This is a genomic window from Streptomyces sp. NPDC005576 (genome assembly GCF_042871745.1).
Classification (GTDB): domain Bacteria; phylum Actinomycetota; class Actinomycetes; order Streptomycetales; family Streptomycetaceae; genus Streptomyces.
The window spans coordinates 113318-170499 of the sequence record NZ_JBIAJC010000009.1; the positions used below are offsets into that span (position 1 = coordinate 113318).

Sequence of the window (57182 nt, forward strand, 5' to 3'; positions counted from 1 at the left end):
ACGTCCGGGTCGATGACGCCGTTCTCTTCCGCGGTGCCGATCAGGAGGCGCTCGGCCTCGGCGAGGGCGGCGGCCGGGACGTCCTTGAGCTGCTCCTCGGTGGCCTTCTCGTTGCCTTCTGCGTCCTTGCCGCCGCCGGCCAGCAGGTACGGCGCCTTGGCGTGCGCGTGGTCGCGCAGCGACATGATCAGGAGCTTCGGGGAGAGCGGCTTGCCGGTGTTCCAGGCGGGGCACTGCGACTGGCAGCGACCGCACTCGGTGCAGGTGGAGAAGTCGAGGATGCCCTTCCAGGAGAACTGCTCGACCTGGGAGACGCCGAAGACGTCGTCCTCGCCCGGGTCCTCGAAGTCGATCTCCTTGCCGCCGCTGGTCATCGGTTTGAGCTCGCCGAGCGCGACGGCGCCGTCCGCGTTCCGCTTGAACCAGATGTTCGGGAAGGCGAGGAAGCGGTGCCAGGCGACACCCATGTTGGTGTTCAGCCCGACGGTGATCGCCCAGCCCATGGTGACGCCGAGCTTGATCATCGCGGTGAGGTAGACGAGGTTCTGCAGCGTGCCCAGGCTCAGGCCCTTGAAGGCGGCGACCAGGGGGTACGAGGCGAAGTACGCGGCCTCGTAGCCGTCCACGTGGTGCAGCGCGCCCTCGAGTCCGCGCAGGGTCATGATCGCGAGGCCGATGAGGAGGATGACCGCCTCGACGAAGTACGCCTGGCCCATCTTGGAGCCCGCGAAGCGGGACTTGCGGCCCGGGCGGGACGGCAGGTTCAGCTGGCGGATCGCGATGAGGACGAGGATGCCCAGGGTCGTCGCGAGTGCGATGAACTCCGTGTAGACCTCGTACGGCAGCCAGCCGCCGAGGATCGGGAGCACCCAGTCGGCCTTGAACAGCTGTCCGTACGCCGTGACGATGGTCAGCCCCAGCGTCAGGAAGCCGACGGCGACGAACCAGTGCGCGACGCCGACGATGCCCCACCGGTTCATCCGGGTGTGGCCGACGAACTCCTTGGCCAGGGTGATCGTGCGGTTCTTGGGGTTGTCGGTGCGGCTGCCCGCGGGGACCGGCTGTCCGAGGCGGACGAACCGGTAGATCTGCGCGACGGCTCGGGAAATGAGCGCAACGCCGACCACGGTCAGCACCAGCGACACGATGATCGCGGCGAGTTGCATGTAAGGGCTCCTCGGGCCTGCGAGGGTGGGATTTTGACACTACTAAGCAGTAACTTAATCAGTCTGTGCTGACACTATCCACTTATTCCAGTGGGCTGTACCCGGGCGGGCGGTGATCTGTGTCGCTCAGGCTGCCCTTGGCCCCCCGGGCTCCTCCACGGTTCGTTCCGCAGGATGTTCTGCGGGAGATTCTGCGGGTCGCTCCGCGGACCGTTCCGCGCAGGGCCGCGCGCACAGGAGTGTGCACGGATTCGGTGAGAATTGCCAGGTCGAGCCTGATTCGCTGGGTTTGGGACCGGCTCAGGGCGAGGGTCTGGGCGTAGTGCAGATCGAGCAGCGCCGTCTCGTCCCAGGGCATCCCGGAGCGGGCGCGCACCTGTGCGAGCCCGGTCAGCCCGGGGCGCAGCTCCAGTCGCCAGCGGCGTGGCCCGGCGTCCAGGAGGCCGGGGTCGTCCGGTGCGAGCGGCGCCGGGCCGACGAGTGAGAGATCCCCGCGTACGACGTGCACCAGCCGGGAGAGCACGTCGAGCCGGAGCCGCCGGGTGCGCAGCGACCGCAGGACGAAGGTCCGTCCGCCGAGGCCGACCCGGGTGCGCCGGTCGATCACCCCTCCGGGGCCGTGCCAGGCGGCGAGGATGAGCGCGGCGGCCAGCAGTACGGGGGTCGCCAGGAGCAGCAGGGCCGAGCCGAGGGCCACGTCCAGCAGTCGTTTGGCCCCGCCGTCGGGGGGCAGGGGCGGTGCCGGTGGCCGTACGGGGTTCCGGGCCGGCGCCGGTACCCCGCCGGGTGGCGGGGCGGGCCTTCCGTGGGGCGCCTGGTGCAGGGGCCGGACCGGCCGGGCCGCCTGGAGTGACTGCCACCATGCGCCGCCGCTCTGTCTGTAGCGCCGCTGCCTCGCGTTCCGCATCGCGCCCGCCCGGGTTTCGGAGTTCGGTGGGTCCGGGGCCGGTGCGTTTTGACCGGCTCACGGCATTTTGTGACAGAACAATCCCACGGTGCGATGGTGGGACGGGGGGAGTGGCGCGCCCGTGTTCCGGATGCCTCGCGCACCTCGCGTGTCTCGCGGGCGTTCGGCCGGTGCTCCGCTCCGGTGACGGCCATCGGGCCGGACCGAGTGGTCGGCCGGGTGCCGACCGGGTGCGGGCCGTGTGGTGGAAGAGGTGCGTGAGGTGTGCGAGCGGACGGCCGGAGGTCTTTGTGCAGGGGGCCAGGGGGCTGCGCACCGCGCTGAGCTGCGCATTCATCGCCTGGCGTCGAGGTTCGGCACTTAAGTTGAGTCAACATGGCTCAGGTCTGTTGACTCTTTCGTAGGTGTGATGCATCCTTGAGTCAGATCCGCTCAAGTAATTCTTCAGGAGGAATCGAAATGGCACGTGCGGTCGGCATCGACCTGGGCACGACTAACTCCGTCGTCAGCGTTCTCGAAGGCGGCGAGCCCACCGTCATCACCAACGCCGAAGGCGCCAGGACCACGCCGTCCGTCGTCGCCTTCGCGAAGAACGGCGAGGTGCTCGTCGGCGAGGTGGCCAAGCGACAGGCCGTCACCAACGTCGACAGGACCATCCGCTCCGTCAAGCGCCACATGGGCACTGACTGGAAGATCGACCTCGACGGCAAGAGCTTCAACCCGCAGCAGATGAGCGCCTTCATCCTGCAGAAGCTCAAGCGTGACGCCGAGGCGTACCTGGGCGAGAAGGTGACCGACGCGGTCATCACCGTCCCGGCGTACTTCAACGACTCCGAGCGTCAGGCGACGAAGGAGGCCGGTGAGATCGCGGGCCTCAACGTCCTGCGCATCGTCAACGAGCCGACCGCCGCCGCGCTGGCGTACGGCCTCGACAAGGACGACCAGACGATCCTCGTCTTCGACCTCGGTGGCGGCACCTTCGACGTGTCGCTCCTGGAGATCGGTGACGGCGTCGTCGAGGTGAAGGCCACCAACGGTGACAACCACCTCGGTGGTGACGACTGGGACCAGCGCGTCGTCGACCACCTGGTGAAGGTGTTCGCCAACGGCCACGGCGTGGACCTGTCCAAGGACAAGATGGCTCTCCAGCGTCTCCGCGAGGCTGCGGAGAAGGCGAAGATCGAGCTCTCGTCCTCGACCGAGACCACGATCAACCTCCCCTACATCACGGCGTCCGCCGAGGGTCCGCTGCACCTGGACGAGAAGCTCACGCGCTCGCAGTTCCAGCAGCTGACCGCCGACCTGCTGGACCGGTGCAAGAGCCCGTTCCACAACGTCATCAAGGACGCGGGCATCGCGCTCTCCGAGATCGACCACGTCGTTCTCGTCGGTGGCTCGACCCGTATGCCGGCCGTCGCCGAGCTCGTCAAGGAGCTGACCGGTGGCCAGGACGCCAACAAGGGCGTGAACCCGGACGAGGTCGTCGCCATCGGCGCCTCGCTCCAGGCCGGTGTCCTGAAGGGTGAGGTCAAGGACGTCCTGCTCCTCGACGTCACCCCGCTGTCCCTCGGTATCGAGACCAAGGGCGGCATCATGACCAAGCTCATCGAGCGGAACACGACGATCCCGACCAAGCGGTCCGAGATCTTCACCACCGCCGAGGACAACCAGCCCTCCGTGCAGATCCAGGTCTACCAGGGCGAGCGCGAGATCGCGGCGTACAACAAGAAGCTCGGAATGTTCGAGCTGACGGGCCTGCCGCCGGCCCCGCGCGGCGTGCCGCAGATCGAGGTCACCTTCGACATCGACGCCAACGGCATCATGCACGTCGGAGCCAAGGACCTCGGCACCGGCAAGGAGCAGAAGATGACCGTCACCGGTGGCTCCTCGCTGCCGAAGGACGAGGTCAACCGGATGCGCGAAGAGGCCGAGCAGTACGCCGACGAGGACCACCGTCGCCGTGAGGCCGCCGAGACGCGCAACCAGGGCGAGCAGCTCGTCTACCAGACGGAGAAGTTCCTCAAGGACAACGAGGACAAGGTCCCCGGCGACGTCAAGACGGAGGTGGAGACCGCGCTCGGCGAGCTGAAGGAGAAGCTCAAGGGCGAGGACACCGCCGAGATCCGTACGGCCACCGAGAAGGTCGCGGCCGTCTCCCAGAAGCTGGGCCAGGCGATGTACGCCAACGCCCAGGCCGATGGTGCGGCCGCCGGTGAGCCCGGTGCCGAGCAGGCCCGTCCGGCCGACGACGACGTCGTTGACGCCGAGATCGTGGACGACGAGAAGGACAGCAAGGGCGGTGCGGTGTGACGGAGGAGACCCCGGGCTTCGAGGAGAAGCCCGACGTCCCTTCCGGCGCCACCTCCGACGACGCCGAGCCGACGGCCGCCTCCGAGGAGGCGGCCCCGGCCGGGGATGCTGACCAGACCGCAGGCCTGACCGCGCAGCTGGACCAGGTACGCACGGCGCTCTCCGAGCGCACGGCGGACCTCCAGCGCCTCCAGGCCGAGTACCAGAACTACCGCCGCCGCGTGGAGCGGGACCGGGTCACGGTCAAGGAGATCGCCTCGGCGAACCTCCTGACCGAGCTCCTCCCCGTCCTCGACGACGTCGGCCGGGCCCGCGAGCACGGCGAGCTCGTCGGCGGCTTCAAGTCGGTGGCCGACAACCTGGAGTCGATCGTCACCAAGCTGGGTCTCCAGCAGTTCGGCGAGGAGGGCGAGCCCTTCGACCCGACGATCCATGAAGCCCTGATGCACAGCTACGCACCGGATGTCACGGAGACGACCTGCGTGGCGATCCTGCAGCCGGGGTACCGCTTCGGCGAGCGCACCATCCGCCCCGCGCGGGTCGCCGTGGCGGAGCCGCAGCCGGGCGCCACGCCCGCGGCGGCGAAGGAAGAGAAGGTTGACGACGAGGAGAGCGGTGGCCCCGAGGAGGTCTGACATCACGTCGGACCACTCGGTCGCACACCGACCGGCCGGGCGGCCGGCCCCAGGGCCGGCCGCCAGGGCCTTGTCCAGTGACCGGTGCGGACCGGGGAGCGACGGTGTTCCCCGCGAGCCGGTCGATTCGTACGCGAGAGGCCGCCGGCCGATCGTCCGGAAGGAGGGACGTCGATGAGCACGAAGGACTTCGTCGAGAAGGACTACTACAAGGTCCTCGGCGTCCCGAAGGACGCCACCGACGCCGAGATCAAGAAGGCGTACCGGAAGCTCGCCCGCGAGTTCCACCCGGACGCCAACAAGGGCGACGCCAAGGCCGAGGAGCGCTTCAAGGAGATCTCCGAGGCGAACGACGTCCTCGGGGACGCCAAGCGGCGCAAGGAGTACGACGAGGCGCGCGCCCTCTTCGGCAACGGCGGGTTCCGGCCCGGTCCCGGTGCCGGAGGCGGGTTCCCCGGCGGCTTCGACCTGGGGGACCTCTTCGGAGGCACCCAGGGCGGCGCGGGCCAGGGCGCCGGCGGATTCGGCGGCGGGGGAGGTCTCGGCGACGTGTTCGGCGGGCTGTTCAACCGCGGCGGCGGTCCCGGCACCCGGGTGCAGCCGCGCCGGGGCCAGGACATCGAGACCGAGGTGACGCTCAGCTTCACCGAGGCCGTCGACGGGGCCACGGTCCCGCTGCGGATGTCCAGCCAGGCACCCTGCAAGGCGTGTTCGGGCACCGGCGACAAGAACGGCACCCCGCGGGTCTGCCCGACCTGCGTCGGTACGGGCCAGGTCTCGCGCGGCAGCGGTGGCGGGTTCTCGCTCACCGACCCGTGCGTGGACTGCAAGGGCCGCGGCCTGATCGCCGAGAACCCCTGTGAGGTCTGCAAGGGCAGCGGACGCGCCAAGTCCGCCCGCACCATGCAGGTCCGTATCCCGGCGGGCGTCTCCGACGGGCAGCGCATCAGGCTGCGCGGCAAGGGCGGCCAGGGCGAGCGCGGCGGTCCGGCCGGTGACCTCTACGTCGCTGTCCACGTGGACACGCACCCGGTCTTCGGCCGCAAGGGCGACAACCTCACCGTCACCGTGCCCGTCACCTTCCCGGAGGCGGCACTCGGCGGCGAGGTGAAGGTGCCCACCCTCGGTGGGCCCCCGGTCACCCTCAAGATCCCCGCGGGTACCCCGAACGGGCGTACGATGCGCGCCCGTGGCAAGGGTGCCGTACGCAAGGACGGAACCCGGGGCGACCTCCTCGTCACCGTGGAGGTCGCGGTGCCCACCGAGCTGGGCGACGAAGCCAGAGAAGCGCTGGAGGCCTACCGCAAGGCGACCGCGGTCCAGGACCCGCGGGCCGACCTGTTCCAGGCCGCGAAGGGAGCTTGAGATGGACGGCCGCCGACGTAACCCGTACGAACTGAACGACGAGACCCCGGTGTACGTGATTTCGATCGCGGCCCAGCTCTCGGGTCTGCACCCGCAGACACTCCGTCAGTACGACCGCCTCGGTCTGGTCTCCCCGGACCGCACGGCCGGCCGCGGACGGCGTTACTCGGCCCGTGACATCGAACTGCTCCGCAACGTCCAGCAGTTGTCCCAGGACGAAGGCATCAACCTGGCCGGCATCAAGCGCATCATCGAGCTGGAGAACCAGGTCGCGGCGCTCCAGCAACGCGTCGCCGAGCTGTCCACCGCGGTGGACGGGGCGGCCGTCGCCGTACGGCAGGCCGAGGCCCAGGTGCACGCCTCGTACCGGCGCGACCTCGTGCCGTACCAGGACGTGCAGCAGACCAGTGCGCTGGTCGTATGGCGGCCGAAGCGGCCGAGGGACTGACACCGGACGGGCGCGTGACGCCCGTCCCGCACATGGGCCCGCCTCCCGGTCGTACCGGTGGGCGGGCTCTGTCGCGTAGTGGGGGCGGCGGCGGGGCGCTGGCCGGCGGCCTCAGTCCTCGTTGAGGATTCCCGACTGGGCTATCAGGAAGCCGAGCTGCGCGCGGCTGCTGCTGCCGAGGGTGGCGGCGAGCTTGGCGATGTGCGCCCGGCAGGTCCGTACGTTCATGCCGAGCCGGCGCGCGATCGAGTCGTCCACGTGACCCTCCACGAGGAGGTGGGCGATGGAGCGCTGGACAGCGCTGATGCCGTCCGGCGTGGGCTCGTACCGGATCTCCTCCAGGAGCGGGGTGGCGCGGCTCCAGAACTTCTCGAAGACCGACGCCAGATAGGCGACCAGACCCGGGTGGCGCAGCTCCAGGGCGACCTGGCGGTCGTCCTGGGCCGGGATGAAGGCGACGGTACGGTCGAAGATGATGAGACGCTCGATGAGCTCCTCGGATGTCCTGATTTCGACGTTCGCGTCAGCGATGCGTTCCGCGTACGCGAGGGTGCTGGGGCTGTAGCGGACCGTGTGCTGGTACAACGTCCGCATGCGGACGCCGCGGTGGACGACGGAGAGGCCGCGCTCCAGGGCCTTCCCCAGCCGGTCCTCGTTCCGTCCGCCGCCGGGCTGGATGGTGAGGACCTCGGTGCGGCACTCCGCGGTGGCGATGTCCAGGGCGCCGTTGATCCGGGCCACGCCCTCCAGCACCGTGATGGCGTGGGTGGCCGGCGGTCCCTGCGCGCTGATGTCCATGAAGGGCTCGAAGGACTCGGCGAGGAGCAACGAGTGGCGTCTGCGCTCCTGTATCTCGCGCTCCAGAGGGTTCACGTGCTGGGCGAGCGCGGTGGAGGGAGGGACGGGGCGCAGCCAGTCCGGGTCGTCGGGGTCCGCGTGCAGCAGGGCGAACTCCATGAGGCACGGTGCTGGTTCGACCTCGTCGCGCGCGATCCGTCCGGAGCGGATTGCGCCCGAGTAGAGGCGTTTGCCTTCCTCGCACAGTTCGGTGATCCCGTGAGGATGTGTCGTTTTCGTGTCTCTTGTGATCATTTCTCCACCCCCCAGGTTCCTGAACATGCAAGAACATGATGCATCGACTCTGTGGTGTTCACGGGGTCGCGTGAGACATCGTCTTAGGAGCGGGGGAGAGGAATCCACAAGTGAGGACGAAGCCGACTATGGATAAGCGAATGCTTCGCTCGGTGCTTGCCGCCTCGTTCGTCGCAGCCTTGGGTTTTGGGCTGGTGGGCGCGGGCGACATCGGCTGGGACAGTGAGGCGGCTGCTGTCCCGGGGGACATTGGCTGGAACAGCGAGGCTACGGCGACGCCCGGTGACATCGGCTGGGACTCGCTGAACACGACGCAGGGTGACATCGGCTGGGACCTGCTCGGTGCGGTCCGGGCCGACATCGGCTGGGACTCGCTGAACAAGACCCGGGGTGACATCGGCTGGGCCGTGCAGGCATCGGCGACCCGTGACATCGGCTGGGACTTGCTGAACAAGACGCAGGGTGACATCGGCTGGGACTCGCTGAACAAGGTTCAGAGTGACATCGGCTGGGACTCGCTTCCGGCCTCCGCAAGCGCATGACCACCCCGCCGGACGACCGGATCTTCCGGCGCGAGATGGCTTCGGCCTATCGCTCGGGGTGGCACTTCGTCGACCTGCTCACCGCTCTGCCGGGCCCGGGTGACTCGTTGATGGTCACCCTGCTCGGTGAGCCCGTGGTCGTCGTGATGGAGGAGGGCGAGGAGATTCGCGCCTACCGCTGTCTGCGCAGGCCACGTGGCGCCCCACAGCCCGTGCGCTGCGCGGTGAGGTACGGCATGATCTTCGTCAATCTGGACCAGCGCGACCACGAACTGTTCGACCCCGAGACCATCTCAGCCACCCCCCGAAGCGCCTGAGCGATCCCCCGAACCACCACATCGCTCAAGCGCATCCCCCACACAGCGGCGCCACCGTGACCTGACACGGTGGCGCCGCTGTGCTTGTGCCGGGCGCGACACGCGGTGGGGGCGCGCCCCTCAGGCCCGGCCGAGGGCCCGGTCCAGGGCGATCTCGATGACGACCCGCGTCGGGTTGACCCTCGGCTCCCGCCCGTAGCGCTCGGTGTGGCGGCGTTCGGCGTCCTCGACGACCTCCCGCTCCGTACGGATCGTCGCGCGGCCCTCCAGCGTCGCCCAGCGGGCGCGGTGCATCTGGCAGACCGCGACCCGTGCCCCCTCCGGACCCGCCGCCCGGACGTGGGCCACCTTCCGGCTGCCGCCGTCGGTGATGATGCGGGCCAGCCCCGCCCCGGGGTCGTACGTCACGCAGACGGGCACCACGTGCGGGGTGCCGTCCGGGCGGAGGGTGGTCAGCGTGCAGAGGTGGTACTCGCGCCAGAAGGCGAGGTACTCGGGGCTTGGTTTGCGTACGTCGAGGGCCATGGGCGAAAGCGTAGGAGGTGCTCCCGCGACACCCTGGGTGCAGGTGCGGAGTCTCGCGGGTGCGGAGCCCCGTGCGCTCGAATACCAGCCTTGAGTGGAATAGACTCAACTTTGTGCACGTTGATCGAATCATGGGCCAGGTTCCGAGCCTGGGTAGGACGCGATCGTCGAGGAGGAGACAGCGCACGTGGACGCCGAGCTGACCAACAAGAGCAGGGACGCCCTCACCGCGGCCACCAGCAGGGCGGTGAAGGACGGACACCCCGATCTGACCCCCGCACACCTGCTGCTCGCGCTGCTCGCGGGTGAAGACAACGAGAACATCATCGATCTCTTGGCCGCCGTGGAGGCGGACCAGGCCATGGTGCGCACGGAGACCGAGCGGCTGCTCGGCGCGCTGCCGAGCGTCACCGGTTCCACCGTGGCACCGCCGCAGCCCAACCGCGAGTTGCTCGCCGTCGTCAGCGACGCCGCGCAGCGCGCCAAGGACCTCGGCGACGAATACGTCTCCACCGAGCACCTGCTGATCGCGGTCGCCGAGAAGGGCGGCCGGGTCGGTGAGATCCTCGGTGCCCAGGGGGCCGGTGCGAAGAAGCTGCTGGCCGCGTTCGAGAAGAGCAGGGGAGGGCGACGGGTGACCACACCCGACCCGGAGGGTCAGTACAAGGCCCTGGAGAAGTTCGGTACGGACTTCACGGCGGCGGCCCGCGAGGGCAAGCTCGACCCGGTCATCGGCCGGGACCAGGAAATCCGCCGCGTCGTACAGGTGCTCTCGCGCCGTACGAAGAACAACCCGGTCCTCATCGGTGAGCCCGGCGTCGGCAAGACCGCCGTCGTCGAGGGGCTCGCCCAGCGCATCGTCAAGGGCGACGTGCCCGAGTCGCTGCGCGACAAGCGCCTCGTCTCCCTGGACCTCGGGGCGATGGTCGCGGGCGCGAAGTACCGGGGCGAGTTCGAGGAGCGGCTGAAGACCGTCCTCTCCGAGATCAAGGAGAGCGACGGCAAGGTCATCACCTTCATCGACGAGCTGCACACCGTCGTCGGCGCCGGAGCCGGCGGGGACTCCGCCATGGACGCGGGCAACATGCTCAAGCCCATGCTGGCCCGCGGCGAACTGCGGATGGTCGGCGCGACCACGCTCGACGAGTACCGCGAGCGGATCGAGAAGGACCCCGCCCTGGAACGCCGCTTCCAGCAGGTCCTGGTCGCCGAGCCCAGCGTCGAGGACACCATCGCGATCCTGCGCGGGCTCAAGGGGCGGTACGAGGCGCACCACAAGGTCTCCATCGCGGACGCCGCGCTGGTGGCCGCCGCGACCCTCTCCGACCGTTACATCACCTCCCGCTTCCTCCCGGACAAGGCGATCGACCTCGTGGACGAGGCCGCCTCCCGGCTGCGCATGGAGATCGACTCCTCGCCCGTCGAGATCGACGAACTGCAACGCGCCGTGGACCGCCTCCACATGGAGGAGCTGGCGCTGAAGAACGAGACCGACACCGCCTCCCGGCAGCGGCTGGAGAAGCTCCGTCGTGACCTCGCCGACAAGGAGGAGGAGTTGCGCGGCCTCACCGCCCGCTGGGAGAAGGAGAAGCAGGGCCTCAACCGGGTCGGTGAGCTGAAGGAGCGCCTCGACGATCTGCGCGGCCAGGCCGAACGCGCCCAGCGGGACGGCGACTTCGACACCGCGTCCAAGCTCCTCTACGGCGAGATCCCCGGCCTGGAGCGCGAGTTGGAGGAGGCGACCGAGGCCGAGCAGGTGGCGGCCGAGACGCCCAAGGAGACCCTGGTCAAGGACGAGGTCGGCTCCGACGACATCGCCGACGTGGTCGGCGCCTGGACGGGCATCCCGGCCGGACGCCTGCTGGAGGGCGAGACGCAGAAGCTGCTGCGGATGGAGGACGAGCTCGGCAGGCGGCTGATCGGCCAGAGCGAGGCCGTCCGCGCGGTCTCGGACGCGGTACGCCGCACCCGGGCCGGCATCGCCGACCCGGACCGGCCGACCGGCTCGTTCCTCTTCCTCGGCCCCACCGGCGTCGGCAAGACGGAGCTGGCCAAGGCGCTCGCGGACTTCCTCTTCGACGACGAACGGGCCATGGTCCGCGTCGACATGAGCGAGTACAGCGAGAAGCACAGCGTCGCCCGGCTCGTCGGTGCCCCGCCCGGTTACGTCGGCTACGAGGAGGGCGGCCAGCTCACGGAGGCGGTCCGCCGCCGCCCGTACAGCGTCGTCCTGCTCGACGAGGTGGAGAAGGCTCATCCGGAGGTCTTCGACATCCTGCTCCAGGTGCTGGACGACGGCCGGCTCACGGACGGCCAGGGCCGGACGGTGGACTTCCGCAACACCATCCTGATCCTCACCTCCAACCTCGGCAGCCAGTTCCTGGTGGACCCGCTGCTGAAGCCCGAGGCGAAGAAGGAGCGGGTGCTGGAGGTCGTACGGGCCTCGTTCAAGCCGGAGTTCCTGAACCGGCTGGACGACCTGGTCGTCTTCTCCGCGCTGACCGGCGACGAACTCGCCCACATCGCGGGGCTCCAGATCGAACGCCTCGCCAAGCGGCTCGCCGACCGGCAGCTCACCCTCGACGTCACGCCGGCCGCGCTGGCCTGGCTCGCCGAGAAGGGCAACGACCCGGCGTACGGTGCCCGGCCGCTGCGCCGCCTCATCCAGACGGCGATCGGTGACCAGCTCGCCCGGGAGATCCTCGCGGGCGAGATCACGGACGGCGACACCGTACGCGTGGACGTGTTCGGGAACGGCCCGGACGGTGGTGCGGCCGGTGAGGGCACGGCCGGTGAGGGTGGGCTGATCGTGGGCGCGGCGCGCTGATGCGGCGCGGTCACACTGCGCGGTGACACGGGCGGGAGCCAGAACCTGCCCGGCAGCCCGCAGAGGACGAAGGGGCGGATGTGTACGGGGACGGTGCCGCCGTCCTCGTACCCGGCCGTCCGATGACGTGCGCCGGGCTCCGGGGCTTCAGCTCGGCGCCCGGGCGGTCAAGGTTCGTGCGCGACGGCCCGGTCCTGTCCGCCGGGAGCGGATCGACCCCGCCGGGGGTTGCCATTCCCCGCCCGCCATGGGGGAGGATGGCGTACAACCGCACGAAGGGAAATAACGGTGAGCATCGATCCGTCCTCGATTCCTAATTTCGGGGGCCAGCCCGAACCGCAGGCGGCAGGACCGGAGGGCCCCGTCGTCCCTGACCAGGACCTCGTCAAGCAGCTCCTGGAGCAGATGGAGCTCAAGTTCGTCGTCGACGACGAGGGCGACCTCGCGGCGCCGTGGGAAGAGTTCCGCACGTACTTCATGTTCCGGGGCGAGGCCGACCAGCAGGTCTTCTCGGTGCGGACGTTCTACGACCGTCCGCACGACGTCGACCAGCGTGCCGTCCTGCTGGACGCCATCGACGACTGGAACCGCCGCACCCTGTGGCCCAAGGTCTACACGCACTCCCACGAGGGCGAGGAGGGCGAGGCCGGTTCGGTCCGCCTGATCGGTGAGGCGCAGATGCTCATCGGTACCGGCGTCGCCCTGGAGCACTTCGTCTCCTCCACGGTCAGCTGGGTCCGCGCCTCCATCGAGTTCGACAAGTGGCTCGTCGAGCGCCTCGGCCTCGCGCCGGCCGAGGAGAAGTCCGAGGGGTCCACCGAGTCCGCGGACGAGACGCCCGAGGGCTGACCGACTCCGGTCCGCGGGGGCGCGCCCGCACGACGCGTCCCCAGGACCCACCCGCACGACGCCCGGCCGGGCGGTGGTCACCACGACCGCCGACCCGGCCGTCGGCGTTTCCGGGGGGCTCCACCTGCCGCGCTCCACGCGTGGGGATCGGCATGCCGGGATCGCCACGTGGGATCAGCACGCCGGTATCAGCATGTCGCGGTCAGCGTTTCCGCAGCCCGGACAGCCTCTCGATCGCTGCTTCGAGCACGCTCGTCCGCTTGCAGAACGCGAACCGGACCTGGGTGCGGCCGGCTTCCTGGTCGTCGTAGAAGACGGCGTTGGGGACGGCGACGACGCCGGCGCGTTCGGGCAGGGAGCGGCAGAAGGCGATGCCGTCCTTCTCGCCGAGGGGGGCCACGTCGGTGGTGATGAAGTACGTGCCCTGGGGCCGGTGGACCTCGAAACCGGCGGCGGTGAGACCGGCCGTGAGGAGGTCGCGCTTGGTGCGCAGGTCCTCGCGGAAGTCGGTGAAGAAGGCGTCGGGGAGGGCCAGGGCCTCGGCGACCGCGTACTGGAGGGGGCCGCCGCTGACGAAGGTGAGGTACTGCTTCGCGGTGCGGACGGCGGTGACGAGGGCGGCGGAGCCGGTGACCCAGCCGATCTTCCAGCCCGTGTAGGAGAAGGTCTTGCCGGCCGAGGAGATGGAGACCGTGCGGTCGCGCATCCCGGGCAGGGCGATGAGGGGGATGTGGTCCCCGTCGAAGGCGAGGTGCTCGTAGACCTCGTCGGTGACGACCAGGAGGTCGTGCTCGACGGCGAGTCCGGCGATGGCCGTGAGCTCTTCGGGGGTGAGGACCATGCCCGTGGGGTTGTGCGGGCTGTTCAGGAGGAGGAGCCGGGTGCGCGGGGTGATGGCGTCCCGGAGCGCGTCCAGATCGGGGCGGAAGTCCGGCGCGCGCAGGGTGAGGGGGACGCGGACCCCGCCGGCCATGGCGATGCAGGCGGCGTACGAGTCGTAAAAGGGCTCGAAGGCGATGACCTCGTCGCCCGGCTCCAGGAGTGCCAGCATGCTCGCGGCGATGGCCTCGGTGGCGCCCGCCGTCACCAGGACCTCGGTGTCGGGGTCGAAGGCCAGCCCGTAGAAGCGCTGCTGGTGGGCGGCGACGGCGGTACGGAGTTCGGGGACCCCCGGGCCGGGCGGGTACTGATTGCCCCTGCCCTCGCGCAGGGCGCGGACCGCGGCCTCGCGGATCTCCTCCGGACCGTCGGTGTCGGGGAAGCCCTGCCCCAGGTTGATGGCGCCGGTCGTGAGCGCCAGGGCCGACATCTCCGCGAAGATCGTCGTCCCGTGCCCGTCCAGCCTGCGGTTCAGCAGCGGCCTGCGGCTCATCTCTCCACCGTCCTCGATGCGGGCCGGCGTCTCCGGGACCCACGGGCCATCCTGTCGGCAAGCTCTGGAGTTGCTCAAGTCCGCTTTGGCGCGGATGCGGCGGGGGCATCCAGTGGGCATCCGGATAGGTTCGGTGGGCGGCGGGGGCCGCACGGGGGACGGAAGGATGTGAGGACGTGACGTACGTCCTGGTGGGGCTGATCGTGCTGGCGGTGGCGGGGGTCGTCGTGACCGTCGTGAGGTGGTCGGGGCGGATGCGGCCGGCGTCCTCCCCGCGAGCGGGCCGGCCCGGCGGTACCGCGGCGCGGGGTGGGCCGCGGGGGTACAAGGTGAGTACGAAGAAGGCGCGTCGCTCGTCGGCGCGCGGGCGCTCGTCCGGCGACAGCTGGTGGGCGGGTGACGGCGGCGGTCCGTCCGACGGAGGTCACTCCGGCCATTCGGGCGGCCACTCCTGCGGCGGTGGCCACTCCTGCGGCGGTGGCCACTCCTGCGGCGGTGGCTCCTCGTGCGGCGGTGGCTGCGGTGGGGGCGGCGGCGACTGACGCGAGGCGTCGGTGCTGCGGTGCCGCAACGACGCCATGTGCGCTGCCGGTTGAGTGTTGGTGGAGGGCGGGGTCCGGCCGGAGTTGATCAACTCCGGCCGGACCCCGCCCTGTTGTGGATCTTCGTTGCGGCCGGGCGGGTTCCGGACGGGTCGGAGGTGAGCCGGGAGGCGCGCGGGGGCGTTCTGGTTGAACAGTTGAGCTGTACTGCCCCCCAGGGGATGGAAACCACGTCAAGTTGGGCAAAAACGCGGTGAGTACGGCGTAGTTCGTGATTCCCTCGTTTGACAGAACATTTCAGCCCACGGACCCCAGTTGGGCCGGATCGCGCGCTTCCCACCTCTCCTTCGTCAATGCTCCGGTGGCGCCCCCTGCTCATGTGTCCCTGCGTTTGCGGAGCCGACCCATGCTCACGTCCCTTCAGACGGCCTATTCCGACACCCGCGCTGCCGATCTGGCGTGGGCACTCGGCAGGGAGCCGCTCCCCGCCCTCGCCGTGCTGGATCTCCAGCTAGGCGGCGCCACCCTGCAGTTGAGGCTGCTCGGCGCCTCCCACCAGGTCCTCCTGGAGGAGGATGGCGGTACCTGTTCGGAGACCGTGGCCTGTCTCCCGGGCAGTCGCACCCCGCTGCCCCTGGGGGTGGCCAAGCAGCTCGGCGACCGGGAGTACGAGTTCGCCGCACGCGTGGAGACCCTCAACGAGGGGCAGTTCGCTGCTCGGGCGCAGGAGTTGCTCGCCTTGGTGGCCGAGCACCCGCACGGCCTGGCAGGCACGTTTCCGGGGAGCCCGTACGCCTTCACCGCGATGCTGGCGCAGCGCTCCGAGGGGCAGGTGCGGTGGCGCACCTGGCACGCGTACCCGCAGGAAGGGCAGTTGGTCGTCACGCGGACCCGGGTCGGGGTGCGGATTCCGGTGCTGCCCAGAGGCGGGGTGAACTCCGGGGCGGTGTGCGGGGTGTCGGGTGTTCCGGCGTTGGTGGAGCAGCCGACTCGCGCCAGCCGGGAGGTGTTTCCGCCCGCGCGGGCCCTCCCCGCGCCTGCCGTCCCCGCGCCTGCCGTCCCCGCCCCGGCAGTGCGCGTCCCGGCCGGCTCCGTCGCGTCCGGTGTGCCCGTCCTGTTGCCCTGAGGTGTCCGAAAACCGTTCGGCGTGCGGGTCGTTGGCGTGCGCCGGTGAGCGGTCGGCGCACGCCGGGCGCTCGCTCCGGAGCCCCATGTGCACCCTTGCGGGTGACACGGCGCGCAGGGATCGTGACGTAGCGTTCCGGGCATGATCGACCAGCAGGTGCCCCTCCTCGGGGGTGTGGCGCCCCTTCCCGTACACCCGCGGACCGGCCGGTTCCTCGTGCTGGCCTCCGTTTTCGTCTGCGCCGCCTGCGGCCTGGTGTACGAGCTCGAACTGGTCGCCATGGCCTCCTACTTGATCGGCGACTCCGTGACGCAGGCGTCGGTGGTGCTCTCCGTGATGGTCTTCGCGATGGGCCTCGGCTCGCTCCTCGCGAAACGTTTACGCTGTCACGCCGCGGTGGGCTTCGCCCTGATCGAGGTGGCGCTCGCGCTGGTCGGCGGGTTCTCCGCGCTGGTGCTGTACGCCTCCTTCGCCTGGCTCGGGGAGTCGCGCGTCGCGCTGGTCGGGTTCTCGCTGGCGATCGGCGTCCTCATCGGGGCGGAGATCCCCCTGCTGATGACGCTGATCCAGCGGGTCGACCGGCAGGACGCGGGCGGGACCGTCGCCGACCTGTTCGCGGCGGACTACGTGGGAGCCCTGGTGGGCGGGCTGGCCTTCCCCTTCCTGCTGCTGCCGGTGCTGGGGCAGCTGACCGGCGCGCTCTTCACCGGCGCGGTCAACGCGGCGGCGGGCGGCGCCCTGATCCTCTGGCTCTTCCGCCGTGACCTCACCGCACGGTCCCGCTGGCTCCTCGTCCTCGCCGGGGTCTGCGCGATGGCCCTGCTGGCCACCGCCACCGTGCTGGTGGACGACTTCGAGCGCGCCGCGCGCCGGGCGGTGTACGGGGACGAGGTGCGGGTCGCGGTGCAGACAGGGGTGCAGGAGGTCGTCCTCACCGGCGCCGGGCGCGACTCCCTCGACCTCTACCTCGACGGCCGGCTGCGGGTCAGGGCCGGCGACGAGTTCCGGTACCACGAGGCCCTCGTGCACCCCGTGATGAAGGGGCCGCACGCCCGGGTGCTGGTCCTCGGCGGCGGTGACGGGCTGGCCGCCCGCGAGGTGCTGCGCTACTCCGACGTACGCCGGGTCACGGTGGTCGAGCTGGACCCGGGGGTCACCCGTCTGGCCCGTACCGACCCCGCGCTCGCCGCCCTCAACGGCCACGCCTACGCCGACCCGCGGCTGACGGCGGTCACGGCGGACGCGTTCACCTGGCTGCGGACGGCGCACCAGCGCTACGACGTGGTCATATCCGATCTGCCGGACCCCGGCATCACGGCGAGCACCAAGCTGTACTCCGCCGAGTTCTACGGTCTGGTCGGGCGGGTGGTCGCCCCCGACGGCCGGTTCGTGGTGCACGCGGGGCCGCCGGGGAAGCGGCCGCGCACCTACTGGACGGTGGACGCGACCGTGCGCGCGAGCGGCATGGCCACCCGCCCGTACCGGGTCCTCGGGCGGCGGTCCGGGTTCGCGAGCCCGGACCGGGTGGCCGGCGACTCGGGGGCCGCCGAGGACTGGGGCTTCGTACTGGCGGCCCCGGGCGGGGCCGCGCCCACGCTGGGGCTCGGCCCCCGGACCCCCGCCCTGCGGTCGCTCGACGCGGAAGAGCTGGCGGCCGACGGACGGGCCGCGGAGGGGATGCGGATGCCCGGACAGCCGCCGTCCACGCTGCTGCATCCGCGCTACGCCTCGGAGACCTGACGCGAGGGCCGGAGCGTGAGTAGGCTCGGTTTCATGGAGCATGAGGTGTTCGTTCCGGTTCCGGTCGCGTCCCTGCGGAGCGCACTCGGGGACCCCGCACGGGCGGCGCGCTGCGTCCCGTCCCTCCAGCAGGACGCAGGTGCGTCCGAGGCGCTCGCCGGCCGGCTGCGGTTCCGGGTGGACGGCCACACGATCACCTACCGCGGCGCCCTGGCGCTGACCGCGACCGGGGAGGACACCGTCTCCGTCACCGGCGAGGGCGCGGCCGCCCGGGGGGCGGGGTCGGTGAAGGTGGCCCTGACGATCACCCTCGAAGGCTCCGGGAGCGAGGCCGAGGGCACCTCGGGCACGACGATCCGGTACGCGGGCACGGCCACGGGCGACGGACGGCTCGCCGAGCTCGACGCCGAGGCCGTACGCGCCGCCGTCCGTCGGCTGCTCGACCGCTTCACCCAGCAGCTCGTCACGGAGAGCCTGGGCGCCCACGAGACCCACGAGACCTCTGGGTCCCGGGATGTGCGTGAGGCGCCAGGGACGGCCGGTGCGCCCGGAGGCGCGGGCGCCAAGTCCACCGGCACTCCCGCCGACGCGTCCTCCGACGCCGCTCCCTACGAGGACACCGACACCGACACCAGCACCGGCATCGAGGCGCGGGCGGACGCCGAGACCCGTCCGGACCGGGGCGACACGGGCTCTCCGGCCGGGGAGGGCTCCCCGGCGGACGAGGGCGCCCCGTCCGGAGCGGGCGCCGGCCCCGTCTTCGACGCCCCGGTGCCGCCCTCCGCGCTCGACGCGGGCGCCGGCATCGAGTTCGCCGTCCCGGACGAGCCGCCGGCCGAGGCCGCGCACGCCCGGCGCACCATGATCGGGCGGAGCGCCGAGGAGGTGGACCACGCGCCGCCGCGCGGCCGGTACGCACCCGTCCCGTCGCCGGAGACCACCTCCGCCTCCTCCGCCCTGCGGTGGGCGGCCCCCGCGGCGGCCCTCGCCATCGCCTCCGCCGTGGTGGTGGGGCGGGCACTGCGGCGCCGAGGGTGAGCGCGCCAGTAGGGTCGTTCCGTGAGTAGCGAGAAGAGTGTCCGGCTGACCGCCGGCGACGCCGAGTTGACCATCGACCCCGTCCGAGGGTGCCGGATCACCAGCCTGCGGATCGGGGGTACCGAACTGCTGCGGCAGGGCGAGCGGTACGGCTGTTTCCCCATGGTGCCGTGGTGCGGGAGGACCGCGTACGGCGAGTTCCGCAACGGCGACACGGTGCACACCCTGCCGCTCAATTCGCCGCCGCACGCCATCCACGGCACCGGCCGCGACACCTCCTGGACCACCGCGCGCGAGGTGGAGGGGGAGGCCGCCTTCTACTACGACCTCGCCGAACCGTGGCCGTACAAGGGTCGGGTGACGCAGACCTTCGAGCTCTCCGGGGACGCCCTGACGATCCGCCTGGCGGTGGAGACGCCACGAGACTCCTTCCCGGCGCAGGCCGGCTGGCACCCCTGGTTCCTGCGCAACATCGGCGGCCAGGACGCCCGACTCTCCTTCGACGCTGCCTGGCAGGAGGAGCGCGGCGCGGACCACATGCCGACCGGACGACGCGTCGACCCGCTTCCCGGACCCTGGGACGACTGCTTCGGGATGCCGGACGGGGTGAAGGCCACGATCACCTGGCCGGAGCAGCTGGAGCTGAAGGTCACCAGCCGCGACGAGTGGGTCGTGATCTACGACGAGCAGGACGAGGCCATCTGCGTGGAGCCGCAGTCCGGTCCGCCGAACGGGCTGAACTCCACGCCGCGCCTCGTCACGCCGATCGAGCCGCTGGAGATGGCGACCACCTGGAGCTGGGCTCGGCTCTGAGGAACCCGGCTCCGCCCCGTACTCTCGACGGTATGACTGACGTACGCGCTGACCTGCTCCAGCAGATCAAGGACAAGGCCGTGGTGCACGGCAAGGTGACCCTCTCCTCGGGTCTGGAAGCCGACTGGTACATCGACCTGCGCCGGATCACGCTGGACGGCAAGGCCGCGCCGCTGGTCGGCCAGGTCATGCTCGACCTCACCGCCGAGCTGGACTTCGACTGCGTCGGCGGTCTGACCCTGGGCGCCGACCCGGTCGCCACCTCGATGCTGCACGCCTCCGCGGCGCGCGGTGGGACGCTGGACGCCTTCGTCGTCCGCAAGGCGCAGAAGGCGCACGGGATGCAGCGCCGCATCGAGGGCACCGACGTCAAGGGCCGCCGTTGCCTGGTGGTCGAGGACACCTCGACCACCGGCGGGTCCCCGCTGACCGCCGTCGAGGCCGTCCGCGAAGCCGGTGGCGAGGTCGTCGCCGTCGCCACCATCGTGGAGCGGGGTGCCGCCCCGGCGATCGCCGAGGCGGGGCTGCCGTACCTGCACGTCTACTCGGTCGCCGATCTCGACCTGGCCTGAAGGCCGGGCAGCCTCTGATCCACTCGGGGCAAGCCTCTCTGACCTGCGGTTCTGTCCGGGGCGCGCTGTTTCACGTGAAACAGTGCGCCCCGGACCCGTTTCTGCGGGGGTCCTCCGGGTGGAGTCCCCGCAGGAGTCTGGGAAGATGAGCACGACGATGACGTCGCCCCCAGGTCAGGGACCAGCACTGCACACCCGCACATCCCAAGGAGCGGACAGATGCCCATCGCAACCCCCGAGGTCTACGCCGAGATGCTCGACCGGGCGAAGGCAGGCAAGTTCGCCTACCCGGCCATCAACGTGACCTCGACTCAGACCCTCCACGCGGCTCTGCGCGGTTTCGCCGAGGCCGAGAGCGACGGCATCGTCCAGATCTCCACCGGTGGCGCGGAGTTCCTGGGCGGCCAGTACAACAAGGACATGGTGACTGGCGCCGTGGCCCTCGCCGAGTTCGCGCACATCGTCGCCGCCAAGTACGACATCACCGTGGCGCTGCACACCGACCACTGCCCCAAGGACAAGCTGGACGGCTACGTCCGTCCGCTGCTCGACATCTCCGCCGAGCGCGTTGCCAAGGGCCTCAACCCGCTCTTCCAGTCCCACATGTGGGACGGTTCGGCCGAGACCCTCGCGGACAACCTGGCCATCGGTCAGGAGCTGCTCGCCAAGGCCGCCGCCGCCAAGATCATCCTTGAGGTCGAGATCACCCCGACCGGTGGCGAGGAGGACGGCGTCACGCACGAGATCAACGACGAGCTCTACACCACCGTCGACGACGCGCTGCGGACCGCCGAGGCGCTCGGCCTGGGCGAGAAGGGCCGCTACCTGCTGGCCGCCTCCTTCGGCAACGTCCACGGCGTCTACAAGCCGGGCAACGTCGTGCTCCGCCCCGAGCTCCTGAAGGACCTCCAGGAGGGCGTCGGCGCCAAGTACGGCAAGACCTCCCCGTTCGACTTCGTCTTCCACGGCGGCTCCGGCTCCACCGCGCAGGAGATCGCCACCGCGCTGGAGAACGGCGTCGTGAAGATGAACCTCGACACCGACACCCAGTACGCCTTCACCCGCCCGATCGCTGACCACATGTTCAGCAACTACGACGGCGTGCTGAAGGTCGACGGCGAGGTCGGCAACAAGAAGACCTACGACCCCCGCACCTGGGGCAAGTCCGCCGAGGCGGGCATGGCCGTGCGGGTCACCGAGGCGTGCGCCAACCTGCGCTCCACGGGCACCAAGCTGAAGTAGGCGCGCGGGGCCGCGAGGTCCCGTCCGGCGTGCGTCGCGGGCCCGACTCTCCTGGGTGATCCCCGGTGAGGTCGGGCCCGCGACATGTGCGGCCCCGGTCGAGCAGCCGAGTGCCGCCGTCCGAGGCCGGGAGCCCGGACCCGGGCCCGTACGAACCCCGTGAACGATCGAGCCGTGTGAGGCACCGCTGTGAGTCCGTCCTACGATTTCGACGCCGTCGTCGACCGCCGGGGCACCTGGAGCGTGCAGTGGGACGGGGTCGCCGACCGGTTCGGGGTGGACGGGCTGCTGCCGTTCACCATCTCCGACATGGACTTCCGGACCGCGCCCGAGGTGCTGCACGCGCTGCGCGCCCGGATCGACCACGGGGTGTTCGGTTACACCGACTGGCAGCAGGACGACTTCCGTTCGGCGATAGCCCACTGGTACGCCACCCGCCACGGCACCACCGTCGACACCGGGCAGCTCGTCTACGGGCCCTCCGTGCTCAACCAGCTCTCCCAGCTGCTGCGGATGTGGACCGGCGCCGGCGACGCGGTGGTCACCCACACCCCGACGTACGACGGTTTCCGCAAGGCGGTCCTCGGCCTGGGGCGTGAACTGCGCGGGGTGCCGGTCGGTGACGACGCGGAGCTGGAGCGGGAGCTCGCCCGTCCTGAAGCGAAGGTGCTGCTGCTCTGCTCGCCCCACAACCCCACGGGACGGGTGTGGACGGAGGCCGAACTCACGCGGATGGCGGAACTGGCCGCCGGCCACGGTGTGCTGGTGATCAGCGACGAGATCCACGCGGACTTCGCCCACGAGGGACACCGGCACGTGCCGTGGACCCGGGTGGCGGACCGGGGCCCCGCACGCTGGGCGCTCATCACCTCCGGGTCGAAGGCCTTCAACTTCCCCGGGCTGACCGGCTCGTACGGGCTGATCGGCGACCCGGCGGACCGCGCCGCGTACCTGCGGCGGATGTCGACGGCGGAGGGGCTGGAGTCCCCCGCGGTGCTCTCGCTCACCGCCCACATCGCCGCGTACCGCGAGGGCGGCCCGTGGCTCGACGCCGCCCGCACCTACATCGCGGGGAACCTGGCCCTGGTCGAGGAGCGGCTGCGCGCCGCCTTCCCGGAGCTGGGCTGGCGCCCGCCGCAGGCGGGTTACCTCGCCTGGATCGATCTGAGGCCGCTCGGCCTGGACGACGACGCCCTCCAGCGGGTGCTGATCGAGCGGGAAAGGGTCGCCATCATGCCCGGCGGGGTCTACGGTTCGGACGGTTTCGTCCGGTTCAACGTCGGCTGCCCGCGCGCCAAGGCGGAGGCGGGCGTCGACGCACTGGTCCGGGCGATCCGTTCGCTGCGGTAACCGGCGTACGGGGCCGTGTCCGGCAGTCCGCGTCGTCGGACACGGCGGGAATTGTCGGACCGGCCCAGGTACGTTCGGCGCCGCCCACTGGCTGCCGCGCCGAGTGGCGGGGATGCTGCCCTCATGGGTGAGACCCCCGAAACAGAGCCGGCCACCGGTGCGCAGAAGGCCGCCGGGGAGATCCGGGCCGCCTCGGCTCCGGGGCGGTGGATCGTGCTGACCACCGTCCTCGGCTCCGGCATGGCGATGCTGGACTCCACCGTCATCAACGTGGCACTGCCCCGGATCGGTCAGGATCTCGGTACCGACCTGGCGGCGCTCCAGTGGACCGTCAACGCCTACATGCTGACCCTCGCCGGGCTGATCCTGCTGGGCGGGGCGCTCGGCGACCGGTACGGGCGCCGGCGGGTCTTCGTCGTCGGCGTGATCTGGTTCGCCCTCGCCTCGCTGGTCTGTGCCGTCGCGCCGAACGCCGCCGTACTGATCGCGGCGCGCGCCTTCCAGGGGATCGGCGGGGCGCTGCTCACACCGGGATCGCTGGCGCTCATCCAGGCGAGCTTCCACCCGGACGACCGCGCGCGGGCGGTCGGACTCTGGTCCGGCTTCGGCGGGGTGGGAGCCGCCATCGGCCCGTTCGTGGGCGGCTGGCTCGTCGACGGGCCCGGCTGGCGGTGGGTCTTCCTGCTCAACCTTCCGGTCGCCGCGCTCTGCGTCCCCGTCGCCCTGCGCCACGTGCCGGAGTCGCGGGACCCGCGTGCCCACGGGCGCTTCGACGTCCTCGGGGCGGTGCTCGGGGCCGTGTCGCTGGCCCTGGTGACCTACGCGCTGATCGAGGCGCCGGGGCGCGGCGCCTCGCCCGCGGTGATCGGCGCGGCGGTGGGCGGGGTGCTGCTGGGGGCGGCGTTCGTCCAGGTGGAGCGGCGGCGGCGGGACCCGATGGTGCCTCCGGCGATCTTCCGCTCGCGGCTGTTCACGGTGGTCAACCTGGTGACCTTCTGCGTGTACGCGGCGCTGGGCGGCTTCTTCTTCCTCTCCGCGATCCAACTCCAGGTCGTGGCGGGCTACTCGGCGCTCGGCGCCGGCACCGCGCTGCTCCCGACGACCGTGCTGATGCTCTTCTTCTCGGCCGCCTCCGGTGAACTGGGCCACCGCATCGGCCCCCGCATCCCGCTCACCGTCGGCCCGCTGCTGGCCGCCGGGGGCATGCTGCTGATGCTGCGGGTCGGGCCGGGGAGCGCCTCCGTGACCGGGTACATGAGCGAAGTGCTGCCCGCCGTCGTGGTGCTGGGCCTGGGGCTCGTCACCCTGGTCGCGCCGCTCACCGCGACCGTGCTGGCTGCCGTGGACACCGGGCAGGCAGGGCTGGCCAGCGGCATCAACAACGCCGCCGCCCGCGCTGCCGGGCTGATCGCGGTCGCCGCGCTGCCGCTGCTCGCGGGGATGGGCCCGGAGGCGTACCGGGACGCGGGAGAGTTCGCCGCGACGTTCCGGCGGGCGATGCCGATGTGCGCGGGGCTCCTGGTGGCGGGGGCGGTGCTCGCCTTCTGCGCGGTACGGACACCGACGGCAGCCCCCGCTCCGGCGCCGGGTACGGACCGCGGCCGGGACACGGGCCGCGACTCCGGCCGGGACCGGGCGGCGGTGGGCGGCGGGGTGCGTCCGGAGGAGGGGCCCTGCCGACCCGAGTGCACCGTGCACTGCGGGATCGTGGCGCCGCCCCTGGAGCCCGCCCGGCGGCGGCCCGAGGGGTGACAGGGCACCCGGGCCCGGAGAGGTGCCGGCGGCGGGCCCGGCGGTGGGCCGGGCCGTGTCCCGGAACGGCGGGGTGCCAGGCACACTGGGACCCATGTCCATCCACGAGAACCTGCTCGGGGGCCCCGCCCCGACCCACCTGCCCGACGACCCGGAGCCGCGCGAACTGCTCGCCGGCGGCACCCCGCCGGCCGAGGTCGCGGCGAAGTACCCCACCTCCTCGCTCGCCTGGGCGCAGCTGGCCGACGACGCCTTCGAGGGCGGCCGGGTCATCGAGTCGTACGCCTACGCCCGCACCGGCTACCACCGCGGGCTCGACGCCCTGCGCCGGGCCGGCTGGAAGGGCCACGGGCCCGTCCCGTTCGAGCACGAGCCGAACCGCGGTTTCCTCCGCGCGCTGCACGCCCTCGCGCGGGCCGCCGGATCCATCGGGGAGCAGGAGGAGTACGAGCGCTGCTCGACCTTCCTCCGCGACTCCTCGCCGACGGCCGCCGACATCCTGGGCTGACCGCCGCCGACATCCTGAGCTGATCCGGCCCCGGCGCGTCCGGGGCGCCGCGTACGCGCGCGGGGCGCCCCTCGTGCCGGCTCAACCGGCCCGCAGCCCGCTTTGTCGGCTGCGGGCCGGTATGCGTCGCGGAGGAGGCCGGGAGCGGAATCGAGCCCCGCCCAAGCCGAGCCACCGGGCCGTTCCCGGTCGTAGGATGCGCCGCAGGGGACCGGAGCCCACCCAGCTAGGACGGGGCGGACCGCTACCCGCACGCTCGTGCCGAGGAGACAGAGATGTCGGCGAAACACCCCGCCCCCGAAGAGACCGGTGCGGAAACCCCGTACCTCGACTTCGCGGGAACGACGCCCTACGAGGACTACGTCCAGGCGGACGTCCTCACCCATTTGCAGCAGTTGCGCTCCGACGATCCCGGCGAGATGGTCTTCCTCGTCACCACCCAGGTCATGGAGTTGTGGTTCACCGTCCTGGTCCACGAGTGGGAGACGGCGTCCCTGGCCCTGCGCGAGGACCGGCTGCCGGTCGCGCGCGACGCCCTGAAGCGCTCGCTGCGCCAGCTGGAGGCCCTGAACGCGTCCTGGCGCCCGCTGGCCCAGCTCACCCCCGCCCAGTTCAACTCCTACCGGAGCTCGCTCGGCGAGGGCTCCGGCTTCCAGTCGGCGATGTACCGGCGGATGGAGTTCCTGCTCGGTGACAAGTCCGCCTCCATGCTCGTACCGCACCGGGGTTCCCCGCGCGTGTACGCCGAGCTGGAGAAGGCGCTGAGCCAGCCGAGTCTGTACGACGAGGCGCTGGCGCTGCTCGCGCGGCGCGGCCACCCCGTGCCGCGGTCGGTCCTCGACCGCGACTTGCGGCAGAAGTACGAGCCCTCCCCGGTGGTCGAGGCCGTCTGGGCGCGGATCTACGCCGAACCGGAGAAGTACGACGAGCTGGTGCGCCTCGGCGAGCTGCTCACGGACGTCGGCGAGCTGGTCTGGCGCTGGCGAAACGACCACCTGGTGGCGACCCGGCGGGCCATGGGCTCGAAGACCGGAACCGGCGGCTCCGCCGGAGTGGCGTGGCTGGAGAAGCGCGCGACGAAGACCGTGTTCCCCGAACTCTGGACGGCCCGCAGTCATGTCTGAGACCAACCGCCGTCTGCTGGCGGACCGTGCGGCCAAGCTGGACGCCGCCGACGAACTCGCCGGTCTGCGCGAGCTGTTCACCCTCGATGAGGGGGTCTACCTGGACGGCAACTCGCTCGGCGCGCTACCCGTCCACGTGCCCGACCGGCTGCACGACGTCCTCACCCGCGAGTGGGGGGAGCTGCGCATCCGGTCCTGGGACGAGAGCGGCTGGTGGACCGCGCCCGAGCGGGTCGGCGACCGCATCGCGCCGATCGTCGGCGCGGCGCCGGGCCGGATCGTGGTCGGCGACTCCACCAGCGTCAACATCTTCAAGGCGCTGGTCGCCGCGACCCGGCTCGCGCCGGGCGGGCGGGACGAGATAGTGGTCGACGCCTCGACGTTCCCCACCGACGGCTACATCGCGGGCTCGGCCGCCCGGATGACCGGTCACCGGATCGTCCCGGTCGACCCGGCCGACGTGCCCGGAGCCGTCAACTCCCGCACGGCCGCAGTGCTGTTGAACCATGTCGACTACCGGACCGGACGGCTGCACGACCTGCCCACGCTCACCGCCGCAGTGCAGCGCGCGGGAGCCGTCGTGGTCTGGGACCTCTGCCACAGCGCCGGTGCGCTGCCGGTCGGCCTGGACGAGCACGGCGTGGACCTGGCGGTCGGCTGCACGTACAAGTACCTGAACGGCGGCCCGGGTTCGCCCGCGTACCTCTACGTCGCCGAGCGCCACCAGGGGGTCTTCGACTCCCCGCTGCCGGGGTGGAACTCGCACGCCGACCCGTTCGGGATGACCTCTGGTTACGAGCCCGCCGAGGGCTCCCTCCGGGGCCGGGTCGGCACGCCCGACATCCTCTCGATGCTGGCGCTGGAGTCCGCGCTCGACGTCTGGGACGGGGTGCCGATCGAGGCCGTACGCACCAAGTCGCTCGCCCTGACGGACTTCTTCCTGGAGTGCGTCGAGGCGTACGCCCCCGAGGGCCGGGTCGTCTCCGTCACCCCGGCCGCGCACGGCGAGCGCGGCAGCCAGGTCGCGTTGCGGTGCGCCGAGGCCGAGCCGGTGATGCGCGAACTGATCGCCCGGGGCGTCGTCGGCGACCTGCGCCGCCCCGACGTGCTCCGGTTCGGCTTCACCCCGCTCTACGTCGGCTTCGCCGATGCGGAGCGGGCCGCCCGGGTGCTCGCCGGGGTGCTGGCGGACGTGCCGGCGGGGTCGGCCGCGTAGGGTCCTGCCGACCGAGCGGTCGCGGACGGGGCCCGGACGAACCGGCTCCGTCCGGCGACCGCTCCGGGTACTGGTACGGTCCCCGCAGGTCGGACAAGTGGGGCAGCCCCGAGGATGGTTGGAGCAACAATGTCGGATTCCGCCGCGCGCTATCGGGACGCCGTCGAGGAGAAGTCGGCGTTCGCCAATCAGGAGATCGCCCCCGACCGGACCGTCGCCTACGGGGACCACCCCGACCAGGTCATCGACCTCTGGGTACCGGTGAACGGGATGACCGGGAGGCCGCTCGTCGTCCTGCTCCACGGGGGCGCCTGGCGTGCTCCGTACGACCGCCGCCATGTCTCCCCGCTCGCCGGGTTCCTCAGCTGTCGCGGCTTCGCCGTCGCCAGCGTCGAGTACCGGCGGGGCGGGTCCCCGACCTCGGCGGGAGAGGGGAACCCGGCGGGGGAGGGAAACACGGCCGGTCGCTGGCCCGAGACCTTCGACGACGTGGCTGCCGCGATGGATGCCCTCCCGGCTCTCGCCGCGCGGGAGTTGCCCGAGGCGGACCTGCGGCGGACCGTGGTGGCCGGCCACTCGGCGGGCGGTCACCTCGCGCTCTGGGCGGCGGCCCGGCATGTGCTGCCCGCGGGGTCGCCGTGGCGGCTGCCCGAACCTCCGCCGCTGCGCGGTGCGGTGGCGCTGGCACCCGTGGCCGACCTGATGACGGCGGCAAAGCTCGGCATCTGCTCGGGGGCGGTCCACGAACTCCTGGGCGGTGAGGAGGGGTTCGCCGAACGGCGCCCGCACGTCGACCCCGCCGTGCTGCTGCCCACCGGGATCGCGACCCATATCGTGCAGGGCTGCGACGACATCGTCGTGCCGCAGGCGGTGGCTGAGGCGTTCGTCGCCGCGGCGGCGACGGCGGGGGAGGTGGTGGGCCTGACCCTGCTGGACGAGATCGGCCACTTCCCGCTCATCGACCCCTCGACCGACGCCTGCGCTGTGGTGGCGGAGGAGTTGGAACAGCTCGCCTGGTGACGTCCGCGCCCCGCGGTGCCGGGCGGGTGTCCTGCGGTGTCCGGGGTGTGCGCGGTGTCCGGGGTGCGCGCGGTTTTCGGCGGATCAGCGCTCCGGGCGCAGATGGGTCCGCCGGCCGTCGCGGTCGAAGATGGCGAGGATCTCCGCCGGGCCGCCGCGTGCGCCGAAGGTGTGCGGGACCATCGTGGAGAACTCCGCGGCCTCGCCGGTCTCGACCGTGATGGACCGCTCCCCGAGCAGCAGCACCACCGTGCCGGACAGCACGGTGAACCAGTCCTTGCCGCCCGGGTGGACCTTCAGCTCGTCCCGGCCGTGCCGGGGCTCGGGCGCGGTGATGCCCATCCTGACCACGGTGACGCCCGGCTGCCCGCCCTCCCGGTTCAGCAGCCAGGTGGTCGTCCCGCACTCCGCGTCGTGCTGCGGGCGGATCACCACGTCCTCGTCGGAGACCGACTCCACCAGCGCGTCCAGGGTCGATCCGAGGGCGCGGGCGATCGAACCGAGCTGATCGAGGCTGATCCGCCGGTGACCGGTCTCGATACGGCTCAGGGTGGACGGGCTGAGGAAGCAGCGCGCGGCCAGATCGTCGAGCGACCAGCCCTGGGCGGTGCGGAGGCCACGTATCCGCTTGCGGACCAGGGAGTCGAGGTCACCGTCTTGCGTCATACGCAAGATGCTATGCCCTGGACGCAAGGCGTGCGTAGGCTCGAAGCATGGACGCAGACAACGGGCACCAGCACGGGCACCAGCACGAGCACGGTCAGCAGCGCGAGCACGGCCGTCAGCACGGCCACGGGACCGGCCACGGCCACGGGACCGGCCACGGCCACGGGGACGGACACGGCTCGCAGGACGCCGACTTCTCGGTCCTGACCGAGATGCTGGATCTCGACGCGGAGGTGCTCCACGATCACCTGGAGGAGCTGACCGGCTGGATCGAGGAGCTCTCCGGCAGGACGGCAACCGCGGCGGATTCGGAGACCACGGCGGCCACGGCGGCCCCGACTGGAACGGTGGGAGCGCCGGCCGGCCGGGGGCCGCGCGTGCTCGACCTGGGGAGCGGCACCGGTGCGGGCACCTTCGCCCTGCTCCAGCGGTTCCCCGATGCCGAGGTCACCGCCGTGGACGCGTCGCCGGCGATGGCCGCCCGCCTGGGGGAGAAGGCCGGCGCGCTCGGTGTCGCCGGCCGCGTCCGTACCGTGGTCGCCGACCTCGACACCGAGGGCCTCCCCGCCGGGCCCTTCGACCTGGTGTGGGCCTCCGCCTCGCTCCACCACATGGCCGACCCCGGCAGCGTCCTGGCCCAGGTCCGCGAGGTGCTGCGCCCCGGTGGGCTCATGGTCGCCGTCGAGCTCGAAGGCTTCCCGCGCTTCCTCCCCGACGACCTCGGCATCGGACACCCCGGGCTGGAGGAGCGGTGCCACGCCGCCCAGGCCGAGGGGCGGGCGGCAGCCGGGATGCACATGGCCGAAGACTGGGGCGCCCGCCTGCGCGAGGCCGGGCTCCACGTGGTGGCCGAGCGGGTCGTCGCCATCGACCTGGCCGCCCCGCTCCCCGCCGCCACCGGGCGCTACGTCCTGGCCGCCCTCACCCGCGTCCGGTCGGCCCTGGAGGGCGTGCTCGACGCCGGGGACCTCGCCACCCTGGACGCCCTCACCGACGTGGACGGCCCGGAGAGTGTGCTCCGCCGCGACGACCTCACCGTGCGTACCCAGCGCAGCGTCTGGGTGGCGACCCGGGCGTGAGACCCACTCCGGGAGCCACGTAGTCCTTGAGGCGGAGACCGCCGTATCCGCTTCCGTGGGGACGACCGGGCCCGGTGCCTCGCCCTACGGTGAGCACGTGACCGAGACCCAGGCCCAGACGAAGACGAGAACACCGGAGTTCCAGGTGGTGGCAGGCGCGCTGGGCAGCCTGCGGCAGGACCTCCTCCAGGACGTGTTCGCCTACCGCCCGCTGCCCCCGCTGAGCGGCGACGGGCCGCTGCTGCGCAAACTCCCGGCGCACGTGCGGGAGAAGCTGGTGTGGACCCCGCACGCGCTGGTGCTGGGGGCGGCGTTGATCTGCGTGCTCCTCGGGATGGCCCGGGCGAGCGAGGAGTCGATCCTCGGCGTGGTGCCGGCGATACCCGTCGCGCTGACACTGGTCCGGCCGGTGGCCGCCTTCTGGGGCTCCATGGCCGGCACCGTGGTGGTCGCCGCGGCCGGTGGCGTCTGGCCGTGGGGAGCGAGCAGCCTCTGGGGGCACCTGGTGGTGCTGGTGGTCCTCGCGGCCCGGACCCGCCCGCGTCTCGCCGCCTGGGCGTGGGCGCTCACCCTGTTGCTGGGTCTGCTGCTGGAGGGCGCGTCGCCGAACCTGGCCAGCTCCACCGCCGGCCCGATGTTCGTCGTGTCGGCGCTCGCCCTGCTCGTGGTGACCCTCTTCCAGATCCGGCGCGAGGCCAGACGCGAGGTGAGCGAGGCCGAGCGGGAGGTGACGGTCCAGCGCACCGTCACCGCCGTGGAGCGCGACCGGCGCACGCTGCTGGAGGAACGCACGACCATCGCGCGGGAGTTGCACGACGTGGTCGCCCATCACATGTCGGTGGTGGCCATCCAGGCGGAGGCGGCGCCCTACCGGGTGGAGAACCCGCCGCCCGAGCTGGCGCAGGCGTTCGTCACCATCCGCGAGAACGCGGTGGCCGCCCTCACCGAACTGCGCCGCGTGCTCGGCGTCGTACGGGCGGAGGACCAGGACGCCCCGGACGCCCCGCAGCCCACGCTGGCCCGGCTCGACCGGCTGCTGGACAACGTCCGCGAGGCGGGCCTGGAGACGGAGAAGACGGTCACCGGGGCGGTGCGCGAACTTCCCCGGGGCGTCGAGCTGTCGGCGTACCGGATCGTCCAGGAGGCGCTGAGCAACACCCTGCGCCACGCACCGGGGGCCACCGCCTCGGTCGAGATCGGCTACGTGCTCGGCGGGCTCGGGGTACGGGTGGTCAACGGACCGCCGACCGGACCGGTCGAGGCGTCCCCCGGCGCGGGCCACGGCATCACCGGCATGCGTGAGCGGATCACCATGCTGTCGGGCGAGATGACCGCCGGAGCGACCGAGGAGGGCGGTTACGAGGTCGCCGTCTTCATCCCCGTGCCCCGCGCGCCGGAGTCCGCCGAGCCCGCCGAGCCCGCCGAAAAGGCCGGTTCCGGCGATGTCGCGGAGAAGGCCGGTTCCGCCGGCGGCGCGGGGAAGGCCGCCGCGTGAGCGACGACATCCGGGTCCTGATCGTCGACGACCAGATGATGGTCCGCGAGGGCTTCTCCGTGCTGCTCAACGCCATGGCCGGGATCGAGGTCGTCGGCGAGGCGGTCGACGGGCGGCAGGCGGTCGACCGGGTCGCCGAACTCCGCCCGGACGTGGTGCTGATGGACATCCGGATGCCGGAGATGAACGGGATCGAGGCCACCCGTGAGATCGTCGCCGCCGACGCGGAGGCCAAGGTGCTGGTGCTGACCACGTTCGACCTGGACGAGTACGTCTACCAGGCCCTGCGCGCCGGAGCCTCGGGTTTCCTGCTCAAGGACGCCTCCGCCCGCCAGCTGGCCGAGGGCGTACGGGTGGTGGCCTCCGGCGAGGCGCTCCTCGCGCCCACCGTGACGCGTCGGCTGATCACCGAGTTCTCCAAGCTCGCCCATGCGCCGAAACCCCCTGCACTGGCCCGGATCGGGGACCTCACCGAACGCGAGACGGAGGTGCTGGTACTGGTCGCGCAAGGGCTCTCCAACGCGGAGATCGCCGCGCACCTGCTGGTCGCCGAATCCACCGTCAAGACCCACGTGAGCCGGGTCCTGGTGAAGCTCGGGCTGCGCGACCGCACCCAGGCAGCGGTCTTCGCGTACGAGGCACGGCTGGTCACGCCGGGGTAGAGAACCGGTCGGGGCGCCGGAGGCGACCGGTAGCGTCGGGTCATGCACGTGTCCTTCGACCCCTGGTCGCCCGCGTTCGTCGCCGATCCCTACCCCGCCTACACCGCGCTGCGTGCCGCAGGCAGGGTCCACTTCTTCGAGCCGACCCGGCAGTGGCTCGTACCGCACCACGCCGACGTGTCGGCGCTCCTCCGCGACCGGCGGCTCGGCCGGACGTATCTGCACCGCTTCACCCACGACGAGTTCGGCCTCGCCGCGCCGCCCGCCGCGCACGAGCCGTTCACCACCCTCAACGGCCAGGGGCTGCTCGACCTGGAGGCGCCCGACCACACCCGCATCCGGCGCCTCGTTTCCAAGGCGTTCACGCCCCGCACGGTGGAGCGGCTCGCGCCGACCGTGCGGCGCCTGGCGGCCGAACTGGTCGACGCGTTCGTGGCCGAGGGTGGCGGCGACCTGCTCGCGGCGGTCGCCGAACCCCTGCCGGTCGCCGTGATCGCCGAAATGCTGGGCATCCCGGAGTCCGACCGGCCGCTGCTCCGCCCCTGGTCCGCCGCGATCTGCGGGATGTTCGAGCTGAACCCGCCGGAGGAGACCGCGCGGGCAGCCGTGACGGCGTCCACCGAATTCTCCGCGTACCTGCGCGAACTCATCGCCGCACGGCGGGAAAAGCCGGGCGAGGACCTGATCTCGGGACTCATCGCCGCCCACGACGAGGACGAGCGGCTCACCGAGCAGGAGATGATCTCCACCTGCGTGCTGCTGCTCAACGCGGGCCACGAGGCGACCGTCAACACCACCGTGAACGGCTGGCGCACCCTCTTCCACCACCCCGGGCAGCTCGCCGCACTCCGCGCCGACCACGGTCTGCTCTCCACAGCTGTGGAGGAACTCCTGCGGTACGACACCCCGTTGCAGATGTTCGAGCGCTGGGTGCTGGACGACATCGAGATCGGCGGCACGGTCGTCCCGCGCGGCTCCGAGGTGGCGCTCCTCTTCGGCTCCGCCAACCGCGACCCGGAGCGCTTCGCGGACCCGGACACCCTCGATCTGTCCCGCCCGGACAACCCGCACATCACCTTCGGCGCGGGCATCCACTACTGCCTCGGCGCCCCGCTGGCCCGCCTCGAACTCACAGCTTCGTTCGGCGAGTTGTTGCACAAGGCGCCGGAGATGCGGCTGGTCGAGGAGCCCGAGTGGCACCCGGGGTACGTCATCCGGGGGCTGAAGGAACTCCGCGTGGAGGTGTGACGCGGGTGTGACCCGCGCCGCCCGTTCCGGGCCGGCCGGGTCAGCGGGCCGGGTCGGCGGCGATACTGACCGCGAACCGACCGCGAACCGCCCGCGAACCACCCGCGACCGGCCACGGTCGCCCACGACCGACCGGGAACCCACCGCCCGCCCGGAGCCTTGGAGGCACCGCATGAAGGTACGGCCACTCCGTCGGCGCACCGCTCTCCTGGTCGGCGCCGTCCTCGTCGGCGTACTCATCCTGGCCGGGGGCGCGGAGGCCGCGGCCCGGCACGTGGTGGGCGAGCGGATCGAGAAGCTCGCCGGTGACCGGCTGGGTTCCCGGGTGACGGCCGACTACGAGGGATGGGCCCTCGTGGGTCTCGCCCGGGGTGAGCTGGGCACCGTCACCCTGCACGCGGACGATGCCGCGCTCGCCGGGTTCGACGGGGTCGCGGTCGACGCGGAGCTCCGGGGACTCACCGTCCCGGACGGGGACGGCCGGGCCTCCGTCTCCGGCAGCAGTGCCCGCGTCGAGATAGCGGCCGACGCCCTGCGCGACCGGGTCGCGACGGCCGGCGGTGCGTTCGCCGGGATGGTCGGCGGCGTGGAACCGCGGCCCGCCGACGGGACCCTGCGGATCGTGCTGGGTCCGGGCGGCCTCGGCCAAGCCGATCTACGGCCCGAGCTGCACGACGGCACCGTCCGCTTCACACTGGCCGGCGCGAAGATGCTCGGCATCGACGCCCCGAAGGCCCTGACCGACCGCATCGAGTCCGCCCTCACCCAGCTGTCGGCCGCCGGCACGGGCGGTACGGGTGGCACCGGCGGTACGGGTGGTGGCTCCGCCGGTCCGGAAGGCGCGGCGGACGCGCTGGGCCTGCGTCCCACCGCTGTCAGGGTCACCGAGGACGGGCTGCGGGTGGACCTGAGGGGCGGACCGGCCCGGCTGGAGAGGGACGGCGGGCCTCCGAGCGGGGGGCGGTGAGTGAGCGGGGGGTTGGCCGGGCTCAGGCCGCGGCCTCGGCCGCCGGGACCATCAGCCCCCAGGCGTTCGCCCACACCGTCCAGGTCCGCCGCCGGACCGGGCCGTGGAGCTGTATGTCGGCGCGGTAGCGGAAGTCGGGGCCGGAGATCGTCACCGCCTTGGCCTCCGCGCTCACGGTCTCCCCGCTCGACGTGCGGACGACGACCTCGGCGAGGCCACCGCCACTCCGCGAGGTCACGGTGACGCCCTCCACCGCCCGGTCCAGGTCGTTGAGGAGGACACCGTCGGCCTCCACCCGGAGGCGGTAGCCGGTGGCCCCGGTGGGGACCGACGCCGGGAGGGGACGGACCAGGGTGCGGACCAGCGAGAGGCAGGTGTCCCATACGGCCGTGACGCCCGCGTGGGCCGGTGACCCCGGGCCGTCCGTGCCCTGCTGACCGGGCGCGGGCGGGGGCGCCGGGACGTCCACTCCGCCCAGGACCACGCCGTCGCTGTCGTCGACGAGCAGATCGAGACGGTGCACCGACCCGTCCAGCGCCGTCCGCGCCGCCGCGACCGCGCCGCGCGGCACGCCGAGGGCGTGAGCGAGCCGGAGGGCGGGCGGGGCGCCGACGGGGACGAGCGCGAGGGCACTGTCGGTCAGCTCCCGGTCGCGGTGCAGCTGGGCCACCGCGCGGAGCAGCGCGTGGTCGTCGCCGATGACCACCGGCCGTCTGTTGCCCCGCCGCGACAGGGCGCGGGCGAACTCCTCGGGGGTGTCCGGAAGGGAGATCTTGGCGTGCGCGCCGGCGTTCAGCACGTCCTTCGCGATACGGACGGACTCGCCGTCGGTCCGGCGGGCAACCGGGTCGATGACCACCAGCAGCTGGTGGCCGTCGTCGCCGGGGGGCTCTGCAGCCGACACCTCGGTCCTTCCTCGGGTAGCATCTTGGTGCAAGAGCCCCTTGCGCTATTGCGCCAGGGGCTTCGTCTATTCCGGGGCACCCGGTTCGACGGCTCAGGCTTTGTCGTACATCGTCGTACGCCAAGTACGACCTTTACGTACGCCCCTGACCTTGGACATGCCCCGCCCGGAAGGGGTGTACGCCTGTGCCCGCACTTGTGCTGCTCGGTGCTCAGTGGGGTGACGAGGGCAAGGGGAAGGCCACCGATCTCCTCGGTGGATCCGTCGACTATGTGGTGCGATACCAGGGCGGCAACAACGCCGGCCACACGGTTGTCGTAGGCGACCAGAAGTACGCACTGCATCTCCTCCCCTCCGGAATCCTGTCACCGGGATGTACCCCGGTGATCGGTAACGGTGTCGTGATCGACCCGGCCGTACTGCTCTCCGAGCTGAGCGGACTGAACGAGCGAGGCGTCGACACGTCCAAGCTTCTGATCAGCGGCAACGCTCATTTGATCACCCCGTACAACGTCACGCTCGACAAGGTGTCCGAACGCTTCCTCGGTAAGCGGAAGATCGGCACGACGGGCCGCGGTATCGGCCCGACGTATGCCGACAAGATCAACCGTGTCGGTATCCGCGTCCAGGACCTCTACGACGAGTCGATCCTCGTCCAGAAGGTCGAGGCGGCCCTGGAGCAGAAGAACCAGCTTCTGGCCAAGGTCTTCAACCGCCGCGCGATCGAGGCCGAGGGCATCGTCGAGGAGATGCTCCAGTACGCGGAGCAGATCAAGCCGTTCGTCGCCGACACGACGCTGATCCTGAACAACGCCATCGACGACGGCAAGGTGGTCCTCTTCGAGGGCGGCCAGGGCACCCTGCTCGACGTCGACCACGGCACGTACCCCTTCGTCACCTCGTCGAACCCGACCGCGGGCGGCGCCTGCACCGGCGCCGGCGTGGGCCCGACGAAGATCAGCCGTGTCATCGGTATCCTCAAGGCGTACACCACGCGCGTCGGCTCCGGCCCGTTCCCGACGGAGCTGCTGGACGCGGACGGCGAGGCGCTGCGCCGCATCGGTGGCGAGCGCGGTGTCACCACCGGCCGTGACCGTCGCTGCGGCTGGTTCGACGCCCCGATCGCGCGGTACGCGACCCGGGTCAACGGCCTGACGGACTTCTTCCTCACCAAGCTCGACGTGCTCACCGGCTGGGAGCAGATCCCGGTCTGCGTGGCGTACGAGATCGACGGCAAGCGCGTCGAGGAGCTGCCGTACAACCAGACGGACTTCCACCACGCGAAGCCGATCTACGAGAACCTGCCGGGCTGGTCCGAGGACATCACCAAGGCGAAGACCTTCTCCGACCTGCCGAAGAACGCGCAGGCCTACGTGAAGGCGCTGGAGGAGATGTCGGGCGCTCCGATCTCCGCGATCGGCGTCGGCCCCGGCCGTACCGAGACGATCGAGATCAACTCGTTCCTGTAGGACGTGCGGGGGTTTCCCCGGGAGCACCGTACGACGACGGCCGCGGGCCGGGACACCTTCCGTGTCCCGGCCCGCGGCCGTTCCGCTCCCACGGCCCGGTGGGTGCTCGGCGGGGGCTGGTCAGGGGCTGGTCGGGGGGGCTCGCCGCACAGCGGGTACGCCTGTGGTGCGGAGCAGGGCAGGTGGCCGTGCTCGCGCAGGGCCTGCTGGTCGTGGCTGCTCACGTAGTCGAGGAAGCGGGCCGCCAGCGAGTCGGGGGCGGACTTCCGGTACGTGTAGGCGTACTCGACCACCCAGTACGGGTAGCCGTTCGTGGTGATCTTCTCCGGGGACGGCTCCTTGGCGTCGATGGTGATGCGGTGCAGGCCCTTCGGCGTGGGTGCCCCGGTGCGCAGTTCGCTGTAGCCGATCGCTCCCGGGACCGTTCCGACCGTACGCAGCACCTCGTCGGTGCTGCCCAGCTCGCACCGGGTGACGAGCGCCTTCGGGTCGTCGGAGGTGCGGCAGTCGCGGGAGGACGTGGGGATGGGCTCGTTGCCGTCCAGCACCCGGTGCTGGAGGGCCACCCGGGTGCCCGAGTTCGCGTCCCTGCTGACGAGCCGGATCTCCAGGTCGGGGTTGCCGGGGAAGTGGTTCCAGTTCCGGATCTCGCCCCGGTAGATCCCCCGTACGTCGTCGAGCGACAGATCCCGCACGCGCACCTCGTCATTGACGACGAGGGAGAACAGCACCACGGCGACCCTGCTGTTCTCGCTCAGCTGCGGATAGCCGCCCGGCTTCGGGTCGTCGGAGAAGACGACCGTGGCGGGGGAGGCGCCGCGTTCGGCGAGCAACCGTATCCCGGCGTCACTGCCGTGCATGTCCACGTTGATCGACGAACCCTCGCACGCCTGTGTGTAGAGCTTCGCCATCTCGGTCACGGTCGGCTCGAAAGCGGTGGATCCCGCCACCCGCAGGGAGCCCCTGGCGCATTCGACCGGCGGCGGAGTGCGGTCGAGCGCCAGGATGATCGAGGAGAGCGTGACGACCCCCACGGTCAGAGCCACGGTGATGAGCCGGGCCGCCCGGCTGAAGACGGGGGGCTTCTCGTCGGGGCGGGCCGCACTGTTGACCCGTACGTCCCCGTCCCGGATGCCGCCGACGACCCTGATCGGGCTGCCCACCTCGCCGCCGGTGAGCAGCACCAGGAGCTTGAAGTGCTGGTGGCGGTTGAGGGGCACGCGCGGCAGCCGGATGAGACCGCCCTCCTGCCGCATCCCGGCGGCCGGGGTGAAGTGCTCCATCAGATGGCCGGACTCGCCGGGCTGGGTGACGGCAGTCCCGCGCACCGTCCGGTCGGTGAACTCCACGGTCAGACCGTGCCGGTCGATGCCGGTGTAGTCGTCGCGGGATATGGACTGCGAGCCGTCGTTCTCGATGCGCAGCAGCACGAGGGTGGCGTCCGACATGTCGGGGGTCTCGTCGAACAACCCCAGCCGGACGTTGACGCCGCTGCCGATCGGGGTGTCCATCTGGACGCGGTACCCGATGCGCCGCTGGGCCGGGACGCGGCGCTCGTACCAGAGCACCCCCACGGAGACGAGGACGCCGACGGCGGCCGTCACGACGGCCACGACGTTCTCGGCGGTGAACCAACTCACGGCTGCCTCGCACTCCTCGTGCGTACCGGACCGGGCGCGCCCCGCGCGCCCCTGGGCGGCCACCGTACGAGCGGAAGGGCGGTGATGGAGCCGGCGAGGGAGTGTTGTCGGCCGGTATTCGCCCCGTGTTCAGCTTGGCGCTGCCAGGGAAGGGGAGCGACCGGTTCCACGTGGCCCTGGGCTGCGAGCCGTGGGCGGGGGCGGTTGATTCTTTTGCCGGGACACCCGTCGTTCCGCTGACGGGAATTGAGCAACGCCAGGATGTTTAAGCCCTGTTGGGGGCCGGTTTCGGCCATGCATCGGCCGGGACGGTCCGTGCGGGGGGTGCCGACGCGGGGTGAACCAAGCTTGGTCCAGACCTTGACAGGTCCAGACCATTCTCGCTTGAGTGTCCGCACCCCCACAAGACGGCGCGCCTCCGGACCGGCCAGAAGTCCGGACGCAGCGTCGCACCGAAGGAGTGATCACGTGTTCCGACGCGTCATGGGCCTTCTCGCCGCAGCAGCGGCCGTAGCGGCAACAGTCGTCATCCTTCCCGCCGGTTCGGCCTCCGCGGCGACCTGTGCCCCCGCCTGGAACTCCTCGTCCGTCTACTGGGGCGGCGACTCCGCCTCTCGCAACGGACACAACTGGACCGCCAAGTGGTGGACGCAGAACGAGGTTCCCGGCACCACCGGCGTCTGGTCCGACACGGGCACCTGTGGCACCGGCGGCACCACCGACCCCGGCACGCCGCCGAGCACCTCCGGCTTCGTCGTCAGCGAGTCGCAGTTCAACCAGATGTTCCCGAGCCGGAACTCCTTCTACACGTACTCCGGGCTGACCGCCGCGCTGAGCGCCTACCCGGGCTTCGCCACCACCGGCAGCGACACGGTCAAGCGCCAGGAGGCAGCAGCCTTCCTCGCCAACGTCAGCCACGAGACGGGCGGGCTGGTGTACGTGGTCGAGCAGAACACGGCCAACTACCCGCACTACTGCGACACCTCGCAGTCCTACGGCTGCCCGGCGGGCCAGTCCGCGTACTACGGTCGCGGGCCGATCCAGCTGAGCTGGAACTTCAACTACAAGGCCGCCGGTGACGCCCTCGGCATCAACCTGCTGGCCAACCCCAACCTGGTCCAGACGGACGCGGCCGTGGCCTGGAAGACCGCCCTCTGGTACTGGAACACCCAGAGCGGCCCCGGCACGATGACCCCGCACAACGCCATGGTCAACAGCGCCGGGTTCGGCCAGACCATCCGCTCGATCAACGGCTCCATCGAGTGCAACGGCGGAAATCCCGCCCAGGTCCAGAGCCGCATCAACTCGTACCAGTCGTTCACCTCGATCCTGGGCGTCACCCCCGGCTCGAACCTGAGCTGCTGATCGCCTCTCCCTCTCCCGTCTCCTGCTGATCCGCGGGGGGTGCGCCCGGCCGCCGGCCGTGCCGCACCCCCCGCTTCGGATTTCCGGAGGAGGCCGGGGAGAACGGAGCCCCGAGCTATGAGTCCGCGTGCAGGAGGCTGCCCGGCCTCTCCAGGGCCGGCGGATGCTGCCGCAGAGGGCGCGGGAGTCAGGGCCGGCGTGCCCCGAACTGCCACAGCACGTGGACGACACGGAGCACCGCGAGCACTCCTCCGACCGAGGCCCCCGTGATGAGCAGGGCCTTGTCGACGGCCGGGGAGAGGTCCCAGACGAGTGCGGGTCCGGCGATCGCGGCGAGCACGACGCCTCCGAGGAAGCACGCGCTGAGCAGCGCGTAACCGATCTCCACGGTGATCTCGTCCCGGTCCTGCTGAGTGCGTCGCCCCGTTGTCATGACCAAAGAGTGGCAGCGGGTGCGCCCGGGGTCCAGGGGCGAGTGCACCGGCACCGGCACCGGGTCCAAGGCCAGGGCCGGGACCAGGGTCGGGGCCACGAACGGGACCGAGACGGGGGCGGGACCGGGGCGAGGGAGCGGTTCGGCGGGGGACAGGCTTCCGGCAGGGCGTGATCGGATACCCCGTACATTCGCCGAGAAACAGTTGAGTTTGCGTGTGTGGGACGGAGTTACAGGGGCAACAGAAGCCCTGGAGGTTGATAATCATGGTTCCCCTGCTTCTCGTTCTTCTTCTGGCCGTCATTCTTTTCGGTGCGGGATTCGCACTCAAGGCGCTGTGGATCGTCGCGGCGATCGTCCTGGTTCTCTGGCTGATCGGTTTCGTGGCCCGTCCGAAGGGTGGCAGTCACCGCTGGTACCGGTGGTAGTTCGTACGCACCATCGGTACGACGTGTTCGCTGAAAGAAGAGGGTCCGCTCCCGATGGGCGGGCCCTCTTCCGCGTTTTCCGGGGCTTGTGCGCCCCGTGCGTCCTGTGCGCTTTCGGCGCCTTGGGCGGCGCGGGGGACGGACATGAATTCCTGTGGTGGAAATCGGTGTGAAGAGGCGTCGGATGCCGCCTCTCGGAAGGAAGGGAGGAAGTGGGGTGCATGAGCAGGATGATGCCGGGCAGGCGAAGTTCAGGACGGGAGCCGCTCGTACGGCAGAAGGTCCCGTCCCCTTGAGCACGTCACCACCTTCCGGCAACGAGAGAGGAAGCCGTAGAGATGAGCGAGAACATCTGGGGCTACCAGCCCACGGCCGGCCACACCGGCGGCGTCGACCTGATCGGCTACAAGGTCGAGGCGACCGACGGCAGCATCGGTAAGGTCGACAAGCACTCCGACGAGGTCGGCTCCTCCTACCTGGTGGTCGACACCGGGGTCTGGATCTTCGGCCGGCACGTCCTGCTTCCGGCAGGCACCGTCCGCCGGGTCGATCCGGAGGAGAAGAAGGTCTACGTAGACCTCGACAAGGAGCAGATCAAGAGCGCTCCGGAGTTCGACAAGGACTCCCACCTGGGGAACACCGAGTTCTTCGAGACCACGGGTGAGCACTACGGGCGGCACCGTCGCATCTGACGCCGGCGTGCGTCAGAACGCGAACGGGCCCCGGCGTCCCGTGGCTCCGTCCCTCCCGAGGACTGCGGTCCCGAGGGGGAGCCACGGACGCGCGACCGCCGCACGCGGTCACCGGAACCCAGCGGGCCGGGCCAGGCAGAGCCTCTCTGCCAGGGTCGGCCCGCTTTCGTGTGCCCGCACGGGCCGGGATACGGCGCGCCCGTCCCCGGTCGTACTCCGTACCGGAGGAATGGGCGCAGCCGGGGTCATTTCCCGGCCGGGGCCATTGCCTCGGCCGGGGGGACGACCAGCCCACGCTCGAAAGGGAACAGGGTGACGGAAGAACAGCGCACGGACCGCAAGAACACATTCGTGGTCGGCCTCGACGAGGCGAACCTCCCCTCCCTCCGGGCCGTCCCGGATTCGGACCCTCACCGCTTCACCAGTTGTTGACGATCGAGGAACTCCAAGGCGGTGACATCTCCGTTCCGGATCTGCTGGAACGGGCACGGGCCGTGCCCGACGCCTTCGACGGGGAGATCGACGCCATCGTCGGCTACGGGGACTTCTCCGTCAGTACTCTCGTCCCCGTCCTCGGTTCGGAATACGGCACTCTCACGACCGGTCTCGAATCCATGGTGAAGTGCGAGCACACGTACTGGAGCCGATGGGAGCGGGAGAAGGTCGTCGACGAGCATCCCCGCTTCGGGCGAGTGGAACTCGAAAGCGACGATCCGCAGCCGCCGCCCGGGGTGAATGACCCGATGTGGCTGAAGCCGGCCCTTTCCCCTTCCTCGGAACGTGCCTACGGCGTTTCGGACATGGATGAGTTCCGGGCAGCGGTCGCGTCGGTCCGGGAGGGCATCAGCAGGGTGGGCAGGCCCTTCGACCACGTGCTGGGGCTCATCGAACTGCCCCCGGAGATGCAGGGCGTAGGAGGGCAGGTCTGTCTCGCCGAGGAGGCGATGACCGGACTCCGGGTCGCCGTGGAGGGAGTGGAGGGATACGTCCACGACGGCGAGGTCACCGTCCACGGTGTGCTCGATTCCATCAACCACCCCGATTCGTCCTCCTTCCTGCGGCACCAGTACCCCAGCACCCTGCCGGACTCCGTACGGGTGTACGGGCACGGCACCGACCGGGGCGGTTCGACCGGCACGCCGACGCAGAGGCCCCGCCGGTCGAGCGCACCCGCCAGGAACGGGGGGACAGCCCTTACGCTCACCGGCATGACTGCTGAAGCCCTTCGTGGCCCCCGAGTTCCGTTCGTCGACCAGGCTGCCGGTGCGGCGGTGAAGGCCGCCGACCGCGCGCACGTCTTCCACTCCTGGTCCGCCCAGGGCCTGCTCGATCCGCTCGCAGTGGCGGGGGCGGAGGGGTCCTACTTCTGGGACTACGACGGGAACCGCTACCTCGACTTCACGAGTGGGCTCGTCTTCACCAACATCGGCTATCAGCACCCGGCCGTGGTGGCCGCGATCCAGGAGCAGGCGGGCCGACTCGCCACGTTCGCGCCCGCGTTCGCGATCGAGGCCCGGTCCGAGGCGGCGCGGCTGATCGCGGGGCACACCCCGGGTGACCTGGACAAGATCTTCTTCACCAACGGTGGAGCCGAGGCGGTCGAGAACGCCGTACGGATGGCGCGGGTGCACACCGGCCGCACGAAGGTGCTCTCCGCGTACCGCTCGTACCACGGGTCCACTTCGACGGCGATCAACCTCACGGGTGACCCTCGCCGTTGGGCCTCCGACAACGGTTCGGCGGGCGTGGTGCGGTTCTGGGCGCCGTTCCTCTACCGCTCGCCGTTCTACGCGACGACCGAGGCGGAGGAGTGCGCCCGTGCCCTCCAGCACCTGGAGGACACGCTCGCCTTCGAGGGGCCCGGCACGATCGCGGCGATCGTGCTGGAGACCATCCCCGGAACGGCGGGCATCATGACCCCGCCGCCCGGTTACCTCCCGGGCGTGCGCGAGATCTGCGACCGGTACGGCATCGTCTTCGTGCTGGACGAGGTGATGGCCGGCTTCGGGCGTACCGGGGAGTGGTTCGCGGCCGACCACTACGGGGTGGTGCCCGACCTGATGACCTTCGCCAAGGGCGTCAACTCCGGTTATGTGCCGCTGGGCGGGGTGGCCATCAACGCCGAGATCGCGGCCACCTTCGAGACCCGCCCCTACCCCGGCGGGCTCACCTACTCCGGCCACCCGCTGGCTTGCGCCGCCGCCGTCGCGACGATCGGGGTGATGGAGGAGGAGAAGGTGGTGGAGCGTGCCGCCCGCCTCGGCGAGAAGGTGCTCGGACCGGGGCTGCGCGAGCTGGCCGAGCGTCACCCCTCGGTCGGGGAGGTACGGGGCGTCGGCGCGTTCTGGGCGCTGGAGCTGGTGCGGAACCGGGAGACGCGCGAGCCGCTCGTCCCGTACAACGCGACGGGCGAGGCCGCGGCGCCGATGGCCGCTTTCGGGGCGGCGGCGAAGAAGCGGGGGCTGTGGCCCTTCATCAACATGAACCGCACCCACGTCGTGCCGCCGTGCAACGTCAGCGACGACGAGGCGCTGGAGGGTCTCGCGGCGCTGGACGAAGCGCTGACGGTCGCGGACGGCTTCACCGTCTGAACAGGGCGTCCGGGAGGGCGGCAGGATACGGAGCTCAGGATACGGAGCTCCGCATCGGCCGCACATCCCGGACGAATCCATCGTGCGGGAGAAATGCCCGATATTGGGGCCAGGTGCAGGAGAATTTCCCGTCAAAAGTGGAGTCCTCCCGCACCTGTCCCCGTATCGCCCACTCCGTCCACTCTGCCCGGATCCGGGCAGGGTGAGCCTGCCTTATGGTGTCCCGAACAGAAAAATGGGGAGGGAACGGGATGAGCCCGAGCGGAGGTGTGACCCGCAACACGTTGCGCCGCCAGATCTCCGGTGCGCTCCGTGACGAAGTGCTCGCGGGGCGTCTGCCGTCGGGCAAGGAGTTCACCGTCAAGCAGATCGCCGAGCAGTACGGGGTCTCCGCGACGCCCGTCCGCGAGGCGCTCTTCGACCTCGCCTCGCAGGGCCTCCTCGTCTCCGACGAACACCGCGGGTTCCAGGTGCGCGCGTTCACCGCCGGGGACTACCGAGCCATCGTGCAGGCCCGTTCCGTCATCGTGGAGGGCGTCTTCAGCGGCTGCCATCCGGTCACGGTCCGGGGCGAGGCGATGACCTCCGTCCGGCGCCGCGCCTCCGAGGCCGCACGCGCGGCGAGGGGCGGCGACCTCGACGTACTGATCGGTTACGACCTGCGGTTCTGGCGGGAGTTGAGCGCGTTCGTCGGCAACCCGAACATCAGCGACTTCCTCGCGACCCTCCGCGTCCAGGGCTGGGTCTTCCTGGTGCACCGGCTGCGTACGAGCGCGGAGCGGGACCGCCTGCTCTGGCTCGACCACGAGGCGCTCGCCGAAGCCGTGACCGCCGACGACCGGGCGGCGGTGCTGGAGATGCTCCGCGCGTACTACGCCCGGGAGCTGGAGTGGGCGGACCGCCTGCTGATCACGGAACCCGGTGCCACGGAGACCGGCGTGACGGAGACCGGCGTGACGGAACCCGGCGTGACGGAACCCGGTGCGGCGGGGCCGTGCGGTGCGGTGCCCAGTACGACGGGGCCCGGTACGACGGGGTCGTGTGCGGCGGGGCCGTGTGCGAGGGAGCCGGGCGCGGGGGACGGTCGCTGAGCAACCCGGCGCCGGCCGCTGTCCCTGGGGCGGTGGCGACGCGGGCGACCCCCTGCGGCCCCTGAGGCTTCCGCCCCCGCCGTGTCCGGATTCGTCCCGATCCCGTGACTGCCGGGACCCTGTGCGCGGCCCACCCGCCGCATTACGCTGTCCCGACGAGCGCCCAACCCGTGTGAGAGCGAGACTTCGTGGCCTGTGACCTGTGGCTGGTCCCCCTCGTCGATGTGCTGTGCCACAGCCCCGACAACCCCTTCGCCGAAGAGATCGCCGTCTACGACAACGCGCTGGGGGAGGCGGGTCTCCCGCCCGTCCCCGTGTACGCGTACATGCCGGGGCTCACCGGGGACGTGGCCCCGGTCGCGGGCTTCGACTACGAGGCGCTGCACTACCTGCGCCGGGCCTATCTGCTCCAGTTGAGCGGGCTGGCGGTCACTCCCGTCGACGGGCTCGGCGGGGACTACGAACACCTCCTGGAGATGTTCGAGCAGAGCGCCCAGCAGTCGCACCTGGTCTGGCACTTCGACCACGCGGGGGCCTACGTCCCGGTGGACTTCCCGGTTCCCCTCTCCAACGACGCGCTGCTGGAGGGCGGCGGTCCGCTCGGGTCCTCGCACGGCCTGCTGCGCGAACTGGAGTTCGTCGCCCCGTCCCTCGGCATCGACCCCGGGAACCCGCCGGCGCCCCCCGCGCCGCCCACCCGGCCCACCGAGCTGGAGGAGCCGGCCGATCCGATCGCGTACGACGAGAGTCCGTTCGCCCGGGAGCGGCATGTCTGGCTGGGCCTGCACGCGGCGGCGACCCGCAGTCTCGCGCAGGGCTCGATGATCATCTTCAGCTGACGGCTTCCGCGCGCCGCCGGAGCCCTCCCGCCGCCGGAGCTTTCCCGGCGCCGGAGCCTCCCCGACGACGTGGCGGCTCACCGGGGCGCCCCTCGCCGGGGCGCCTCACCGGGGCGGCTCCGGCGGCCGTTGCCGGGGCATGTTCGGCCGGGTCACCGAGGGGATCGAGAAGCGGCCCGGCGGCCCGGTCTGCTCGCCCCGGCCGATGCCGGTGCCCGTCGCCAGGGACTGCATCCCCATGGGGGCGGGGCCGGCGCGGAACTCCACCATCCAGTCCGCCGTCTCGGACCGTACGAGCTCCGTGACGTCCTCGGAGAACCGGCGCAGCACCCCCAGGCAGCGCTCTGCCGCCTCGCTCGCGGTGCCCTCGGTCGGGCCCAGTACCTCGCGTACGGACTCCGAGGCCCAGTCGAACTGGAGCACCTGGAGCCTGCGCTGTACGGCTTGCGCGGTGGCCAGATCTCTTATCCAGCCGGAGGTCAGGCCGAAGTACCGGTCGCAGGCCATGCAGGCCGCGCCGAGCAGCAGCGAGAAGTAGCCGTACCCGGCCGAGCCGTTCAGCGCGCCCGTCAGGTCGAGCAGCGGCAGCGTCGCGCCCGCGACCACTCCGACCGAGGTGCCGACGCGCAGCCCGCGCGCCCCGCGCCGCTTCCAGGTGCGGTCCTTCAGATACCAGGCCGCCGTCTCCAGTGCGCCCGTCTCGACCCACCGGTACAGCTCGTCCAGGCGTTCGGCAGGTTCCCCCCAGTCGCCGAGCGGAAAGGGACGGGCGGTGAGATCGCGCCCCGGTCCCGCCGGGCCGCCCGGTTCCGGGGCGGAATGCGTGACTCCGGTGCCGTCACCGGGCGTCCCCGCAGTGGATTCCTTGCGGGGCGGCCCCTCGGGCGGCATCTCCGGCTGGCTCACCGGGGCACTCCTCTGCACTCTGCGTGGAACTACGGAGGGTCCTGTCCCGGGTATCTCCACCGACTTCCACCGACGCCGCCGACTGGCTCGCTGCGCCGGCTCCGGCGACAGGCCGCGCTGACTGCGTTACCGGCGGTGCGATCGTGCGTGGCGGTACGCATGCCCTTCCTACCGCCGAATGGTGGGCCCTGGGAGCGAAAACGCTGTTTTACAGCGTGCTGACGGCCTCTGGTCAGGTATAGGGCGTTTTCCTGGCGCCGCGAATCTCACTCGAAAGAGTTGCGTCCCACGGGTGAAGCGGGGCACTCGACGAGCACGTACGCTCGTTTTAGCCAGACATCCGCCCTCGAAAAGTCCAGGAGTGACCATGATTCCCGGTGGTGGTCAGCCCAATATGCAGCAGCTGCTGCAGCAGGCCCAGAAGATGCAGCAGGATCTCGCGGTGGCTCAGGAAGAGCTGGCGCGGACCGAGGTGGAAGGACAGGCGGGGGGTGGTCTGGTGAAGGCCACCGTGAACGGCTCCGGTGAGCTGCGCGCCCTCGTGATCGACCCCAAGGCGGTGGACCCCGAGGACACCGAGACCCTGGCCGATCTCGTCGTCGCGGCGGTCCAGGCGGCCAACGAGAACGCCACCGCGCTCCAGCAGCAGAAGCTCGGCCCGCTGGCGCAGGGCCTGGGCGGCATGCCCGACCTCTCGTTCTGAGCCGACTCGCGAGCCAGCCGACCTGGCTCCCGACCGAGACGAGCCGGGTCACGGCCGGGACGAGCCGGTCCCGACCGAGCCGAGCCGGGTCACGGCCGGGACGAGTCGTCCGGCACCTCTATTGGTACCCACGCGTACCCACTACGGTACGAGCAGGAATTGAAGGAAAGGCGTTCCGTTGTACGAAGGCGTTGTTCAGGACCTCATCGACGAACTGGGCAGGCTCCCGGGCGTCGGTCCCAAGAGCGCGCAGCGGATCGCCTTCCACGTTCTGCAGGCGGAGCCGACCGATGTGCGGCGCCTCGCCCATGCCCTCCTGGAGGTCAAGGACAAGGTCCGTTTCTGCGCGATCTGCGGCAATGTCGCACAGCAGGAGCACTGCAACATCTGTCGCGACACCCGCCGTGACCTGACGGTCATCTGCGTGGTCGAGGAGCCGAAGGACGTCGTCGCGATCGAGCGGACCCGTGAGTTCCGGGGCCGCTACCACGTGCTCGGCGGCGCGATCAGCCCCATCGAGGGCGTCGGCCCCGACGATCTGCGCATCCGTGAGTTGCTCGCGCGGCTCGCCGACGGCTCCATCACCGAGCTGATCCTGGCGACCGACCCGAACCTGGAGGGCGAGGCCACCGCGACGTACCTGGCGCGGATGATCAAGCCGATGGGGCTCCGTGTCACCCGCCTCGCCAGTGGTCTGCCCGTGGGTGGCGACCTGGAGTACGCGGACGAAGTGACCCTGGGTCGCGCCTTCGAGGGGAGAAGGCTTCTCGATGTCTGACGCGGGTACGTTGCAGAGGTTCCAGCCAGCCGCCGTTCGTGCAGGTGCCCACGGGAGGTTCCCTCGATGTCTGACGCCACGCTGAACTCCGTCACGGAGGACCCGGACGATTTCGCCGTCCAGATCGCCGACCAGATCAAGACGTTCATCGTCGCGGTCACCGAGGTGTCCAAGGTCCAAGAGCCGGAGGAGGCCGTGCCGGTCCTTCTCCTCCAGGTCTCGCAGCTCCTGCTCGCGGGCGGCCGGCTCGGTGCGTACGAGGACATCCTCCCGGACGAGCGGTACGAGCCGGACCTGGGCGCCGAGCCGGACGCGGACGGTCTGCGGGAGCGTTTCGCCGCCCTGTTGGAGCCCATCGACGTCTACTCCGAGGTCTTCGACCCGTACGAGCCCCGCAAGGCACCCGTGCCGCACCGGATCTCCGACGACCTGGCCGACCTCGTCACCGACCTCGGCCACGGCCTCGCCCACTACGAGGCGGGCCGTACGGCCGAGGGGCTCTGGTGGTGGCAGTTCTCGTACTTCTCCAACTGGGGCTCGACGGCCTCCGCGACCCTGCGGGCGCTCCAGTCGCTGGTGGCGCACATCCGTCTCAACCAGCCGTTGGCGGAGCTGGACGGCCTGGACATCGACCAGGACCCGGGTGACGACGACCTCGCCGAGGCCGCCGGTCTGGTGATGGTCGAGGAGATCGCGGGCCCGCTGGGGCTGCGCCCGGTGAAGTAGCGCCCCGACACGCACTCGTCCCCGGGCCGTGAGCGGGCCCGGGGGACGGATCGCCCTCCGGACCGGACCGCGGTCCGTCCCCGGGCCGCGAGCCGGGCCGCGAGCCGGCCGTTGTCCAGACCGTGGATCAGACCGCGGACCAGCCGTTGTCCACGGCGAGGATCACGCCGTTGATGTTGCTCGCGGCGTCCGAGGCGAGGAAGACGATCGCTGCGGCCTGCTCGTCGGCGGTGGCCGGCTTACCGACGTTGCCCATGTAGGAGCCGAGGACGGCCGGGCCGAGCGCGTCGCGGTCCGCGTTCACCTGGATGTTGGTGGCGGTGCCGCCGGGGGCGATGGCGTTGGTGCGGACGCCCCGACCCCGGTACATGACGGCGGTCGACTTGGTGAGGCCCGCGATGCCGTGCTTCGACGCGGTGTACGCGGCGCCCGCCGCCGAGCCGCGCAGGCTCGCCTCCGACGCGGTGTTCACGATCGCGCCCTTTCCGGCCGCCAGCATGTGCGGGAGCGCGGCCCGCGTCAGCAGGAACGGCGCGGTGAGGTTGATGCGGATGACCCGCTCCCACTCCACGTCCGTGACGTCCGCCGCCGCCGACATGGAGTCCATGATCCCGGCGTTGTTCACGAGCACGTCGAGGCCACCGAAGGTCTCCACGGCGGTGCGCACGACCTCGTCCACCACGGTCTGCTCGCTCAGATCGCCCACCACCGTGACGGCCGTGCCGCCGTCGGCCGCGATGTCGGCGAGGGTCTGCTCGGCCCGCTCCTTGTCCAGGTCGGCGACGAGGACCTTCGCGCCCTGGGCGGCGAACCGGAGCGCGGTGGCCCGGCCGATGCCGCTGCCCGCGCCGGTGACGACGACGCTGCGGTCCTGGAAGTCGGTGGTGCTCATGGTGGTGCTCCCTCGCATTGGTGTTCCGTATCGGACTGTACGTTTTTTTGGCGCGTAGTGCCAGAAAGTCCCTCCGTGCCACCGTGCGGAGATCGTTAGGCTGAGCCCATGGGAGACGCCAAGACCTCTGCAGCGCGGCCCGCCCGCCCCGGCCGCCCGCCGCTGACCGAGCGCCGCAAGGCGGCCACCCGGCTGGAGATCGCGGAAGTCGCGGTGCGGCTCTTTGCGGAGAAGGGCGTTGCAGCCACCTCCGCCGACGAGATCGCGGCGGAGGCGGGCGTGTCGACCCGCACGCTCTGGCGGTACTTCCCCACAAAGGAGGCGTGCGTACAGCCGCTGCTCGCGGTCGGTGTCGACTCGCTCGCCGAGGCGCTCCGCGACAGCTCCCGCCATGAACCGCTGATCGACGTGCTGGAGGCCATGCGGCCCGACACCATGCGCCCGACCGCCGGATCGGCGGACGTACTCCGCCTGGTCCGGCTCACCCGTACCGAACCGGGGCTCCGGGCCGTTTGGCTCCAGACCCACCTGGAGGCCGAGTCGGTCCTTGCGGAAGCCCTCGCCCGGCGCACCGGGGAGTCACCGGACGCGCTGGCGCCCCGGGTCACCGCCGCCATGATCAACGTGGCCTTGCGGGTCGCCGCCGAGGACTACGCCTGGAACCCGGAGCGCTCCGACCGGGCCCTGGACGACGTCGCGCGCGAGGCGCTGCGGATCGCGTCCGAGGCCCTGCGGCAGGACTGAGGCGCCAACTCCCGCGAGGAACACCCGCGTTCGGGCACCGCGTACGGCGCGCGTACGGCTGGCGCGTACGGTCGGCGGATGACGAGGACCACGCCGGCCAGGCCGGTGTCCGTGGAGGCGGTGCTCCCGGAGCTGGCCGCCCGGCGGGGCCGGACGACGCGCCTGCACCCCCGGCGGGGACGGCCCGGCGTGCGCGACAGCCATGTCGGCGGGCCGATGCTGTGGCCGGAGGGCGAGGCATGGCCGGTCTGCGACGAACCGCACGTGCGCGAGACCGAGGGGTACGCGCCGGACGAGATCCGCAGCGCCCGCGCGGCGGGGGTGCACCCGCCCAGCCGGCCGTGGCCCCGCACCACACCGCCCGGACCGTCTCCGTACGTGGCACTCGCCCAGCTCTTCCGCCGTGATGTCCCGGGCCTGGCGTCCGGGCCCGGCGGTGCGGATCTGGTGCAGCTCTTCCGCTGCCCCTTCGCCCATGGGCCGCACCACGAACGTCGCTACTTCCTGCGGTGGCGGCGGGCGGAAGAGGCCGACCGTGCGGGCCGGACGCTCGCCGTGCCGCCCGAAGTGCCCATGCTCCGGTGGGAGCACGACCTCCCCGAGCCGTGTGTCCTCCACCCGGAAGAGGTGGACACCTACCCCTGGGCGGAGGGCGACGCGCTGCCCGCCGAGCTGATCGCGCGCATCGACGCCTGGGACGAGGCCCAGGAGGCGGCACACGGCACCGACGCCCTCAGCTACCAGTACGACCTCTCCATACCGCCCGGTTGGCGGGTCGGCGGCTTTCCCAGCTGGGCCTCCACGGGCCCGATGGCCGTCGACTGCGCGTCCTGCACGACTCCGATGCGCCTGCTGCTGACCGCCGAGGGCTATGAGACGGATGGTCCTGCCCACAGCTGGGTTCCGTTGGAGGACCGCGACCCGTTCTTGCGGGGCTGGGCGTCGATCCGTGACGCCCCCGCTGTCGTCCAGCCCACTCGACTCCGCTTCGGCCGTGACAGGGACATGCACGTCTTCGTCTGCCCGGCCGAGGGCGGACACCCACCGCGATGGGTGCTCGCCTGAGGGGAGTTCGCCGGAGGGGGGTGCGCCGGAGGGGGTGCGCCCGAGGGGGGTCCGTCGGGGAGGGGTGTTCAGGCGGGGTGGTGCCCCGGACGAGTGATTTTGCCGGCAGGTGATTGCCGGTCAGTTCCGGTGGCATTCGCGCAGGTCGGCCCGGAGCTCAAGCCCCGAGTCCCGGGTTCCGAACCCCGAGCCTCGAACTCCGAGTTTCGGACCCCGAGTCCCGGATTCCGAGCCCTGAACTCCGAGCCCTTTTTTATATGAATGGGTGGTCAGGTTGAATCCCACCCACCCACCCTCCTTGCCAAGTCCCCTGCTTCGGCGCGCGGATGGGCGCGGTCGGGGCACGGGCCAGGTGTGGGCGGAGGCGTGGACGGAAACTCCGGACGCCACCAAAGGGTGGCTTTAGGTGATCGGCTTGCGCCGGAGCGTAGCGAGGCTCTACGTTCGCGTTGAGCAACCTCAAACCTCTGAAAAACGGACAACCCCGGCGGTGCACCAACACCGACCGGGGTCTGACCGAAGCCAGATCGAGAGAAAGTCGATCCACCATGGCTAGCGCCCACATTAGTGCCGCCCTGCGCGCGCCCGCCCATCCCATGGCGAAAGCCGGGTACGGCAAGCGCCACGCGCCCGACCAAGCGCCCCCGCACGCCCGCGACTTCGGTCACCTGGCGACGAGGGAGGCGGCGATCGGCGCGTACATCGACCGGCTGCCCGAAGGCGCCGCGATCGGCTACAAGACTCTCGCCGAGGAGCTTCCCGACTACGGCCAGCAGGCCTGCCGGAGCGCCCTCGACCGGCTGACCCGCGAAGGCCATCTCCGCCGCATCAAGGTCCACTTGACCGGCGCCAACGGCACCCTGCACTGGGTGACCCGGACCTACTTCTCCCGGACCGCGCGGAACGCGGCCTGGTGGGCGGAGCTCGTACGGTTCGTGCGCGGCATCGACGTGACCGGCCAGCCGCCCGCTCCGGCGGCGGTCGCGGACCCCGGCCTTCCGAACGCGGACCCCCGGCACGCGGGCGATCCGGCCGCGCAGGTTCCGGCCGGGCGGATTCCGGGGGCGCGGGTTTCGGCCGAGCGGGTTTCGGCCGCGCGGGTTTCGGGGGCAGCGCCCTGGCAGGCGGCGCACCCGGCCGGCGCCGGAGCCCCGGCCGAGCAGCCCGCCGCCGAGCAGCCAGCCGCCGAGTGCCCCGCCGCCGACCCCTCTGCCGCTGAACCCCCCTCTGCCGAAGGGCCCTTGGCCGAGGGCCCTGTCGCCGAAGGGTCCGCGGTCGAGGGTCCCGGCGCCGAGGACCCCGCCGCCGAGGACCCCGCCGTCGAGGGCCCCGGCGCCGAGGACTCTTTGGCGGAGGGCCCCGGCGGTACGGCCTCGGTGGTCGCCTCGCTCGGGGACCTGATGGCGGGCCGCATGGACGCGCCCCCGCCGGGCTCCGCCGCCGCCCTCGCCCTGGACGCGCCGCCGTTCGGTTCCGCCGCAGCCACCGCCGCAGCCACCGCTACCGCCCCGGCGCCGGAGCCCGGTGGGGTGGAGCCCGGCACCAGGGCGCCGCGCTCGGAGGCGTACGACGTGCTCGCCGCGCTCGGCGCCCGTGACCCCCGGCTCCAGCTCTCCGGGGACGAGTGCTTCGAGTTGGAGCCCCTCGTCGGCGAGTGGCTGGACCGGGGCGTGGGGCGCGACCGCATCACCCACGCCCTCGCGTCGGGGCTCCCGGCGTCTGTGCATTCCGCCGTTGCCTTCCTCCGTACCCGACTGGAGAACAAGATGCCCCCCACTCAGCAGCCCGGCCCCCGCGCGTCGCACCCGGCACACGAGGAGATCGCCGGGGCCGTGATGATGTGCCTCTTCTGCGACGAGGACGAGACCACGACCACCCTCGTCGGCGGGGTCTGTGGGGACTGCCGCGCCGCCATCGACCGCGACGAGGCGAACGGCGCCACCGGCGACGTCCCCGACACTTTCCTCGCTCGCCCCCGGCACCAACAGGACGTCGCCGCCCGGGTCGCGGAGCTCCGCGCGGCGTCGGGCCGCCCGGCGACGGTGCCGGTGCCGCGTCGGAAGTGAGCGGATGCCCGTCCGGGTGGGCGCCCCGTGCGCGAGCCCCCTCTCCGAGCCCGGTGAAATTCCCGATGGTCTGTCAGCAGGCGCTGGTAGCTTGCCTGGGCCCGTGATCACCACGGGTGTCGACAGGGGAGGGGAACGGCGATCATGCCGGAGAACGACAGAGGGAGAACGCGTCTCGCGCGCGGCGCTTCACGGTGGCTCGCGGGGACGGCCCTCGGAGCCGTGATCGCGCTGACCGCCTCGGGGGTGGCGGTGGCGGTGGAGAACTTGCCGCCGCTGCAACCGGTGGTAGGCGATCTGAAAACCGATTCAAAACCCTGTGCTTCCGGGGCGGACCGGCCTTACGTGGGGCGGGCGCCGACGTTGTCCGCCGTACTCAGAGACCCGACCGAGGATGACGCGCCCGGTGGGAGTAACTCGGTCAACGCAGAGTTCGAGATCTGGTGGACGGACGCGGACGGCACGGAACAGCGCCTCCAGTACTCCCCTTCCACCCCCCTGCCCTCCGGTCTCACCTCCCGGTGGGACACCTACCTCAGGGGTGCTGCTCTCCCGGCCGACACCGTCATCTCCTGGCACGTGCGGGCCAACGACGGTGCGGCGGTGTCCGGGTGGAGTGACACGGCCACTCCAGCCTGCGAGTTCGTCATCGATGAGGTGTCCCCGCAGCCCCCGGTCGTGTCGTCCCCGGAATTCCCGGAAGATGTGTTCTACGGCGCGGAGCAGGGCACGTACGGGACCTTCCGCTTCCAGTCGTCCTCCGATGACGTCGTCGAGTACCGCTACACCTTCCTCGGTCACCCGCAGCAGAGCGTGGCGGCGACCGGTCCCGACCATGCGGCGGAAGTCCGGTTCCTCGCCACCTCGTCCACCCACCGAGTCGACGTCGCGGCCTTCGACCGGTCCGGGCGACGGAGCACCTCGACCATCTACGACTTCTATCCGGCCCCGCCCCGCAGCCCCGTCGCCGAGTGGCAGCTCGCCGACCCGGTGGGTACCCGGACCGCAGCCCCGGTCACCGGAACGGCCGCCCGCGCCGGAACCGGCGTCACGTTCGGTGCGCCGGCGCCGGAAGGCACCGCGCTGACCTCCACCGTTTCGCTCGACGGCACCGGTCACGGCTTCCTCACCCCGGGCGCGCCGGTCGTCGACACCGCGGAGACCTTCGCGGTGGGTGGCTGGGTACGCCCCGGCACCACCGACGGCACGATGACCGTCGCCTCCCAGGACGCCGACGGCGCCCCCGCCTTCACCCTGGGCCTGCGGGCGGGGGACGACGGCGCACAGTGGTCCTTCGGCGCGGGGGCGGAGCGCGTCACCGGCGGCACCCCGGAGGCCGACAGCTGGTCCCACGTCCTCGGGACGTACGACGCCGAGACCGGTCTCGCGCATCTCTATGTCAACGGCGAGGAGACGGGCACACCGGTCGCGATCGACCCTGCACAGGTGTCCGGTGACTTCCAGATCGGCCGCGCCCGGGGCAAGCTCGGCTACCGCGACCGCTGGCAAGGCGAAATCGGCGACCTCCGGGCGTACGACCGGGTCGTCATCCCCGCCGAGATCACCCAGCTCGCCCGGGTCGAGGTGCCCCCGGCGACGGAGACCGCCCGCTGGTCGATGGAGACCAGCACGGACGGAGCCACCCCGTCCTCGGTGGGCGCGGACCAGCCGCTGAGCCTGCGGGACGGCGCTCACCTCTACCAGTGGCCGTCACCGGACGACTGGTGTGACCTCTACCCGGAGTGCTTCCCGGACAAGGACCCCCTCCGAGGCCGGGCCGACCTCGCGCTCGACGGAATCGACGACTACGCCGCCACCGCCCAGCCGGTCGTCGACACCGCCCGCAGCTACACCGTCGCGGCCCTCGTCATGCTCGATCACGTGAGCGCCGACGACCCCGCCATGACGCTCTTCTCCCAGGGCGACGAGGACGGAACGGCGGCCTTCCAGGTCCGGTACGTGCCCGCCACTCAGAACTGGGAACTGAGCGTCTCCCACGCCGGCACTCCCGGCGCCGAGGTGACGACCGTGAGCGCCGGGGCGGCGCCCGGCGGCCTGCACCGCGTCGCCGTCGTCCACGACACGGTGAACGACCGGGTCACGCTCTACGTGGACGCCCAGGAGACCGGGGTGAGCGTTCACTTCCGTTCCGGCTGGACGAGCACCGGCGGCCTCCAGATCGGCCGGGGCCCGGTGCCCGGCGGCGGCTGGTGCTCTTACCTGCGGGGCTCGGTCGACGAGGTCCGGGTGTTCGAGGGAGCCCTCCCGGGCCTCAAGGTCCGAGACCTCGGTCTCAACAGCTGAAAAGCACCACAGAGCGCGCTTCGGTGCACGCGGTCCCCGGCCGCACACGTCCCTGGACGGGCGCGACCGGGGGCCGCGCCCGGCTTGCGGAGCCGGTGCGCAACGTGTGGGCTGGACCACAGACGCGCGTGGTGGCCGGTGGGGTGGGCATAGACCCCGTACGAGCGGCCCGGGTCGACACGCCGGACCAGGTGGTGGGCGGGACATCTCACCATCTGGTAAGGACGGGGAGATTCCGGGCCGCTCGTTAAACTGAGCCGACCGCAGTAATGGAATGAGCGAGGAGCGCACGTGGGCCTGGTCGTGCAGAAGTACGGAGGCTCATCCGTAGCCGATGCCGAGGGCATCAAGCGCGTCGCCAAGCGAGTCGTCGATGCCAAGAAGAGCGGCAACCAGGTGGTTGTCGTGGTGTCCGCGATGGGCGACACGACGGACGAGCTGATCGATCTCGCCGAGCAGGTGTCACCGATGCCTGCCGGGCGTGAGTTCGACATGCTCCTGACCGCCGGAGAGCGGATCTCCATGGCCCTGCTGGCGATGGCGATCAAAAACCTGGGCCACGAGGCCCAGTCGTTCACGGGCAGCCAGGCCGGTGTCATCACCGACTCCGTCCACAACAAGGCGCGCATCATCGATGTCACGCCCGGCCGCATCCGGACCTCGATCGACGAAGGCAACATCGCCATCGTCGCCGGGTTCCAGGGCGTGAGCCAGGAGGGCAAGAACATCACCACCCTCGGCCGCGGTGGGTCCGACACCACCGCCGTCGCCCTCGCCGCGGCACTGGAAGCCGAGGTCTGCGAGATCTACACCGACGTGGACGGCGTCTTCACCGCCGACCCCCGGGTCGTCAAGAAGGCCCAGAAGATCGAGTGGATCTCCTTCGAGGACATGCTGGAGCTGGCCGCGTCCGGTTCCAAGGTGCTGCTGCACCGCTGCGTCGAGTACGCACGCCGATACAACATCCCGATCCACGTCCGCTCGTCCTTCTCCGGACTGCGCGGCACGTGGGTCAGCAACGAGCCGCAAGG

The 57182-nt window shown here is 71.3% G+C and carries 50 protein-coding genes and 3 pseudogenes (2 of these 53 running past the window's edge); 42 read left to right on the forward strand and 11 right to left on the reverse strand.

The window, feature by feature from the left end:
- Together ACFYPN_RS17680 and ACFYPN_RS17685 are read right to left on the reverse strand one after the other, a co-directional pair.
- Window positions 1-1166, reverse strand: the 5' portion of a protein-coding gene (locus tag ACFYPN_RS17680) for a (Fe-S)-binding protein (protein WP_358764771.1). Its footprint begins 1096 nt before the window's first position; only the first 1166 of its 2262 coding nucleotides appear in the window; the start codon lies at window positions 1164-1166; the stop codon falls past the left edge of the window.
- Between the two features lie 82 nt (window positions 1167-1248).
- Complete coding sequence (locus ACFYPN_RS17685; protein ID WP_358764769.1) at window positions 1249-1863, reverse strand: sugar transferase; 615 nt, start codon at window positions 1861-1863, stop codon at window positions 1249-1251.
- Between the two features lie 669 nt (window positions 1864-2532).
- On the opposite strand from ACFYPN_RS17685, the gene dnaK reads away from it, so the two are divergent.
- The 4 genes from dnaK (at window position 2533) to ACFYPN_RS17705 (ending at window position 6831) form a co-directional block, all read left to right on the forward strand.
- Entirely contained in the window at window positions 2533-4383 is a 1851-nt protein-coding gene (gene dnaK / locus ACFYPN_RS17690; protein WP_275492969.1) for a molecular chaperone DnaK, read from the forward strand.
- Window positions 4380-5018, forward strand: coding sequence for a nucleotide exchange factor GrpE (gene grpE / locus ACFYPN_RS17695; RefSeq protein WP_358764767.1), 639 nt, complete (start codon window positions 4380-4382; stop codon window positions 5016-5018). Before dnaK ends, grpE begins: the two co-directional genes overlap by 4 nt.
- A gap of 174 nt (window positions 5019-5192) precedes the next feature.
- Complete coding sequence (dnaJ, locus tag ACFYPN_RS17700; protein WP_358764765.1) at window positions 5193-6383, forward strand: molecular chaperone DnaJ; 1191 nt, start codon at window positions 5193-5195, stop codon at window positions 6381-6383.
- A 1-nt stretch (window position 6384) separates the two neighbouring features.
- Entirely contained in the window at window positions 6385-6831 is a 447-nt protein-coding gene (locus ACFYPN_RS17705; protein ID WP_358764763.1) for a heat shock protein transcriptional repressor HspR, read from the forward strand.
- Between the two features lie 111 nt (window positions 6832-6942).
- Here ACFYPN_RS17705 and ACFYPN_RS17710 read toward each other — a convergent pair whose 3' ends face one another.
- Window positions 6943-7923 (reverse strand): helix-turn-helix transcriptional regulator, encoded by a 981-nt coding sequence (locus ACFYPN_RS17710; protein ID WP_358764761.1) that lies wholly within the window; start codon window positions 7921-7923, stop codon window positions 6943-6945.
- Between the two features lie 140 nt (window positions 7924-8063).
- Here ACFYPN_RS17710 and ACFYPN_RS17715 point away from each other — a divergent pair, with 140 nt between their 5' ends.
- Entirely contained in the window at window positions 8064-8465 is a 402-nt protein-coding gene (locus ACFYPN_RS17715) for a hypothetical protein (protein WP_358764759.1), read from the forward strand.
- Window positions 8462-8782, forward strand: coding sequence for a (2Fe-2S)-binding protein (locus ACFYPN_RS17720; RefSeq protein ID WP_275492963.1), 321 nt, complete (start codon window positions 8462-8464; stop codon window positions 8780-8782). Before ACFYPN_RS17715 ends, ACFYPN_RS17720 begins: the two co-directional genes overlap by 4 nt.
- 120 nt (window positions 8783-8902) lie before the next feature.
- On the opposite strand, the gene ACFYPN_RS17725 is transcribed toward ACFYPN_RS17720, so the two are convergent.
- A complete protein-coding gene (locus tag ACFYPN_RS17725) occupies window positions 8903-9307 on the reverse strand; it encodes a TIGR03618 family F420-dependent PPOX class oxidoreductase (RefSeq protein WP_358764757.1) in 405 nt (134 codons plus the stop codon).
- A 187-nt stretch (window positions 9308-9494) separates the two neighbouring features.
- Between ACFYPN_RS17725 and clpB the strand changes: the two genes are divergently transcribed.
- Complete coding sequence (gene clpB / locus ACFYPN_RS17730; protein ID WP_358764756.1) at window positions 9495-12134, forward strand: ATP-dependent chaperone ClpB; 2640 nt, start codon at window positions 9495-9497, stop codon at window positions 12132-12134.
- A 288-nt stretch (window positions 12135-12422) separates the two neighbouring features.
- Window positions 12423-12983: a YbjN domain-containing protein gene (locus ACFYPN_RS17735; protein WP_358764754.1), complete on the forward strand. Its 561-nt coding sequence runs from the start codon at window positions 12423-12425 to the stop codon at window positions 12981-12983.
- Between the two features lie 202 nt (window positions 12984-13185).
- Here the strand turns inward: ACFYPN_RS17735 and ACFYPN_RS17740 are convergent, their stop codons facing one another.
- Window positions 13186-14355, reverse strand: a complete 1170-nt coding sequence (locus tag ACFYPN_RS17740; RefSeq protein WP_358764752.1) for a pyridoxal phosphate-dependent aminotransferase — start codon at window positions 14353-14355, stop codon at window positions 13186-13188.
- A 176-nt stretch (window positions 14356-14531) separates the two neighbouring features.
- On the opposite strand from ACFYPN_RS17740, the gene ACFYPN_RS17745 reads away from it, so the two are divergent.
- From ACFYPN_RS17745 to ACFYPN_RS17805, 13 genes and pseudogenes are all read left to right on the forward strand, one after another.
- Window positions 14532-14897: a hypothetical protein gene (locus ACFYPN_RS17745; protein ID WP_389299175.1), complete on the forward strand. Its 366-nt coding sequence runs from the start codon at window positions 14532-14534 to the stop codon at window positions 14895-14897.
- A gap of 406 nt (window positions 14898-15303) precedes the next feature.
- Window positions 15304-15810, forward strand: a pseudogene (locus ACFYPN_RS17750) (DUF2617 family protein); the annotation flags it as partial.
- A gap of 354 nt (window positions 15811-16164) precedes the next feature.
- Entirely contained in the window at window positions 16165-17763 is a 1599-nt protein-coding gene (locus ACFYPN_RS17755; RefSeq protein ID WP_358765546.1) for a polyamine aminopropyltransferase, read from the forward strand.
- A gap of 33 nt (window positions 17764-17796) precedes the next feature.
- A complete protein-coding gene (locus tag ACFYPN_RS17760) occupies window positions 17797-18801 on the forward strand; it encodes an SRPBCC domain-containing protein (RefSeq protein WP_389299177.1) in 1005 nt (334 codons plus the stop codon).
- Between the two features lie 21 nt (window positions 18802-18822).
- Window positions 18823-19614, forward strand: a complete 792-nt coding sequence (locus ACFYPN_RS17765) for an aldose 1-epimerase (protein ID WP_358765549.1) — start codon at window positions 18823-18825, stop codon at window positions 19612-19614.
- 32 nt (window positions 19615-19646) lie between these two features.
- Window positions 19647-20186, forward strand: a complete 540-nt coding sequence (pyrE, locus tag ACFYPN_RS17770) for an orotate phosphoribosyltransferase (RefSeq protein WP_358765551.1) — start codon at window positions 19647-19649, stop codon at window positions 20184-20186.
- Window positions 20187-20405: 219 nt separating this feature from the next.
- Window positions 20406-21428: a class II fructose-bisphosphate aldolase gene (gene fbaA, locus ACFYPN_RS17775; RefSeq protein ID WP_266707035.1), complete on the forward strand. Its 1023-nt coding sequence runs from the start codon at window positions 20406-20408 to the stop codon at window positions 21426-21428.
- 189 nt (window positions 21429-21617) lie between these two features.
- Window positions 21618-22778: a MalY/PatB family protein gene (locus ACFYPN_RS17780; RefSeq protein WP_358765553.1), complete on the forward strand. Its 1161-nt coding sequence runs from the start codon at window positions 21618-21620 to the stop codon at window positions 22776-22778.
- Window positions 22779-22901: 123 nt separating this feature from the next.
- Window positions 22902-24530, forward strand: a complete 1629-nt coding sequence (locus ACFYPN_RS17785; protein WP_358765555.1) for an MFS transporter — start codon at window positions 22902-22904, stop codon at window positions 24528-24530.
- Between the two features lie 94 nt (window positions 24531-24624).
- On the forward strand, window positions 24625-25038 hold the full coding sequence (locus ACFYPN_RS17790) for a DUF3151 domain-containing protein (RefSeq protein ID WP_358765556.1): 414 nt from the start codon (window positions 24625-24627) through the stop codon (window positions 25036-25038).
- A gap of 275 nt (window positions 25039-25313) precedes the next feature.
- Window positions 25314-26162, forward strand: coding sequence for a tryptophan 2,3-dioxygenase family protein (locus ACFYPN_RS17795; protein WP_358765558.1), 849 nt, complete (start codon window positions 25314-25316; stop codon window positions 26160-26162).
- Window positions 26155-27378, forward strand: coding sequence for a kynureninase (kynU, locus tag ACFYPN_RS17800; RefSeq protein WP_389299182.1), 1224 nt, complete (start codon window positions 26155-26157; stop codon window positions 27376-27378). The genes ACFYPN_RS17795 and kynU overlap by 8 nt, the downstream gene beginning before the upstream one ends.
- Window positions 27379-27507: 129 nt before the next feature.
- The gene (locus ACFYPN_RS17805) at window positions 27508-28398 is read left to right on the forward strand and encodes an alpha/beta hydrolase (RefSeq protein WP_389299185.1); all 891 of its coding nucleotides are present in this window, start codon (window positions 27508-27510) and stop codon (window positions 28396-28398) included.
- Between the two features lie 84 nt (window positions 28399-28482).
- Here ACFYPN_RS17805 and ACFYPN_RS17810 read toward each other — a convergent pair whose 3' ends face one another.
- A complete protein-coding gene (locus ACFYPN_RS17810; RefSeq protein ID WP_389299189.1) occupies window positions 28483-29064 on the reverse strand; it encodes an XRE family transcriptional regulator in 582 nt (193 codons plus the stop codon).
- Window positions 29065-29111: 47 nt separating this feature from the next.
- Between ACFYPN_RS17810 and ACFYPN_RS17815 the strand changes: the two genes are divergently transcribed.
- The 5 genes from ACFYPN_RS17815 to ACFYPN_RS17835 all read left to right on the forward strand — a co-directional run bounded on the left by ACFYPN_RS17815 (window position 29112) and on the right by ACFYPN_RS17835 (window position 34515).
- A complete protein-coding gene (locus ACFYPN_RS17815) occupies window positions 29112-30143 on the forward strand; it encodes a class I SAM-dependent methyltransferase (protein WP_389299191.1) in 1032 nt (343 codons plus the stop codon).
- Between the two features lie 97 nt (window positions 30144-30240).
- A complete protein-coding gene (locus ACFYPN_RS17820) occupies window positions 30241-31638 on the forward strand; it encodes a sensor histidine kinase (RefSeq protein ID WP_389299194.1) in 1398 nt (465 codons plus the stop codon).
- Window positions 31635-32300 carry a response regulator gene (locus ACFYPN_RS17825; protein WP_389299197.1) on the forward strand — a complete coding sequence of 222 codons (666 nt, stop codon included), beginning with the start codon at window positions 31635-31637 and terminating at the stop codon, window positions 32298-32300. Before ACFYPN_RS17820 ends, ACFYPN_RS17825 begins: the two co-directional genes overlap by 4 nt.
- Before the next feature lie 42 nt (window positions 32301-32342).
- Window positions 32343-33548 (forward strand): cytochrome P450, encoded by a 1206-nt coding sequence (locus ACFYPN_RS17830; protein WP_389299200.1) that lies wholly within the window; start codon window positions 32343-32345, stop codon window positions 33546-33548.
- Between the two features lie 172 nt (window positions 33549-33720).
- On the forward strand, window positions 33721-34515 hold the full coding sequence (locus tag ACFYPN_RS17835; RefSeq protein WP_358765573.1) for an LmeA family phospholipid-binding protein: 795 nt from the start codon (window positions 33721-33723) through the stop codon (window positions 34513-34515).
- 22 nt (window positions 34516-34537) lie between these two features.
- Here ACFYPN_RS17835 and ACFYPN_RS17840 read toward each other — a convergent pair whose 3' ends face one another.
- On the reverse strand, window positions 34538-35419 hold the full coding sequence (locus ACFYPN_RS17840; protein WP_358765575.1) for a diacylglycerol kinase: 882 nt from the start codon (window positions 35417-35419) through the stop codon (window positions 34538-34540).
- Window positions 35420-35604: 185 nt separating this feature from the next.
- Between ACFYPN_RS17840 and ACFYPN_RS17845 the strand changes: the two genes are divergently transcribed.
- Window positions 35605-36888 carry an adenylosuccinate synthase gene (locus tag ACFYPN_RS17845; protein ID WP_358765577.1) on the forward strand — a complete coding sequence of 428 codons (1284 nt, stop codon included), beginning with the start codon at window positions 35605-35607 and terminating at the stop codon, window positions 36886-36888.
- A 140-nt stretch (window positions 36889-37028) separates the two neighbouring features.
- On the opposite strand, the pseudogene ACFYPN_RS17850 reads toward ACFYPN_RS17845, so the two are convergent.
- Window positions 37029-38528 (reverse strand): annotated as a pseudogene (locus ACFYPN_RS17850) (PstS family phosphate ABC transporter substrate-binding protein); the annotation flags it as partial.
- A gap of 468 nt (window positions 38529-38996) precedes the next feature.
- On the opposite strand from ACFYPN_RS17850, the gene ACFYPN_RS17855 reads away from it, so the two are divergent.
- Window positions 38997-39893, forward strand: coding sequence for a glycoside hydrolase family 19 protein (locus tag ACFYPN_RS17855; RefSeq protein ID WP_358764692.1), 897 nt, complete (start codon window positions 38997-38999; stop codon window positions 39891-39893).
- 187 nt (window positions 39894-40080) lie between these two features.
- Here ACFYPN_RS17855 and ACFYPN_RS17860 read toward each other — a convergent pair whose 3' ends face one another.
- Window positions 40081-40326 carry a DUF6332 family protein gene (locus ACFYPN_RS17860; RefSeq protein WP_358764690.1) on the reverse strand — a complete coding sequence of 82 codons (246 nt, stop codon included), beginning with the start codon at window positions 40324-40326 and terminating at the stop codon, window positions 40081-40083.
- Between the two features lie 266 nt (window positions 40327-40592).
- Here ACFYPN_RS17860 and ACFYPN_RS17865 point away from each other — a divergent pair, with 266 nt between their 5' ends.
- The 6 genes and pseudogenes from ACFYPN_RS17865 (at window position 40593) to ACFYPN_RS17890 (ending at window position 45967) form a co-directional block, all read left to right on the forward strand.
- Window positions 40593-40754, forward strand: a complete 162-nt coding sequence (locus ACFYPN_RS17865; protein WP_266707077.1) for a hydrophobic protein — start codon at window positions 40593-40595, stop codon at window positions 40752-40754.
- Between the two features lie 338 nt (window positions 40755-41092).
- A complete protein-coding gene (locus ACFYPN_RS17870; RefSeq protein ID WP_358764688.1) occupies window positions 41093-41446 on the forward strand; it encodes a PRC-barrel domain-containing protein in 354 nt (117 codons plus the stop codon).
- A gap of 312 nt (window positions 41447-41758) precedes the next feature.
- Window positions 41759-42540 (forward strand): annotated as a pseudogene (locus tag ACFYPN_RS17875) (biotin carboxylase); the annotation flags it as partial.
- A gap of 114 nt (window positions 42541-42654) precedes the next feature.
- Complete coding sequence (locus ACFYPN_RS17880) at window positions 42655-44037, forward strand: aspartate aminotransferase family protein (protein WP_389299432.1); 1383 nt, start codon at window positions 42655-42657, stop codon at window positions 44035-44037.
- Window positions 44038-44288: 251 nt separating this feature from the next.
- Window positions 44289-45128, forward strand: coding sequence for a GntR family transcriptional regulator (locus ACFYPN_RS17885; RefSeq protein ID WP_389299206.1), 840 nt, complete (start codon window positions 44289-44291; stop codon window positions 45126-45128).
- Window positions 45129-45316: 188 nt separating this feature from the next.
- A complete protein-coding gene (locus ACFYPN_RS17890) occupies window positions 45317-45967 on the forward strand; it encodes a hypothetical protein (protein ID WP_389299208.1) in 651 nt (216 codons plus the stop codon).
- A gap of 105 nt (window positions 45968-46072) precedes the next feature.
- Here ACFYPN_RS17890 and ACFYPN_RS17895 read toward each other — a convergent pair whose 3' ends face one another.
- A complete protein-coding gene (locus ACFYPN_RS17895; protein ID WP_389299211.1) occupies window positions 46073-46873 on the reverse strand; it encodes an SLATT domain-containing protein in 801 nt (266 codons plus the stop codon).
- Between the two features lie 367 nt (window positions 46874-47240).
- Between ACFYPN_RS17895 and ACFYPN_RS17900 the strand changes: the two genes are divergently transcribed.
- The 3 genes from ACFYPN_RS17900 (at window position 47241) to ACFYPN_RS17910 (ending at window position 49080) form a co-directional block, all read left to right on the forward strand.
- Window positions 47241-47576: a YbaB/EbfC family nucleoid-associated protein gene (locus tag ACFYPN_RS17900; RefSeq protein ID WP_358764699.1), complete on the forward strand. Its 336-nt coding sequence runs from the start codon at window positions 47241-47243 to the stop codon at window positions 47574-47576.
- Between the two features lie 178 nt (window positions 47577-47754).
- The gene (gene recR, locus ACFYPN_RS17905; protein WP_358764681.1) at window positions 47755-48354 is read left to right on the forward strand and encodes a recombination mediator RecR; all 600 of its coding nucleotides are present in this window, start codon (window positions 47755-47757) and stop codon (window positions 48352-48354) included.
- Window positions 48355-48420: 66 nt separating this feature from the next.
- Entirely contained in the window at window positions 48421-49080 is a 660-nt protein-coding gene (locus tag ACFYPN_RS17910) for a DUF5063 domain-containing protein (protein ID WP_358764678.1), read from the forward strand.
- Between the two features lie 127 nt (window positions 49081-49207).
- On the opposite strand, the gene ACFYPN_RS17915 is transcribed toward ACFYPN_RS17910, so the two are convergent.
- Window positions 49208-49972 carry an SDR family NAD(P)-dependent oxidoreductase gene (locus ACFYPN_RS17915; RefSeq protein WP_358764676.1) on the reverse strand — a complete coding sequence of 255 codons (765 nt, stop codon included), beginning with the start codon at window positions 49970-49972 and terminating at the stop codon, window positions 49208-49210.
- Between the two features lie 108 nt (window positions 49973-50080).
- On the opposite strand from ACFYPN_RS17915, the gene ACFYPN_RS17920 reads away from it, so the two are divergent.
- From ACFYPN_RS17920 to ACFYPN_RS17940, 5 genes are all read left to right on the forward strand, one after another.
- Window positions 50081-50716: a TetR/AcrR family transcriptional regulator gene (locus tag ACFYPN_RS17920; RefSeq protein WP_389299215.1), complete on the forward strand. Its 636-nt coding sequence runs from the start codon at window positions 50081-50083 to the stop codon at window positions 50714-50716.
- A 78-nt stretch (window positions 50717-50794) separates the two neighbouring features.
- Window positions 50795-51781: a hypothetical protein gene (locus tag ACFYPN_RS17925; protein WP_389299218.1), complete on the forward strand. Its 987-nt coding sequence runs from the start codon at window positions 50795-50797 to the stop codon at window positions 51779-51781.
- A 548-nt stretch (window positions 51782-52329) separates the two neighbouring features.
- Entirely contained in the window at window positions 52330-53847 is a 1518-nt protein-coding gene (locus ACFYPN_RS17930; RefSeq protein WP_389299220.1) for a hypothetical protein, read from the forward strand.
- Window positions 53848-54210: 363 nt separating this feature from the next.
- On the forward strand, window positions 54211-56151 hold the full coding sequence (locus ACFYPN_RS17935; RefSeq protein WP_389299222.1) for a LamG domain-containing protein: 1941 nt from the start codon (window positions 54211-54213) through the stop codon (window positions 56149-56151).
- 291 nt (window positions 56152-56442) lie between these two features.
- Window positions 56443-57182 carry the 5' portion of an aspartate kinase gene (locus ACFYPN_RS17940; protein WP_266707105.1) on the forward strand. It continues 532 nt past the right edge of the window, so only the first 740 of its 1272 coding nucleotides appear in the window; its start codon is at window positions 56443-56445; its stop codon lies beyond the right edge, outside the window.

Bases quoted from the DNA above. Each gene is read 5' to 3' on its own strand.
- dnaK (WP_275492969.1), top strand. From the start codon at position 2,533: ATGGCACGTGCGGTCGGCATCGACCTGGGCACGACTAACTCCGTCGTC.
- dnaJ (WP_358764765.1), top strand. From the start codon at position 5,193: ATGAGCACGAAGGACTTCGTCGAGAAGGACTACTACAAGGTCCTCGGC.
- ACFYPN_RS17705 (WP_358764763.1), top strand. From the start codon at position 6,385: ATGGACGGCCGCCGACGTAACCCGTACGAACTGAACGACGAGACCCCG.
- ACFYPN_RS17710 (WP_358764761.1), bottom strand. From the start codon at position 7,923: ATGATCACAAGAGACACGAAAACGACACATCCTCACGGGATCACCGAA.
- ACFYPN_RS17715 (WP_358764759.1), top strand. From the start codon at position 8,064: ATGCTTCGCTCGGTGCTTGCCGCCTCGTTCGTCGCAGCCTTGGGTTTT.
- ACFYPN_RS17720 (WP_275492963.1), top strand. From the start codon at position 8,462: ATGACCACCCCGCCGGACGACCGGATCTTCCGGCGCGAGATGGCTTCG.
- ACFYPN_RS17725 (WP_358764757.1), bottom strand. From the start codon at position 9,307: ATGGCCCTCGACGTACGCAAACCAAGCCCCGAGTACCTCGCCTTCTGG.
- ACFYPN_RS17740 (WP_358764752.1), bottom strand. From the start codon at position 14,355: ATGAGCCGCAGGCCGCTGCTGAACCGCAGGCTGGACGGGCACGGGACG.
- ACFYPN_RS17755 (WP_358765546.1), top strand. From the start codon at position 16,165: ATGATCGACCAGCAGGTGCCCCTCCTCGGGGGTGTGGCGCCCCTTCCC.
- ACFYPN_RS17760 (WP_389299177.1), top strand. From the start codon at position 17,797: ATGGAGCATGAGGTGTTCGTTCCGGTTCCGGTCGCGTCCCTGCGGAGC.
- pyrE (WP_358765551.1), top strand. From the start codon at position 19,647: ATGACTGACGTACGCGCTGACCTGCTCCAGCAGATCAAGGACAAGGCC.
- fbaA (WP_266707035.1), top strand. From the start codon at position 20,406: ATGCCCATCGCAACCCCCGAGGTCTACGCCGAGATGCTCGACCGGGCG.
- ACFYPN_RS17785 (WP_358765555.1), top strand. From the start codon at position 22,902: ATGGGTGAGACCCCCGAAACAGAGCCGGCCACCGGTGCGCAGAAGGCC.
- ACFYPN_RS17790 (WP_358765556.1), top strand. From the start codon at position 24,625: ATGTCCATCCACGAGAACCTGCTCGGGGGCCCCGCCCCGACCCACCTG.
- ACFYPN_RS17795 (WP_358765558.1), top strand. From the start codon at position 25,314: ATGTCGGCGAAACACCCCGCCCCCGAAGAGACCGGTGCGGAAACCCCG.
- kynU (WP_389299182.1), top strand. From the start codon at position 26,155: ATGTCTGAGACCAACCGCCGTCTGCTGGCGGACCGTGCGGCCAAGCTG.
- ACFYPN_RS17805 (WP_389299185.1), top strand. From the start codon at position 27,508: ATGTCGGATTCCGCCGCGCGCTATCGGGACGCCGTCGAGGAGAAGTCG.
- ACFYPN_RS17810 (WP_389299189.1), bottom strand. From the start codon at position 29,064: ATGACGCAAGACGGTGACCTCGACTCCCTGGTCCGCAAGCGGATACGT.
- ACFYPN_RS17815 (WP_389299191.1), top strand. From the start codon at position 29,112: ATGGACGCAGACAACGGGCACCAGCACGGGCACCAGCACGAGCACGGT.
- ACFYPN_RS17830 (WP_389299200.1), top strand. From the start codon at position 32,343: ATGCACGTGTCCTTCGACCCCTGGTCGCCCGCGTTCGTCGCCGATCCC.
- ACFYPN_RS17835 (WP_358765573.1), top strand. From the start codon at position 33,721: ATGAAGGTACGGCCACTCCGTCGGCGCACCGCTCTCCTGGTCGGCGCC.
- ACFYPN_RS17860 (WP_358764690.1), bottom strand. From the start codon at position 40,326: ATGACAACGGGGCGACGCACTCAGCAGGACCGGGACGAGATCACCGTG.
- ACFYPN_RS17865 (WP_266707077.1), top strand. From the start codon at position 40,593: ATGGTTCCCCTGCTTCTCGTTCTTCTTCTGGCCGTCATTCTTTTCGGT.
- ACFYPN_RS17870 (WP_358764688.1), top strand. From the start codon at position 41,093: ATGAGCGAGAACATCTGGGGCTACCAGCCCACGGCCGGCCACACCGGC.
- ACFYPN_RS17880 (WP_389299432.1), top strand. From the start codon at position 42,655: ATGACTGCTGAAGCCCTTCGTGGCCCCCGAGTTCCGTTCGTCGACCAG.
- ACFYPN_RS17885 (WP_389299206.1), top strand. From the start codon at position 44,289: ATGAGCCCGAGCGGAGGTGTGACCCGCAACACGTTGCGCCGCCAGATC.
- ACFYPN_RS17900 (WP_358764699.1), top strand. From the start codon at position 47,241: ATGATTCCCGGTGGTGGTCAGCCCAATATGCAGCAGCTGCTGCAGCAG.
- ACFYPN_RS17910 (WP_358764678.1), top strand. From the start codon at position 48,421: ATGTCTGACGCCACGCTGAACTCCGTCACGGAGGACCCGGACGATTTC.
- ACFYPN_RS17915 (WP_358764676.1), bottom strand. From the start codon at position 49,972: ATGAGCACCACCGACTTCCAGGACCGCAGCGTCGTCGTCACCGGCGCG.
- ACFYPN_RS17920 (WP_389299215.1), top strand. From the start codon at position 50,081: ATGGGAGACGCCAAGACCTCTGCAGCGCGGCCCGCCCGCCCCGGCCGC.
- ACFYPN_RS17925 (WP_389299218.1), top strand. From the start codon at position 50,795: ATGACGAGGACCACGCCGGCCAGGCCGGTGTCCGTGGAGGCGGTGCTC.
- ACFYPN_RS17930 (WP_389299220.1), top strand. From the start codon at position 52,330: ATGGCTAGCGCCCACATTAGTGCCGCCCTGCGCGCGCCCGCCCATCCC.